Source organism: uncultured Sneathiella sp., from assembly GCF_963976355.1.
Classification (GTDB): domain Bacteria; phylum Pseudomonadota; class Alphaproteobacteria; order Sneathiellales; family Sneathiellaceae; genus Sneathiella.
Genome location: NZ_CAXBKA010000003.1, coordinates 504,088 through 560,976 on the forward strand (window position 1 = coordinate 504,088; position 56,889 = coordinate 560,976).

Consider the following 56,889-nt stretch of genomic DNA (forward strand, 5'->3'; position numbering starts at 1 on the left):
TCCCGGTGATCGGACTGGCAGGCCGCCACGAAGAGCGCCTGTTCGTCGTCAAATCTGCGTTGCTCCCGGATGCCGAGCGTGCCGCGAATCGTCGCTTCATAACGCTCTAGGGTTGGCAGCAGATTGACCTCCGCCTGATTGCGCCAGTCGAGCTGGGCTTGATAGTCGGCGACAAGCGCGGCCATATCTTCCGTCGCCTTCTCGAAATCAGGCGTGTCGTTTCTCAGGCTGCGCCGCACACGGGATAGTCCTGACGAAATATCGGACGCGCCTTCCACCTCGCTGGCACGGCTGCTGAGATCCTCGATCGACGATACCAGATCGGCTGCATCCGCCGTCGCGAGACCGGACTGGATCTGCATCAGGTCGGCCTGCAGATCGGCATAGGCGGCATTGTCCTGAAGGATGGCAACAACCTCGGCAACCGGCTTATAGCCGTCCCCGGCCGCCCGGCGGAACTTGCCGCTGAGGACAGTTTCCTCTTTCAGCAGTGCCTTGAAGGCCGCGTAAATTTCTTTCCAGTCCGCCGGTATCTCCGCCGCGAGCCGCTCCCGGTCCACTTCGAGATCGGCAACGCGGGCTTCCAGCCTCTGCCGCGCCTCTGCCTGATCCTCACTGCGCATCCGGCCGATGGTGATCTTCAGATCGTCGATTTCCTCATCTTCCTCGCGAATATTCGCCTCTATCCGTCGCACCCGCTCTTGCACCGGCATATAATCGACGATGGCCGCATTGATGCGGTCATCCGCCTCCCACGCCTGCGTCATCAGGACAGGGGCCTGTTCGGCGGCATCGAAGCTCTGCGCGAGCCCTGTCTTCAGACGATCCGGCAGATAATCGAGATTAAGCTGCCGCGCCTCGGCAATCGCGCTGTTGATCGCGGCGCCCTTGGTAAGGAACTGATCATGGATATACTTGTCCACGCAATAGTCCAGACGCGGGTTTCGCGGCGGCGGGGCGGTTTCCGATGTCAGCGACGCCCGGTTCGGCAGATAGTTCACTAACGGCGGATAGAGCCCGACAACCACAAGCGCGATCAGCTGCAGTGAGATAAAGGCGATCACTCCTTTATACATGTCCAGTGTCTTGACGATGGGTGGGGCGACGCCGCGCAAGTAAAAGAGCGCAAAGCCGAACGGCGGCGTCAGGAATGATGTCTGGATATTCAGGCCGATCATTACGCCGAGCCACACGGCCGTAATATTCGCAGATGGATCCGCGAGAAGGATCGGCGCAACGATAGGCACCACGACCACCGCAATTTCGATAAAATCAAGGAAAAATCCGAGGATAAAGATCACTGCCATGACAATAACGAATTTCATCCAGAACCCGCCCGGCAGGCCGTTCAGGAAATCGCGGACCAGTTCTTCCCCGCCAAAGGCCCGGAACGCCGCCGTCAGCATCGCCGCCCCAAGCAGGATGATAAAGACAAGAGACGTCGTCTTCGCCGTCTCGATCATGACTTCCTGCAGGGTATTCTCTATCTTGAAGGCACGCCAACTGCTCCAGCCGATGGCGATTATCAGGCCCAAGGTCGCAACAACACCAAGGAAAATACCGAGCGCATCCTGCGTCGTGTGGATCGCCTTGACGTTGGGTTGGAAGATCAGTAGCACGGCCATGATCCCGATGAGCGACGCCAGCCCGAGAACGACCGGCGCATACGCATCCTTGCTGCCGTCCTTCAGACGATAGCCCGCCATCATGATCGCCCCTACGGCGCCGATGGCACCGGCCTGGTTCACCGTGGCAATACCGGCAAGGATCGATCCCAGAACGAGAAAGATCAGGCCAAGCGGCGGGAAAAGCGCCAGCGCCAGCTTGGCAAAGAAGGCCTTGTCGAAGGTGCCGCCATGAACAGCGGGCGCAACCTTCGGGTTGATCAGGGCATAGATCAGGATAAACGCCATATAGATGGCGACAAGCAGCAGCCCCGGTATAAGCGCGCCGAGGAACATCTCGCCCGCACTGGTCGACACCACACCGAAGGAGGATGGCATGGAGAGCTCACCGGTTGACGCCTTATGCAGCGCCTTTCGCGCCGTGCCCGCCTGATCCACGGCACTTGCCAGCTGATCGGCCAGAATAATCAGCACGATGGACGGCGGAATGATCTGGCCGAGCGTGCCCGAGGCCGCAATCGTTCCGGTCGCCAGCGATTTCGAATAATTGTTCCTGAGCATCGCCGGCAGCGAGATCAGACCCATCGCCACCACGGTCGCCCCGACGATACCGGTCGTCGCCGCAAGCAGGGCGCCGACGAACACCACGGAGATGCCAAGGCCGCCCGGCACCGGGCCGAACAGCTGCGCCATGGTGACCAGCAGATCCTCTGCGATCTTGGAGCGTTGCAGCATGATGCCCATGAAGATGAAGAGCGGAATGGCGATCAGTGTATCTCGTTCCACCTCCCAATAGACGCCGCGGAGATTGGTGACCCCGGCGCTCAGCCATTGCCAGGGGCCGCCATGAGAAAAATAGGCATCCGGATTGCCAGTCGCGACATATCCGCAGAGCGCGGCAACCGCCACGGTGACAATCGCCGAGCCGGGCAAGGCAAAGGCAACCGGAAAGCCGGAGCCGAGGGCCAGTGCCATCAGGAAAACGAGAAGGGCGAGAAAAATAAGTTCCATGATCCTACATTACCCCGTCAGTGACGACTCATGGTCAACATGACCCGGTTGCTCCAGATAGTCGGCAACCGCCTCCATCAGATAGCTGACGAACTGAACCATCATGGTGACGGCGAAAACGGCCAGAAACCCTGCCATCAGATATTTCACCTGCATTCCAACGCCGGATTGCGACACTTCGAAATTTGCCATCGGGCTATAGAGAATGGAGGTCTTGTTCCCCATGCCGACGAGCAGGATCGTCCAGCAGAGCGTAATACCCATGAACAGGCTGCCCAACGCATTGACAAACCCTTTCGTCTTGTTGGTGAAGCCCGCATAGAACACGTCAACGCGGACATGCCCCTCCTCCACCAGCGTATAGGCACTGGCAAACAGGAAGAGCGAGGCGTACCAGAAGCGCACCAGGTCGCCCATGAAGGCCTGCTCATATGAAAAAATGAACCGCGTAATCACGATCAGCAGCTCGGCAAACACCACCAGCAGCGCCAGCCACTGGAAGCCAAGGGTGCGCGACCGCAACGCAATGAAGAGCGACAGGATAATCAGCGGAACATGGACATAGGGACCGCGAAAATGGACCCGCGCAAGGTCGCCATCCAGCTGCGCGCCCACAAGATAGGGCAAAAGTCCCTCAAGCCGAAGAAAAGACAAGGACACATCCACGATGCCAACCAAAAAAACGGCCCAGAAGGCCGCCCTGACAAGATAGGTGTTCACGCGGGTAATAATCGCCGCGTCAGCCCGAAGATGCCGCCCGGAGGTGGACTGCACGAAGACGACGGCGAACACGACCACGCCCACGAACAGCGCCAGCTGTATCCAGGACAGATATGTCACCTCGCCGGAGGTGAATATCGGCTCGACCCCGGGCCAGCCAAGAACAAATGAAAGGAAATTGTTAAAAAAATAAATCGGCAGCGCCGCCAGCATACACCATCCAAAGACCCGGACCAACCATTGCAGTCCGCGGTTTGATGCATACACATCACCCGCAGTCGTCATATATGCCTCCCATAGAGGAAGGGGCGAGATCGCTGTCCCGCCCCTGTCCGCAATTAATGCAACTTATATCCCCAGAACCCGGTTCCGTTTGTTGGAGAAGGCGACTTCAGCAATTTTCTGATAGCCGCCGAGCTCACGGAGGTTCATCTGGAAGCTTTCGTCGATCTTGTTTGCAAGCGCGCTATGGGCACGCGTTTCTTCAAAGACCTCAACAGCGGCTTCACCGAAGGCGTCATAAACGTCATCGCTGAATTCTTTGAGAATGATGCCATTCTCATCGATCATCTTCTTGAGATACTCACCATTGAGCGCGGCTGCTTCTTCATACTGCGCGGCATGCTCTTCCATGCAGCAAACAGTGATCAGATTCTTGTCATGCTGGGAAAGACCTTCCCACCAGGATTTGTTCATCCCGAAGGCAAGTCCCCCACCCGGCTCATGCATGCCCGGATAGTAGTAGTACTTGGCGGCTTCATAGAACTTCAGGAAGTAGTCGTTGTACGGACCCACCCATTCGGTTGCGTCGATCGCGCCGGAAACAAGGTTTTCATAAATCTGACCGCCCGGAAGCGAGACAACAGACGCGCCAAGCTTGGCAAGAACGTCACCGCCGAGGCCCGGCATACGGAATTTCAGGCCCTTGAAATCGGCTGCAGAGTTCACTTCCTTGTTGAACCAGCCGCCCATCTGGGTACCGGTTGCACCACATGGCAGTGCCTTCAGACCAAACTCACCGGACATTTCGTCCCAGAGTGCCTGACCGCCCTTGTATTTGATCCAGGCGTTCCATTCCACTGTGGTCATGCCGAACGGCACGGAGGTGAAATAGGCGAAGCCCGGGTGCTTGCCTTTCCAGTAATAGTCAGCGCCGATATAGGCCTGAGCGTTACCGGAGGCAACTTCGTCAAACGAGTCAAACGCACCGACACGCTCACCAGCGGCGAAATAGTTGACCGTCAGGCGGCCTTCACTGATTTCCGTGATGCGAGCGCAAAGACGCTGGGCGCTGATCCCGAGGCCGGGGAAGTCCCGCGGCCATGTCGAGACAACCGTGATTTCCTGGCGTTCCTGGGCAATTGCCGGAGCGGCAAAGGGGGCCGCGGCAACACCTGCGCCAGCAATCGCAGCGCCTGTCAAAAACTTGCGTCGTTCCATAAAATATTCCTCCCGTTTCAAATCGATAGGCGGAAAAAGTCCCCCTATCAAAGATAGCTGTCATCTAACAGAAACTTCGCGTCAATACATGTAGCTGCTTTGAGGCAAGTCTTATTATTATTCTGACATCTACGGTCAGTTGTATGAACGCTTGTTCTCCCTGTTGAGGGCAATTTTGCAGGAAGACAAATCAAATACAAGGCAAATTTTCATATTCCAAATTGTGAATATTAATACATAAATATCATTTATTAGATTAAGAAAGATATATAAATATATATGAAAAAACATTTTTCTGAATTATATATAGATGCTCAAGAGCCTCCTAAAAAACGAAACTATCGATATCCCGCCAAACAATTAACCGGACGATTCACCGCATTTGTCTCTATGACAATATTCCCGATATCTTCGAATCCGCCTTTTATGTCTCCTCTATAATCGTAAAACGGTATGCCAATTCGTCGGCATTGCACGAAGCCGATCGCTCGCCTATAACGCTCATACTGTGATATCAGGGGGCAAGACCCTGTAATATGGAAGAATTTGCGTGACCCGTCTGACCGCCCTCGCCCAGTTGCTCGACCGGTTCAGTGCGGCCATGGGGAAATACATCTCCTGGCTCGCGCTCCTGATGGTGCTGGTCCAGTTCCTGCTCGTGCTGGCGCGCTATGTCTTCGGTATCGGGATCATCGCCCTGCAGGAGAGCATTATCTACAGCTTCGCTCTGCTGTTCATGGTCGGCGCCGCCGATACCCTCCGCCGCGACGGCCACGTCCGGATCGATATTTTCTATGAAAAACTCGGGGAAAGAGGCAGGGCGGCGATCAATCTCCTCGGCAGCCTGTTCCTGCTGATCCCCGTCTGCCTCGTCATCCTGATCCTGAGCTGGCCATATGTCTCCGGATCCTGGCAGATCATGGAAGGCTCGCGCGAAGGCGCAGGTCTGCCCTTCCTGTTTCTGCTGAAATCCCTGTTGCTGGTATTCCCCGTCACCATGATCCTGCAGGCAATCGCCATAATCCTGCGATCCATGACGGTCTTTCTCCGGCGGGAGGGCGGGATATGAGCCTTGCCGAAAGCCTGGCGGTCGGGCTGTTCGCCGTTACCATCCTCAGCCTGATGGCCGGATATCCGGTTGCCTTCACGCTCGCGGGGGCCGCGCTGTTCATGGGCGGTGCGGGCTGGATGCTCGGTGTTTTCGATCCTTCCCTCATGGGGGCGATCCCGTCGCGGATTTTCGGCGGTGCCATGTGGAACGAGACGCTGCTTGCGGTTCCGCTCTTCGTGTTCATGGGGATCATGCTCGAAAAATCGAAGGTGGCGGAGGAGCTCCTCGATTCCATGGGGCTGCTCTTCGGACGGCTGCGCGGCGGCCTCGGCATTTCCGTCTTTATCGTCGGCGCGCTGCTGGCCGCCTCGACCGGGATTGTCGGCGCGGCGGTCGTGACCATGGGGCTGATGTCCCTGCCGACGATGCTGAAGCGGGGTTATGATCCGCGCCTCGCGGCCGGATCCGTCTGTGCCGCCGGGACATTGGGTCAGATTATCCCGCCTTCCATCGTGCTGATCATCCTCGGCGAGCAAATCTCCAACGCCTATATGGCGGCCCAGTCAGCGAAGGGCAACTGGTCGCCGGAGCCGGTCTCCGTCGGCGACCTGTTCGCCGGCGCGCTTGTTCCCGGCCTCTGCCTCGTCGGCCTTTATATTCTATATCAGGCTGTTATGGCTTTCTTTAAACCTGAGACATCACCCGCTGTCCGGCCCGAGGATATCTCGGCGGAGATACCGAACCTGCCGCTGATGCTGCTGCGCTCCCTGTTGCCGCCGGTGGTGCTGATCGTCGCCGTGCTCGGCTCCATCCTGATGGGAATCGCCACGCCGACAGAAGCCGCCTCTGTCGGCGCTGTCGGCGCCATCCTGCTCGCGGCTCTGAAAGGGAGCAAAGGATCAGGGTTGCCCGTTTATATCGCCGGGATCGCCATTCCGCTGCTTCTGCTGCTGGCCAATCTTACCGACCTCAAGCGGATCGCGGTGGATGGGGTCGGTCCGGCGGCCCTGCTCGCTTTCCTGCTGCTCGCGGTGATCGTCGTCGGGCTCATCATCGGATTGCGGCGATTACTGAAGCGCGGCATTCTTAAGGAGGTCTGCCAGTCAACCATGGAGATGACCGCCATGGTATTCGTCATCCTGATCGGTGCGACCATTTTCAGCCTGGTGTTCCGGGGGCTTGGCGGCGATGAGTTGGTCTACCGCCTGCTAAGCGACCTGCCCGGCGGGCAATTCGGGGCGCTGCTCGTCGTCATGATCGTGATTTTTGTTCTCGGCTTTTTCCTCGATTTCGTCGAGATCACCTTCGTCGTGGTGCCTATCGTGGCGCCGGTCCTGCTGCTGATGGAGATCAGCCCGATCTGGCTCGGCATCATGATTGCGGTGAACCTGCAGACCTCGTTCCTGACGCCGCCCTTCGGCTTTGCGCTTTTTTACCTGCGCGGGGTTGCCCCGCCGGAAGTGACCACCGGCATCATTTACCGGGGCGTCTTTCCCTTCGTGCTGCTGCAACTTGTGGCGCTGGGCCTGCTTGCGGCCTTCCCGGCGCTGGCCACCTGGCTGCCGGCGGCCCTGAACGGCACTTCCTATTGAATGATGCGGGAGAGGGTCCGCTCCCGCACCGCTCGCTCAGCTATTATTTGCGAAGCTTCTCGACCAGCTTGCCGGCCATCGGCAAAAGGGCGACCGCCAGCGCGATCTTGACGATACCGCCGGCGATGAACGGATAGAGACCGGCAGCGAGCGCAGCCTCAACACCGATCAGAGTGGAGAGCCATGAAAGGCCGCCCGCGAAGATAACAGCGGTGCCAAGGGTCATGGCAACCGTGCTTTTCAGGATCGACGCGCCCCAGCCCTTTTCGACCATGTAACCGACCAGAGCCGCCGCCGCGACAAAGCCGTAGATATATCCGGCCGTCGGACCGACAAGGGAAGCCAGGCTGCCGCCACCTGAAAAGACCGGCAGGCCCATGGCGCCTTCCGCGACATAAAGCGCGACCGTCGCCCCGCCGAGACGCCAGCCATAGGTCGCGCCGATCATGGTGACCGCAAGGGTCTGCATGGTCATCGGAACCGGCCACATGGGGACCGCGATCTGGGCGGAAACTGCGATAATCATGCTCCCCGCGAGGGCCAGAATGGCGAGACGGAAAAGCTTCGCCGAGCGGGATGCCTCCGCATCCGCAGTCCACAAGCTGTCAATGAGGGGAGAGGAAGTCGATCCAACGGACATAAATAATTCCTTTCATTTACTGATACCCGAACGGGCAATGAAGAAACTACCGTATACCAAACGAACGTTTGCCTATCAACTCATATCCGGCTTAACTGATTAAATTTATTTGGATTTTTTCTTGAGCTTTCGAAAATCGAACGCGCCCGGCTGATCTCGTGGATCAACATCGGCGCCGAATATTTTCGTTTTCTGGATTTTCTGGGTTCCGGTGGTCGGCAAATCATCCAGAAAGAGAATCCAGCCCGGTGTCTTGAAATAGGCGAGAGAATTATTCGAGTAGTCAAAAATCTCCCGGGCCTTTTCTTCGGAGGTCTCGACGCCGTCCATCGGGACGATACAGGCCATCACCTCCTCCTCACGGATTTCATCCTTCACCGCGATTACCGCGACCTTCGCCACATCGTCATGTGCCTGCAATACTGCTTCCACCTCGGCGGCGGCGATATTCTCACCGGATCGGCGGATGATATTCTTCTTGCGATCGACGAAATAGATCATCCCGCTCTCGTCCTGACGAACGGTATCGCCCGTGTGGAACCAGCCGCCTTTCCAGGCTTCCTCCGTCGCTTCCTCATTCTTGAGATATCCGGCATAGAAGCCCCGTCTCGGATCATCGCCTATGCAATTGACCAGCAATTCACCCTCGCTGCCGGCTGGAACGTCCTGATCCTTCTCATCCACGACACGGGCCTGCATCTCGCCGATTGGCCGGCCAAAGGCGCGGGTATGGATTTGCCGGGGCTCGATACTGTCGGCAAAGATACGGCCGGTTTCCGTCATGCCCCACACCTCAACCAGCGGAAAGCCGAAGCGTTTCTCGAAGACCTCATGCAACTCCGGTTCAACTCCGGCGCCAAGGCCAAAGCGGACATTATGCGAAGTATCCATTTCGCTTTTCGGCTGGTTCAGCAGGAGCGGCGGCACCACACCGAGATAATGGATGACCGTGGATTTCGTCTCGGCAATCTCCTGCCACCAGGTGGAGGGGTGGAACCGGTCAGGGATCACAAGGCAGCCACCGGAAAGAATCATACAGACGAAAGAGACCGCACCCGCATTCATGTGAAAGAGCGGCAGCGGATTATAGATTCTCTCCTTCCCTTCCCGGATGGCGGCAACGCCCCCAAGCTCCATATAGGTTCGCCCGGCGGTCAGGAAATAGTCATTGGTGAGGATGCAGCCCTTTGGCCGACCGGTCGTCCCGGAAGTGTAAAGCAGGCTCACCTCGCTCATCAAATCCGGTGTCCTGCCGGCATAAGGCGCAGGCCGGGGCCGTGGCATCGGCCCGCCAAATTTTTCGAATACCACAACAGGAAGCGGGCGGCTCCGTTCCGATGCGGCAGCCTGAACATCTTCCAATCTCTCTTCAATTGTGACGACGAGATCAACATCGGAATGGTCCAGCAGATAACTCATCTCGTCATGCAGATAGTCCGGATTGACGGGCACACAGGAAATGCCAAGCGCATTCGCCGCCAGGAGATGAAGGAGATAATCGGGACGGCTTTCCAGAAGATAGGCGATCCGGTTTCCATTGGAAAATCCGTAATTCCCGTAGATGCCTTTTAGCCGCTCGATCTCTTCTGCTGCTTCCGCATAGGTTATCTCGACACCATCCGGATGATAGCTGCGTTTGGCGTAGGCGGGCACGCAGAGAAACGGGTTATCCGGATACGTCGCCAGAGTTGTGCGGAAAGCCTCATAAACAGTGTTCATAGCCCCCTCATCTTACAACAGTAACAATATGCTAGCTGAACTTGTTGTTCTTGTTGAACCCTCTTGGCGGGAGGCGCCCGGCATTGGCCCGGCGGGTATACCAGCCGGTGAGGTCCGTCTCGGTGCGGGTCCGCTCCCCGGATTTCCAGGTGAGCCCTTCTTCCTTGGTGAAGGTCTTGATATCGGACAGGCCACCGTCCTTGTAGCGCTGCAGGGTGACCCCGCGGCCGCGCGTCATCTCGCCCAGTTCGTCGAGCGCGAAGCAGTTGAGCCGCCGGTTATCGCCGATCACGGCAACGCTGTCCCCGTCCACATCGACGCAGAAGGCCGCCTCGACATCGCCGGAGACATTGAGCACCTGCTTGCCGTTCCGGGTCTGGGCGATGACGCTGTTCTCATCGACGATGAAGCCGCGCCCATCGCTGGAGGCAACCAGCAGCTTCCTGCCCGGCCTGTGCACGAACAGCGAGACGATGTCCTGGTCATTGCCAAGGTCGATCATCAGCCGGACCGGTTCGCCATGGCCGCGCCCGCGCGGAAGCTTGTCGCAGCCGATGGTATAGAACCGGCCGTTGGTCGCAAACAGGACCAGCTTGTCCGTTGTCTCCGCCGTAATCCAGAAGCGCCCGCGGTCGCCATCCTTGTATTTCTCCGCGCCATTCTCCTCCGAATGGCCCTTGAGCGCCCGGATCCAGCCCTTCTCTGAGCAGATAATGGTAATCGGCTCCTTCTCGATCATGGCTTCCAGCGGAATATCGGGGAGTTCCTGCGCCTCGCCGATGCGGGTGCGACGCTCGGAGATTTCCGGTATCTTCTGCAGCGCCTTCTTCATCTCGCGGATTTCTTCCGAGATGGCATTGCGCTGCAATTCCTCGCTGCCGACCAGCGCCTCAAGCTCGGCCTTCTCGGCGCTCAGGTTATCATGTTCCGTCCGGAGTTCCATTTCCTCCAGCTTGCGGAGCGAGCGGAGCCGCATGTTGAGGATCGCCTCGGCCTGGTTCTCGGTCAGCTTGAAGGTGTCGATCAGGCTCTGCTTGGGATGGTCCTCCTCGCGGATGATCCGGATCACCTCATCGAGATTGAGGAAGACGATGAGATAACCGTCCAGCACTTCCAGTCGCGCCTCGATCTTGCCAAGGCGGTGCCTGGAACGGCGGATCAGCACTTCGAAGCGGTGATCGAGAAAGGCGAGCAGAACATCGCGCAGGCCCATTACCCGCGGGGTCTGCGTGGCGTCCAGCACATTCATATTGAGTGAAAAGCGGTTTTCAAGATCGGTCAGGCGGAACAGGCCCTGCATCAGCATCTCGGCTTCGACATTCTTGCTGCGCGGTTCCAGCACGAGACGCACATCCTCCGCCGATTCGTCGCGCACATCCGCCAGGAACGGCAGTTTCTTGGTCTGGATCAGCTCGGCAATCCGCTCGATCAGCTTGCTTTTCTGCACCTGATAGGGAATTTCGGTGACGACGATCTGATAGGTGCCGCGCCCGAGGTCTTCCACTTCCCAGCTGGCACGCTGACGGAAGCTGCCGCGCCCGGTGAGGTACGCTTCGCGGATATTCTCCTGCTTCTCCACCAACTCGCCGCCGGTCGGAAAATCGGGTCCCGGAATGAATTCCATCAGTTTGTCGATGCCCGCATTCGGGAACTTGATCAGATGCAGGAGCGCATTCGCGAGCTCGCTGGCGTTATGCGGCGGGATGGAGGTGGCCATGCCGACGGCAATGCCCGCCGAACCGTTGGCGAGCAGGTTCGGAAAGGCCGCCGGCAGAACGACGGGTTCCTTGTCCTCGCCATCATAGGTCGGGCGGAAATCGACCGTATCCTGATCGATATCCCGGAGCAGCATCTCGGCGATCACCGTGAGGCGCGCCTCCGTATACCGCATGGCCGCCGCGTTATCGCCGTCGATATTGCCGAAGTTCCCCTGCCCCTCGACCAGCGTGTAGCGCTGCGCGAATTCCTGTGCGAGCCTTACAAGCGCGTCATAGACCGACTGGTCGCCATGGGGGTGATATTTACCGATCACATCGCCGACGACACGCGCGCATTTCTTGAACCCGGAGTTCGGGTCCAGCTTCAGCATCCGCATGGCATAGAGAAGGCGCCGGTGCACCGGCTTCAGCCCGTCGCGGACATCGGGAAGCGAACGGGCCATGATGGTGGACATCGCATAGGCGAGATACCGCTCGCTTATGGCGTCCTTCAGCGAGGTCGGAACGATCTCGCCGGGCTTTACAGGGGAATGGTCACTCATGCCCCCTATATACCACCTGATTTTTGTTTAAGAAGGGAAAAATTAGGACAGATCATTTTCCGGTGATTTTTCTCTCATTTCCGACGCATAGCGGCGCTTCAGGGTGGCCATCATCCACCCGCGCGCCGACAGATGTACGCCCGGATGATGCTCGCCGATGAATTTCTCAATAAAATAGCCGGTGAGCGCGAGGCCGTTCAGGATATCGGCGGACGAAACCTCCTCCCCGGCATCGTCACCCAAGGTCCGGGCCCGCAAGAATCCGGGAAGTGGCAGGAGCTTGTCATGATAGGGGGCGCCGGCCTCCCGGCTGACCGCCCGGCCGGTTTTCGGGGACACATAGACGAGGTCCGTGGTGGCCCCGGTCGCCGCACAGGTGGAAAAATCGAGGCCATATCCGATCTCCCCGAGCAGCCCGAGTTCCCAGCGCGCCAGCAGGAGCGGCCAGATGTCCGGCGCCTCGGCCAGCGCATCGAACAGAAGCAGCGTCGCCTCATAGAGCGTCGCATGGGCCTCGCGTTCCGGCAGGACGATATCGAGCAACGCCAGCGCTGAACTGCCGCCCGCCAGCGCGTCCGGCGTATCGAACAGCAGGCTCGCGCGGGATTTCCGGGCCTCGACCGAAAAGGCGCCGAGCTGATCGGCAAGGCGGCTGCGCCAGGTCAGCTCTACCTCGTTACCCGGTTGCAGGATGCCACGCAGGCGGCGGCCCACCCCGCCGCGCACCAGACCGGCATAGCGCCCCTTTTCACGGGAAAAGGCGTGGATAATCACGCTGTTTTCGCCGTGTTTGCGCAGGCTGAGAATGAGGCCGCTGTCTGTCCATTGCATTTTTAAAGCCTATCAGACCGGCGCGCCGATCAGAACAGAAATCGCCCGTAATTTTCTCACAAGCCATGGCCGGAGTGCGTCCCACAAGGGAAAAAAAGAGGAAGGAAATATGCCCTTGGAAACCCACATCGCACTGATCAGCACCATCGATAACAAAAACCTCCGCTATCAGGCGCTGGAAACCGAGGGGATCGAATGGCCGTGCCCGCCGCCGGAGGTCCTCACGCCGTTCAAATATCACCGCTGTAAATGCAGCGGGCCGACATCGGGCTATCAGATCGCGCTTAAATATGACGGCCTGATCTGCCGCATCGATGTGACAGCCTGGGGAATCACCTACCGCAAATCGACGCCGACCTATCAGGATATGGAGATTATCCAGATCACCGACAACTCCCCCTACCGACTTGAAATCGTGATGATCTGAGCCTTCGCGGAAAGTATATTGCACTTGCGAAATAAATTGAGTAATCCCTTGATTCAAATCAATGCTGCATATGCGAAATGGCGGCATTTGAGGGCCGGAAGTTCATATTTTATGACGGTTTAAAGGATAAATTCATGTCCCTTCGCAGATCCAAATCACGTGGCAAGCTGATGTCCCAGGCCAGAGAGGCCGCCTATATCTTTACCTTTCCGGTGCTGATGCTGATCTGGGCCGTACAGTCCTACGCCTGAATTCCGAAACTGCCTCACATCTGTTCCCTTCATACGTCATGAGGAAGACGTCCGGACCGGGCGTCTTCCTGTTTCATGAAATGAATGGAGTGACTTATGACAGAACTGCATGGCTACTGGCCGACGCATGGATTCACGCATTATGTGCATCATCCGGCTCATCCCTATATGGGCCATCCTCATTATCATCCGCCGCTTGCGCCGGTGCATCCACATTACCCGCCGCTCGTCGATCATGTGACCCATGCGGGCGCCGGGCATGATATCTACAGCTACCCACATCCCTACCAGAGGTTTGAGCAGCATCCGGCAGCAGTACATCAACACCCCGTGACAACGCATCACGTGCAGCACCATCATTATCATCACACTCATCACACTCATCACAATCAACATCTGCATCAGGGCCACACGCTGCATATCCGCATGATCACGGTCAGCGAGGATATCACCAAGGTCCGCTGGATCTGGCATGTCACCGATGGAGGCGGAACGCTGGTCAAGAGCACCACAAAGATTCACGAAACCTTCGAGGAATGCATTGCCGATATCGCCGGTCATGCGGAGGTGAGAATTCTCGCGGAGCATGAGGATTATACCAAGAGGAGCTGGGTCTGGCAGATCAGCGACCATACGGGCCAGGTCATCAAAACCTCCGCCGTCATCCACAAGACGATCGATAAATGCGTCGAGGATGTACGCCTGCATGGCGCATCCCTGACGGCCGCCGCTTAGGGAAGAAACCGGATGCGGCGGCACGCGCCGCCGCATCGCGACGTGATGACTATCCGTCCAGCTTTGGTTTCAGGATACCGGTGACGACGCCGGGGTTGGCTTTGCCCTGCGTCGCCTTCATCACCTGACCCATGAAGAAGCCGAACAGCTTGTCCTTGCCGCCGCGGTATTCGGCGACCTTGTCAGGGTTGGCCGCGATCACTTCGTCGATCGCCGCCTCGATCGCGCCGGTGTCGGAGACCTGCTTGAGGCCCTTCTCCTCGACGATATCGGCGGCTTTTTTGCCGGTCTCGAACATCTCCTCGAAGACTTCCTTGGCGATCCGGTTGGAGATGGTGCCGTCCTTGATCAGGTCAATGAGTTCGCCGAGTGCCTTCGCTTCGACCGGGCTCTCGGCCAGCGCCTTGCCCGTCCGGTTGAGATGGCCGAAGAGTTCGCCGATCACCCAGTTGGCGGACAGCTTGGAATCGCGCCCTTCCGCGACAGCCTCGAAATATTCCGCCACTTCCTTTTCCGCGACCAGCACGCCCGCATCATAGGGCGTCAGGCCCATTTCCTCGATGAAGCGGTTCTTCTTGTCATCAGGAAGTTCCGGCAGGTCGGCGCGGATCTTCTCGATAAAGGCATCATCGAATTCCAGCGGCAACAGGTCCGGGTCCGGGAAATAACGGTAGTCATGCGCCTCTTCCTTGGAGCGCAGGGACCGGGTCTCTCCCTTGTCCGGATCATAGAGCCGGGTTTCCTGATCGACGGTGCCGCCCGCCTCCAGGATATCGACCTGGCGGTTGGCCTCATAGATGATCGCCGCTTGCATGAAGCGCACGGAGTTGATGTTCTTCATCTCGCAGCGCGTGCCGAAGCCTTCACCAGGCTTGCGGACCGAGACGTTAACGTCGGCGCGCATAGAGCCTTCCTCCATATTGCCATCGCACGTGCCGAGATAACGGACGATGCTGCGGATTTTCTTCACATAGGCCGCTGCTTCCTCCGGCGAGCGCATGTCCGGCTCCGATACGATCTCCATCAGCGGCACGCCGGAGCGGTTGAGATCGACAAACGTCTGGTTCGGGCTCTGGTCATGCAGGCTCTTTCCCGCATCCTGCTCCAGATGCAGGCGGGTAATGCCGATCTCGCGCGTCTCTCCGTCCTTGAGGTCGATGAGAATCTTGCCTTCCCCGACGATGGGCTGCAGATACTGGCTGATCTGGTAGCCCTGCGGCAGGTCGGCATAGAAATAGTTCTTGCGGTCAAAGACGGAAAATTTGTTGATCTTGGCATTGAGGCCGAGACCGGTGCGCACGGCCTGCTCCACTGCCATCTCGTTGATCACGGGCAGCATGCCGGGCATGGCCGCGTCAATGAAGGAGACCTGACTGTTCGGCTCGGCGCCATAGGCGGCGGACGAGCCCGAGAAAAGCTTCGATTTGCTGGTCACCTGCGCATGGATTTCGAGGCCGATCACAACTTCCCAGTCCCCGGTGGCGCCCTGAATAATCATTCCCATCTTATCCCCTCCACCAGTCGGTCGGTGTGGCGGTAAAGCCCGCCGCCTCTTCCAGAACGCCCGCCGCGCGGAACACGGTTTCCTCATCGAACGGCCGGCCCAGCAGCTGCAGCCCGAGCGGCAGTCCCTCTTCCGAGAGGCCCGCCGGAACGGAAATACCGGGAAGCCCGGCCAGGCTGGCGGGAACTGTGAACACGTCATTGATGTACATGGCAAGCGGATCGTCCCCCTTCTCGCCAAAGGCGAAGGCCGCCGAGGGCGCCGTCGGCGTCAGGATGACATCGACCTTCTCATAGGCCTCCTTGAAATCATCGGCGATGCAGGTGCGGACTTTCTGGGCCTTCAGATAATAGGCGTCGTAATAACCCGCCGACAGCGCATAGGTGCCGATCAGCAGGCGGCGCTTCACCTCGGCGCCGAAGCCCTCAGCGCGTGTGTTCGCATACATGTCGTTGAGGTCCTTGCCCTCCACCCGAAGACCGTAGCGCACGCCGTCATAGCGCGCGAGGTTGGAGGAGGCCTCCGCCGGTGCAATGATATAGTAGGCAGCAAGCGCATATTTCGTATGCGGCAGGCTAATCTCGACGATTTCTGCCCCGGCATCCTTCATCCAGTCGATGCCCTGCTGCCAGAGCGCCTCGATTTCCGGGCTCATGCCGTCCAGCCTGTATTCCTTCGGGATACCGACTTTCAGACCCCGGATATCACCGGTCAGCGCGGCCTCGAAATTCGGGACCGGCATATCGACGCTGGTGCTGTCTTTCGGATCGAACCCGGCCATGGCCTCCAGCATGATCGCGGTATCGCGGACGCTGCGGGCCATCGGTCCCGGCTGATCGAGGCTGGAAGCAAAGGCCACCACGCCCCAGCGCGAGCATCGGCCATAGGTCGGTTTGCAGCCGACAATACCGGTAAAGGACGCGGGCTGACGGATGGAACCGCCGGTATCCGTGCCCGTCGCACCCATCGCGCTAAAAGAAGCAACGGCGCTTGCCGAACCGCCTGACGAGCCCCCCGGCACGAGGTCCCGGTTGTCGCCCTTGCGGCGCCAGGGGTTGACCACATTGCCGTAATAGCTCGTCTCGTTGGAGGAGCCCATGGCGAATTCATCGAGATTGACCTTGCCGAGCATCACCGCCCCCTCTTTCCAGAGATTTGCCGTGACGGTACTTTCATAATGCGGCGTGAAGCCATCGAGAATATGCGACGCGGCCGTCGTCAGAACGCCCTTAGTGCAGAACAGATCCTTGATGGCGAGCGGGATGCCTTCAAGCTTCCCGACCTCCCCCTTCGTGCGGCGCGCATCCGATGCGGTGGCGGCCTCAACGGCCTGATCCGGCGTTTCGGTAATATAGGCGTTCAGCGGTTTCGCGGCCACCATCGCCGTGATATGGGCGGCGGTCAGCTCGCGCGCGGAAAAATCACCGGCATTGAGCCCGTCCCGCGCAGCGGCAATCCCCAGCTTCGTCAGATCACTCATTATTCAATCACCTTCGGCACGGCAAAAAAGCCGTCTTCGCGGCTCGGGGCATTGGCCACCACATCTTCGGCATAGCCGCCGTCGGTCACCTCATCGGCGCGCCAGCGCAGCCGCATTTCCGCAACCGAGGTCATCGGCTCGACATTCTCGGTATCCACCTCGCCGAGCTGTTCGACCCAGCCAAGAATATTGTTCAGTTCGGCCGCCATCGGTTCGAGGTCTTTTTCCTCGATCTTGATGCGGGCCAGATTGGCTACTTTCGCCACAGTGGCTTTATCAAGCGACATCTGTCACCCTTTGCTATAATAAGGAGCTTTCCGGAAGGTCGGCCCGGGAACGTCTCCAACTTGAAAACAGGCACCAAACCGACATTGGCTGCAAATTAGCGTAAGCAATGCTCCTCGGCAACCCCACCCATCTGAAACATCTTGTACCCAAGGACGCGCGGCTTATGGGCATGGACCCGGGTACGAAAACAATCGGCCTGGCCATCTCAGATGCCGCCCTGAAAATAGGCACGCCCCTTATGACAATCAAGCGGACAAAGTTCAAGGCGGATGCGGGCGAAATCGCCAAAATTATCGAGTCATGGAAAATCGGCGGTTTCGTCATCGGCCTGCCGCTCAATATGGACGGCAGCGAAGGCCCGAGGTGCCAGTCGATTCGCCAGTTCCAGAAAAATCTGGAGGAATATTTCGACCTGCCGATGTGTTTCTGGGACGAGCGCCTCTCGACCGTTGCCGTGACCCGCACAATGCTGGACGCCGATGCATCGCGGAAAAAGCGGGCGAAAGCCGTGGATAAAATGGCCGCCGCCTATATCCTGCAGGGCGCGCTCGACGCCATGCGCTAAAAAAATCATCTTGCGCTTGCCGCTTTTAGGGAAGGCCGCTATACAGTTGGATTTTAATGACAAACACAGATCCCATACGATTTGCCCATCGGCATCTCCTCGATATCGCGCGGCTCAACGCGGGCGATATCAATCAGATTCTCACCCTTGCCGAACATTACGCCGAACAGACCCGGACCCCGAACAAGAAGCAGGACCTCCTGCGCGGCAAGACCCAGATCAATCTCTTCTTTGAAAATTCAACGCGGACACGCACTTCGTTCGAGCTGGCGGGCATGCGCCTCGGCGCCGATGTGATCAATATGTCCGTCGGCAGCAGTTCCGTAAAAAAAGGCGAGACCCTTATCGATACGGCCATGACGCTGAATGCCATGCATCCGGATGTTCTGGTGATCCGCCATGGTGATTCGGGCGCGCCGCATCTGCTCGCGCAGAAGGTCGATTGCGCCGTTATCAATGGCGGCGACGGCAGCCATGAACATCCAACCCAGGCCCTTCTCGATGCGCTCACAATCAAGCGCCGCAAAGGGCGGTTGGAAGGTCTGATCGTCGCCATCTGCGGCGATATCCAGCACAGCCGCGTTGCCCGCTCCAACATCGCGCTGCTGAATATCATGGGCGCGCGGGTCCGCATCGTCGGGCCGACAACGCTGATCCCCTCCAACGCCGCGAAACTGGGCGTGGAGGTGTATAACAAGATGTCCGAAGGGCTAAAGGATGCGGATATCGTCATGATGCTGCGGCTGCAGACCGAGCGGATGCAGGGCTCCTTCGTGCCGTCGATCCGCGAATATTTCCATCTCTTCGGGCTGAATGCGGAAAAGCTTAGCATCGCCAAGCCGGACGCACTGATCATGCATCCGGGGCCGATGAACCGGGGTGTCGAGATCGACTCTGAGATTGCCGATGACCTCAATATCAGCGCCATTTCGGAACAGGTGGAGATGGGGGTCGCCGTGCGCATGGCTTGCCTCGATTTGCTGACACGGGAGGGCGCGCCATGACCGGACCGGTGCATGCCCTCATCAACGCCCGCCTGCTCGACCCGGCAACCGGAACCGACACCTTAGGCGGCCTGCTGATCAAGAACGGGACCATTCTCGACTGGGGCAGCCATATCACGGCGGACGCCCTGCCCGGCGGCGCCAGCGTCGAGGATTGCGGCGGTCACTGCCTCGCCCCCGGCCTCGTCGATGCCCATGCCTATCTGTGCGAGCCCGGCAAGGAGCATCGCGAAACCATGGCAACCGCCGGACTGGCGGCGGCGGCGGGCGGCGTGACCACCATCAATGCCTTCGCCGCGACCGAGCCGGTCATCGATGATCCGGCCATTGTCGAAATGGTGATGCGGCGCGCGAAAAACACCTGCGCCGTCAATGTCTGTATCACCGGCGCGCTCACCAAGGGATTGCAAGGCGAGGAAATGGCGGAAATCGGCCTGCTATCGGAGGCCGGTGTTGTCGCCGTCAGCGACGGGCAGTTCGCCATCGAGAGTATCAACCTGATGCGCCGCGCACTTGCCTATGCCAGCATGTTCGATCTTCCCATCATCGTCCATGCCGAGGATCCGGCGCTGGCGGCCGGGGGCGTCATTACCGGCGGTCGCACCGCCACCTTCATGGGGCTCAAATCCATTCCCTCCTGCGCCGAGGCGATTCTGGTGGAACGCGATATCCGGCTGGTGAAGATGACCGGTGCGCGCTGGCACGCGGCGCATTTGAGCACGCGCGACGCCCTCGATACCATACGGCGGGCAAAAAATGACGGGCTGAAAGTCACCGCCGGCACGGCGCCGCATTATCATGCGCTCAACGATCTGGAACTTGGCGAATACCGCACCTTCGCCCGCGTCTCCCCGCCGCTCCGCGAGGAGGAGGAACGCCTCGCCGTGATCGAGGCGATCAAGGACGGCACCATCGATGTCATTTCATCGCAGCATCTGCCCCAGAGCGCGGACAGCAAACGCGTGCCCTTCGCGCAGGCGAAGCCCGGCGTTATCGGGCTCGAAACCATGCTGCCGGTCAGCCTGCGGCTCTATCACAACGGCGATGTCGATCTGTTGAGGCTGCTCCATACCATGACGGTCGCCCCGGCGGAACTGCTCGGGCTGGAGGCGGGACGGCTCAAAAAGGGCGCGGATGCCGATATCATCCTGTTCGATACAGAGCGGCCCTGGCAGGTGGACGGCGATCTGCTCAAGTCAAAATCCAAGAATACCGCGTTTGACGGCCATCTGTTACAGGGCCGCGTCCTCAAGACTTTCGTGCGCGGCACCCCCGTTTTCGAGCTATAGGAGGCAACGACATGCCCGATCCGCTTGGTGATTTCAGTCTGACCTGGCCATATTATGCCGCCGCCCTGATCGGGTATCTGGTCGGCTCCATCCCGTTCGGGCTGGTGCTCACCAAAATGGCCGGGGTTGGCGACGTCCGGAAAATCGGCTCCGGCAATATCGGCGCCACCAATGTGCTCCGGACCGGAAACAAGGGCCTCGCGCTCGCCACCCTCCTTCTCGACGGCGGCAAGGGCGCGGTTGTTGTCGTCCTCGCCAATATCTTCTTCACACAGGACTATGCAGTGCTGGCGGGTAGCGGGGCCTTTATCGGCCATCTCTTCCCGATCTGGCTGAAATTCAAGGGCGGCAAGGGCGTCGCCACCTTTATCGGCGTCATGCTGGCCCTGAGCTGGCCCGCCGGGATCGCCGTCGCCCTGACTTGGCTGCTGACGGCGGTGATCTTCCGCATGTCATCGCTTTCGGCGCTTGTCGCGGCGGCGCTCGCGCCCGTCTATCTGTATTTGCTGAAAACCAACCTGCCGATCGGCGGCACCTTTTATGGCGATAGCCAGCGCGTTGAGGTCGCCTTCTTCATGGCCGTGCTGATTTTCATCCGCCACCGCGAGAATATTGCCCGCCTCCTGAAAGGGGAAGAGCCGAAAATCGGCAAAAAGAAATCCTGACCTTAGGTTGAATATATTTTCCTCACCACTTACTTAAAAGGGAAATTATGGTGGGGAGAGGACAATGGAGACCGACGGGAAGCCGCATAGCGCAGATGAGAATATCCGCCGCCTGAGAAAGCTGCAGCAGGATGCCCACCGCACTTTTCGCGAGCAGATCATCCGCCATCGGGCCGAGGTGGTCGCCCGGCAAAACGAGTTCCGGGAGAATTTCCCGCCGCCGATGGCCGAGCCCGCGCCCGCAGAAAACGACTCCGGCGAAATAACCCGACCGGCAGAGACATCAGAACCGTCTGTTCCCATCGAGAATGATGAGGCTCTCTCCGATCTAGTCTTCCCGGAAGAGACACCGGAAATGCCTGCCTCCCTTGCCCCGGAAAACGCACTGCCGGACGTGGTCCTGCCCGAGGGGACAACGGGCCATCCGGAATTAATTGCCCCGGAAACAGTCCGCGCTCCGTCGAGAGTGGAAAGAGACCGTCTTGCCCGGCGCCGCAGCCTCCGCTTGCAGGCCCGCCGCGCGCCACCCCCCACCCAGAGAAGGCGGGATATGGCCGAACCGGACTCCAAATATCAGACCTCCGTGAAGGAATCTGCTGCGCCACCGCCATCAGAGCCGGAGGAGGAGCTGAGCATAGAGGACCAGAAGGTCCTCGATGAGATCGAAATTTTCGAAACGCTGTGGCAAAAGAAAGAGGCTAGGGAGGCCCAACCTCCCTCTCCACCGCCGCAGACCAGCAAGAAACGCAGGTCCTTCTTCGGCAGCCTGTTTGACATGTCGCCGCATTTCAGGGACGCACAGACAGAAGACGAAGAAGAAAGATTCTGATAAAATCCTCCTAAACGCGCAGAGGACCGCTTAAAATTCAATTGACGCGATTGACAGACTTCTGTCATCTTCCACCAATGGATGAAAAACGCGAACTTACAGCGGAAGAGCGGCTGGCCTGGCTGCGCCTGATCCGGTCGGAAAATGTCGGACCGATCACCTTTTTCCAGCTTCTGGGCCGGTTCAAGACGGCGGCGAACGCCCTTGAGGCCCTGCCGGAGCTTGCCCGCAAGGGTGGCCGGAAAAAGCCGATCCGCATCTGCCCGCTGGCTGAGGCAAAGCGCGAAGCAGAGGCGCTCTCCGCCTTCGGCGGACGGCTGCTCGCCGCCTGTGAGCCTGACTATCCGCCGGCGCTGCGTATGATCGCCGATCCGCCGCCGGTGGTCTCGATCAAGGGTCATGCACAGCTTTTGAACCGCGATATCATGGCCATTGTCGGTGCCCGCAATTCCTCCGCCGTCGCCATCCGGCTGACGCAGGAGATCGCAGGCGGGCTGAGCCGGGGAAATATTGTCATTGCCTCCGGCCTTGCCCGCGGCATCGATACGGCGGCGCATCAGGCATCACTCAACGGTGGCACCATTGCGGTGGTCGGCGGCGGGATCGACTATCCCTATCCGCGGGAAAACAAGGGGCTGCAGGAACAGATATATGAACAGGGCTATGTGATCGCCGAGCAACCCTTCTCCACGGTGCCGCAGGCCCGGCATTTTCCTCGCCGCAACCGGATCATTTCCGGCATGGCGCTCGGCGTCCTGGTAGTCGAGGCGTCCCCCAAGTCGGGATCGCTGATCACGGCGCGCATGGCGCTGGAACAGGGGCGGGAAATTTTTGCGGTGCCCGGCTCGCCGATGGATCCGAGGGCCCGGGGCACCAACAACCTGATCCGGAGCGGGGCGACCCTCACGGAAACCGCCGATGATATCCTCGACGCGCTCCAGAGCATCCGCTCCCGCCCACTGAAGGAGCCGGAACAGCCCCTGTTGCCCTTTGGCGAACCGCTGCAACCGGAGGAGCAGGAGCTTGACCGGGTGCGCCCCGATGTCATCGAATTCCTGAGCCCCACCCCCATCGCGATCGACGACCTTATCCGCCTGACAAATCAGCCGCCCGCCGTGATTTTAACGATTTTACTTGAACTCGAACTGGCAGGCAGAATAGAACGCCATTTCGGAAACAGGGTTTCCATCGCCCCCTAGCGTCTCTATATATGACGGAATGGCGGCCGTGTGTAAGGCCCGTTAAAACTAGAAAGTCTTCGGAATTATTATGAACGTAGTTGTCGTCGAGTCACCTGCAAAAGCCAAAACCATCAACAAATATCTGGGGAAGGACTACACCGTTCTGGCGTCCTACGGGCATATCCGCGACCTGCCGTCGAAAGACGGATCGGTGGAGCCCGAGCAGGATTTTGCCATGCATTATCAGAATGATGCGAAATCCGCGAAGCATATCAAAGCCATCGCCGACGCGCTGAACGGTGCGGAAAATCTATACCTCGCCACTGACCCGGACCGCGAGGGAGAGGCCATCGCCTGGCATGTCATGAAGGTGATGGAGGAAAAGAAGAAACTCAAGAACGCGAAAGTCAGCCGCGTTGTCTTTAACGAGATCACCAAGCGCGCCGTGCTGGAGGGAATCGCCAACCCGCGCGAGCTGGACATGAACCTCGTCAATGCGCAGCAGGCCCGCCGGGCGCTTGACTATCTTGTCGGTTTTACCCTGTCGCCGGTCCTCTGGCGCAAGTTGCCGGGTGCGAAATCGGCAGGCCGGGTGCAGTCTGTCGCGCTCCGCCTGATCTGCGAGCGGGAACTGGAGATCGATGCCTTCAAGCCGGAGGAATACTGGACAATCGATGCGGATTTCCTGACCGGCAACAAGGACAAGATCACCGCGCGCCTCACCCATCTTGCAAACAAGAAGCTCGATAAATTCTCGCTCCCCGATGCCGACACGGCGACAGCGGCTGCGGAGAAAGTCCGGTCTGGGGATTTCTCGATCTCCGATGTCACGCAGAAACCGGCGAAACGCCATCCCTCCCCGCCCTTCACCACCTCGACGTTGCAGCAGGAAGCCTCCCGCAAGCTCGGATACGGGGCGAAGCGGACAATGATGGTCGCGCAGAAGCTCTATGAGGGCTTCAACCTTGGCGGCGAGACGCAGGGCCTGATCACCTATATGCGGACGGATGGCCTCAGCCTCGCGAATGAGGCGGTCGAAGGCGCCCGCGCTGTCATCGCCAAGGAATACGGCAAGGAATATGTGCCGGAAAAACCGCGCTATTACAAAGCCAAATCGAAGAACGCGCAGGAGGCCCATGAGGCTGTCCGCCCGACGGACCTGTCGCGGACACCGGCGATGGTCGCGAAATATCTCGATTCAGAGCATCTGCGCCTTTATGAGCTGATCTGGAAGCGCACCGTTGCCAGCCAGATGGAAAGCGCCCAGCTTGAGCGCACCACCATTGATTTCAGTGACGGCGAGGGCCAGACCTTGCGCGCCACCGGCAGTGTCGTCCGCTTTCCGGGCTTCCTGAAGCTGTATGAGGAAGGCCGCGACGACGCCCAGGATGACGAAAACGGCAACCGCCTGCCGCCGGTCAAGTCCGGCGAGAACGTCGATACGGATGTCGTCCGCGAAGACCAGCATTTTACTGAGCCACCGCCCCGCTACTCCGAAGCCAGCCTTGTGAAAAAGCTGGAAGAGCTTGGCATCGGGCGCCCGTCGACCTATGCCTCGATCATTTCGGTGCTGCAGGACCGCGATTATGTCCGGATTGAGCAGAAACGCTTTATCCCGGAGGACAAGGGACAGCTGGTCACGGCGTTCCTCTCCTCCTTCTTCACGCGTTATGTGGAATATGACTTCACTGCGCAGCTGGAAGAGCGACTGGATGACGTGTCCGCCGCGAATATAGATTGGAAGCAGGTTTTGCGCGACTTCTGGTATGACTTCAACCTGTCCGTCGAGGGCACGGCGGAGCTGCGCGTCACAGACGTGCTGGAGGAACTGAACCGCGTTCTCGCGCCGCATGTCTTCCCGCCGACCGAGGATGGCAAGGACCCCCGCGCCTGCCCGAAATGCGACGATGGCCGCCTCAGCCTGAAAACCGGGCGCTTCGGTGCCTTTATCGGCTGTTCCAACTATCCCGACTGCCGCTTCACGCGCAAGCTCGGGGATAATGCGGAGGACACGGACACCACCGCCGACGAGGGGCCGAAGGAAATCGGCATTGACCCCGCGACCGAACTGATGATCACGCTCCGCAAGGGGCCCTACGGTCCCTATCTGCAACTGGGAGAGCCTGAGCCCAAGAAAAAGCCGAAACGGGTCTCGATCCCGAAGGATATTCCGCTCGAATCTATTGACTTCGACCTGGCGGTCCAGCTCGTCGGCCTGCCGCGCGAAATCGGACCGCATCCGGAGACCGGCAAGATGATTACCGCCGGGCTCGGACGCTATGGCCCCTATGTCGAGAGCGAGCGCAAATACGGCAAGCTGTCGAACAGCATCGAAGTGCTGACCGTCGGCATGAACCGCGCAGTTGAACTGCTGGCGGCGGCAAAGACACGTGGTGGTGGCGCAGGCCGGGCGGCACCGCCGCTCCGGGTTGTCGGACAGCATCCGGACGACGGGGCGGATATCAATGTGAAGGATGGCCGCTACGGCGCCTATGTCACCCATGGTGGCATCAACGCGACGATCCCGAAGGATGCCGATCCGATGACGATCTCGCTGGATGATGCCGTGAAGCTGCTTGCCGAGCGGGCGGAGAAAAGCGGCAAGAAGCCGAAGCTCGCGAAGAAAGCGACAGCGAAGAAGAAGGCCCCGGCAAAGAAAAAGCCGGCGGCGAAAAAGAAGGCGCCTGCGAAAAAATCGACCGCAGCCGCAGAATGACTGGCCGTAAACTGGCAGAAAACAGGATATTTTGAGTCCAAAAACCGGAGATAAATCCCACCTGCCGACCAAGGAACAGGTGCGCGTCTTCATAGAAGAGAGCGAAACGCCGGTCGGCAAGCGGGAAATCGGCAGAGCCTTCAACATCAAGGGCGCCGATCGCATTTACCTGAAGAAAATCCTGAAAGAGCTGGTCGAGGACGGCCAGCTTGAACGCGGGCGAAAACGCGAGCTGGCACCGGTCGGCGCGCTGCCCTCCGTCGCCGTGATCGAAGTGGACCATCTGAACGAAGACGGAGAGGCCGTCGCCCGCCCGGTCAGCGCCGGGGACGGCCCGCCGCCGATCATCCATTTCGCGCGGACGGACGGCAAGGCCCGCGCCCATGCCCCCGGCGTCGGGGATCGCCTGCTGGCGCGTCTTAACCGGTTGAAGGACGGCAGCTATGAAGCCCGGATCATCCGCCATCTGGAGGCGCGCTCCAGCCCCGTTCTCGGCGTCTATAGCAAGGTCGGCAAGGACGGCCGCGTGCAGCCGACGAACCGCAAGCTGAAAAAGGACATTATCATCCGCGAGGGGAATTCCCTCGGCGCACAGACCGGGGAAGTCGTACTCTGCGACATCCTGCCAGGCAAGGTCCACGCCCTTCCCGAAGGCCGCGTCAAGCAGCGGGTCGGCCCGATGGGGGACGCCGCCTCCCTCAGCCTGATCGCCATCCATGCCCATGGCATTCCCGATGAATTCGGGGACGATGTCATCAAGGAGGCGCTGGCGGCGAAGCCTGTAAAACTCGGGAAAAGGACGGACCTGCGCGGCCTGCCGCTGATCACCATAGACCCGGCGGATGCCCGCGATCGCGACGATGCCATCTGGGCTGCGGCGGATGACGATCCGAAAAACGAGGGCGGCTGGCAGATAATCGTCGCCATTGCCGATGTCGCCCATTATGTCACCGATGGTTCGGCACTCGACAGATCGGCCCGCAAGCGCGGAAACAGCGTCTATTTCCCTGATCGCGTCGTGCCGATGCTGCCCCATGAACTGTCCAGCGATCTCTGTTCCCTGCATGAGAATGTCGACCGGCCGGTTATGGCGGTGCAGATGTGGTTCGATGCGGAAGGCAACAAGCTCCGCCATAAATTCATGCGCGGCCTGATCCGCAGCGTTGCCTCCCTCACCTATCGGGAGGCCCAGGATGCCCATGACGGCCACCCGAACGACGTGACGGAAGCCCTGCGGGACGAGGTGATCGAACCGCTGTATAAAGCGTTCGAAGCCCTCAAGAAAGCCCGCGCCAAGCGCCAGCCGCTCGACCTTGACCTGCCGGAGCGCCAGATCGAGTTTGGCGAGGACGGCTTTATCAAGGCGGTCCATAAAAAGGAACGCTTCGCTGCCCATCTCCTGATCGAAGAATTCATGATTCAGGCCAATGTGTCGGCGGCGGAAACGCTGGTGAAGATGAAGCAGCCCTGCATGTTCCGTGTCCATGAACCGCCGACCGCCGACAAGCTGGTCGGACTGCATGAAACACTGGCCGAGATGAATATCCGTTTCGCCAAGGGACAGGTGGTAACCACGGCCAGCTTCAACCGCGTCTTGGCGCAGGCGGATAACGAGATCGACCGGGAGCTGGTGAGCTCGCTGGTGCTCAGAAGCCAGTCGCAGGCGGTCTACAGCCCGGAAAATCTCCATCACTTCGGCCTGCATCTCAGCAATTATGCGCATTTCACCTCTCCGATCCGCCGCTATGCCGACCTGCTGATCCATCGCAGCCTGATCGCGGCACTGAAGCTGGGAACGGACGGGCTGAAGGAGGAAGAAGCCGCCGCCTTCACGGAAATCGGCACCGATATTTCCGCAACCGAGCGCCGGGCCATGGTGGCGGAGCGGGAAACCAACGACCGTTTCACCGCGGTCTTCCTCGCCAATAAGGTCGGCGAGATTTTCCAGGCGAAGGTATCGGGCGTCACCCGGGCCGGACTGTTCCTCAGCTTCGATGACACGGGCGCCGATGCACTGGTGCCGATCTCCTCTCTCGGCAATGACTTTTTCAATTTCGATGCGGACAAGCATATGCTTGTCGGCAAGCGCACGGGCGAGACTTTCCGTCTTGCGGACCGTCTCTCCGTCCGGCTGCGCGAAGTCGATATCGTGACCGGCAGCATGATCGCCGAGGTCATCGACGGCCGCGATGGCGGCAAGACGGAAGCAGGGTCGTCAAGACGTCCGCCACCACGCCGATCCGCCAAGCCGGACACGACGCGGAACGTGAAGAAAAAGAAGCGCACGCTGCCCAAGGGCAAGAAACGGGCACAGCGGCGGAAAGAACAGGGCTGACTCTGCGGCAGAGTGTCGCAAAGCCTTTTTCCGCATACTCTCCATCGCCAGATAATGGTATCTTTCGAGGGAAAGTTGAGAAATAATGCCAATGATGACTGCCGCTAAAGAAGAACGATCCGTTGGTCAGGCCATGCTGAATGGCCTGCGTCAGCGCTGCCCGAAATGCGGGGCGGGCCGGATGTTCCACAAATATATCAAGGTTAATCACAGCTGCGATAAATGCGGCGAGGAATTGCATCATCAGCGTGCGGACGATGCCCCGCCCTATTTCACCATGCTGATCGTGCTGCATTTCGCCATGTCCGGCCTGGTCGCCGTGGAACAGATCTACAGCCCAGCTACCTGGATCCAACTGACAATCTGGATTCCCGTATGTCTGGTGTCGGCGCTCTGGATGCTGCCAAGGATAAAAGGCGCCCTGATCGGCATCCAGTGGGCCCGCTACATGCACGGCTTCGGCGGCGATTTCACGTAATCACTCTGGACTTGCGGCGTTGCCCGGTGCATATTCGGGTAAAAAGTGAAAGTGCCAGAAAATGACTACCGAAAAGAAACGTTCCGTCGCGGAAAGCCGGACAGACGGAAGTAAAGCCCCCCGCCCGAAAGATGCCGCGACCCTCATCCTGTACCGGCAGAGCAGCAAAAACACTGAAATCCTGATGGGAGAACGGAGCGGACGGCACAGTTTCATGCCCAATACCTATGTTTTTCCGGGTGGGCGCGTCGACGCCAGCGACGGTCGTATCCCCCCTGCGCGGGACCTGCGCGATGATGTCATGGCCCGCCTTGTCCGGGGCGGCTGCTCACCCGCCCGCGCCCGTGCCCTTGCCGTCGCCGCCATCCGCGAAACCTTCGAGGAGACGGGCCTGCGCCTTGCCGAAACCTATCCGGCGCCCCGCCGCTCCCGCGTTGCCATCTGGAATGACTTCGGCACCGCGACCTGCGGGCCGGACCTGTCCAAACTCGACTATATTGTCCGGGCCGTCACGCCACCGTCGCGCAAGAAGCGCTTCAATACGCGGTTTTTCGTCGCTGATGCCGAGACACTGGAAGGCACCATGAAGGATTCGAGCGAGCTTCTGGATTTGCGCTGGGTTACCATCCCAGAGGCCCTCAATCTCGACATTCCCCTGATCACGGAGCATGTCATCGGTCATCTGGATACGTTCCTGAAAACCCGTCCCGAGCGGGACGCCAACCGCCCTGTTCCCATGTTCCAGATGCGTCATGGCAAACGGATTTTTGCGGAAGAATGACTTCCCACCCCCCAAAGCTGCGACCGGTGAGACCCCGGCATGCTGCCAGCCTTGTCATTTATGACCAGCGGCCGGACGATCTTTATGTCCTGATGGGCCGCCGCGCCAAGAGCCACAAGTTCCTCCCCGATGTCTATGTTTTCCCAGGTGGCCGCGTCGACCGGGCGGATGCAGATGTAACACCGCTGGCCCCGCTGGCACCGGAGATCGAGCAAATGCTCTCCCGGCCCGCCGGTATGGCGCATGCGGTGGCCACGGCGGCGGTGCGCGAAACCCATGAGGAAACGGGCCTCGTCATAGGCGATGTGAAAAACGATACACTTCTGCCGGACCTTTCCCGGCTGGATTTCATTGCCCGTGCGATCACGCCACCCAAAAGCCCCATCCGCTTCAATACGCGGTTTCTGACGCTGGATGCGAAGCATATCACCGGCGGCGATCTCGGCGGTTCCGGCGAATTGATCGATCTGCGCTGGATCCCCTTGTCCGAGACCCACCATGTCCCGCTGATCGACGTGACGGAATTCGTGCTGGAAGAAGTCGACCGGAAAATCAAGCGTGCCACGGCACCGATGCCGCGGGAGGGCTCTGCCGTTCCTCTGTTTACCTATCTTCGGGACAAACCCTTTATCCGCAATTTCGACAATGACTGAGACCCCGCCGGTGGATAACCGGCGCGCCCTGGTTGCCATCATCGCGGCGGCGACGATCATGGGTGTCTCCTTAAGCCTGTCGATCCCGCTTGTCTCCCTGAACATGGAGAGATGGGGCTATGGCAGCGACGTGATCGGGCTGATGGGCTCCCTCCCGTCCCTGACATTCCTCTTTGTCTCTCCGGTACTGCCGGCGCTGACCCGTTTCTTCGGATCGGGCAAGATGCTCTGGTCCTCCCTCCTACTGGCCGCCTTTTCGATCTGGGCACTGTCGCTCTCGAACAATATTTACCTGTGGTTTTTCCTGCGCCTGATGATCGGCCTGTCCATGGCCGTCCTGTTCACCATCAGCGAGACCTGGCTGAACAAAATCGCCGATGAGAAAAGCCGCGGGCGAACGGTGGCGATCTATATCTCGGCGATCACCCTCGGATTCGCGTTCGGCCCGGTGCTTATCAATTTCATCGGCGCCGAAGGAAGCCGGCCGTTTGTCATCTCCGCGCTCATTGTCCTTGCCGGCGGGCTGGCCTTCCTTCCCGTGGGAAAACAGTTTCCCGATCTTGGCGAAAAAGGCAGCTATTCGATCTTCTCCTTCGTCAGAATCGCTCCGATGATCAGCGCCGCAACGCTGCTCGTCGCCTTTTTTGACGGCTCGGTGCTCACCCTGATGCCGGTCTATGGCGTCAAGAACGGGCAACTTCTTGAAACCTCCGTGCTGATGACAAGCGCCCTGCTGGCGGGGAATATCCTGCTGCAGTTGCCGATCGGCTGGCTGGCCGACCGTTATAATCGCGGCTGGGTGATTCTCGGCTGCGGCATTGTCGGGGTGGTTGGCGCGCTGCTTCTGCCGTTCGTGGTCCTCAACCATTATCTGCTGTGGCCGTTGTTGATTATCTGGGGCGGCGGCGTGGTCGGCACCTACACAATCGCCCTCGTCGTCATGGGGCAGCATTTCAGGGGCGGTGACCTGATCATCGCAACCGCCGCCGTCAACATGTTGTGGGGCCTGGGCGGGCTGTTCGGACCGACTCTCGCGGGCACGGCCATGGAGATGTATGAGCCGCATGGCATGCCGCTCACCTTTGCCGTGGCCTGCGCCGCCTTTGTGCTTATTGCCGCGCTACAGCTCCGGCGGGACGGCAGGGGATAAAAAACGCGCAATTAACAAGCTCGCGCTTGACTTCGCCGATTAAATCCGTATTTTCCGGGCTTCGATATTATTTACTTCCGCGCATTTGCGGAAGATGACTGGAGTTTCGGACATGGCTAAGCCGACAACATTGAAAATCAGGCTGGTAAGCACAGCGGACACGGGTTTCTTTTACGTGACCAAGAAAAACCCGCGGACGATGACGGAAAAGATGGTTGTGCGCAAGTATGACCCGGTTGCCCGCAAGCATGTTGACTTCAAGGAAGCCAAGATCAAGTAACCTGCCTACCGCATAAATGAAACAGGCCGCAGTTTTGCGGCCTTTTTTGTGGGTAAGTTTCGGGATCAAGCCTATCGCGCGGCAACACCGGACGATTTGGCGAAGGCCGTCACGGGGCATGGGGCAACGACAACCCGGTTCCGCCCGTCCCTCTTCGCTTTATAAAGCGCCTCATCCGCCCGTTTCAGCAGGCTGTCGGCCTCTTCCTGCTCCTGCGAGACCGTTACGCCGATGGAGCAGGTCAAATCAAGCTCCAGCTTGTTATTGCTCACAACAAAGGGTTTGTCGGCCATCTGTCGACGTAGACGTTCCGCGACGGTGGAGGCCATCGACAAGTCCGTGTCCGGCATCACGACAACGAACTCCTCGCCGCCATAGCGGCAGGCAAGATCGATCCCGCGGATGCTCATGCCGATGCGGGCCGAGAATTCCTTGATCACATCATCGCCGACATCATGGCCATGGGTATCATTCACCGGCTTGAAGAAATCGATATCCAAGATCATCAGGCAAACCGGCTTGTAGTCCATTTTCGCCCGTTGCAGCATGGCATTCAGGTGATTGGACATATAGCGCCGATTATAAAGCCCGGTCAGGCTGTCGGTCACCGCAAGTTCCATACTGCGGTGGAAATTATCCCGAAGCCTGTCCTGATACTGCTTGCGCAGGATTTGCGTGCGGGTCCGGACAATCAGCTCATTGGTATCGATCGGGCGCATGACATAATCATTGATGCCGATATCCATACCCCGAAGCAGCTTGTCCTTGTCTGATTCATCGACAAGGGTCAGGATCGGCAGATGCCGTGTTTCATCCGAGCTGCGGATACGGGAACAAAGACGCAAGGGATCATGGGTCGCGGAATCAAGGCTGATCACAGCGAGATCATAATCGCCGCCGCGCAGGAGAACCTGCGCCTCCTGCATGTCCGGCTCCAGCGTCACATCATAGGTTTCCGCATAGATATCAGTCATCAGGCGGACGGAGAATTCGTTATCGTCAATCACCAGAATGCGGGCGCGCTGGATGGCTTCTTCCTTGCGGTCGGACATGCTGATCACGCCAAGCTCGGAACTCGTCTCCTCACGCAGGCGGAATTCGTCCATCATCATCTTCAGCCGGAGAAGGGATTTCACCCGGGCAAACAGGGCAAGATCATCCACAGGCTTGGTCAGGAAGTCATCGGCGCCCGATTCCAGGCCCTGCACCCGATCCGCCGCTTCACTCAGGGCGGTGACCATGATAACCGGAATATGCGCTGTGCGCAGGTCCGCTTTCAGACGGCGGCAAACTTCGAACCCGTCCATCTGCGGCATCATCACATCGAGAAGAATGAGATCAGGTTGCTGTTCCAGCGCGATTTCGAGGGCATCGGGACCGTTATAGGCCGTCACAACGTCGTAATACTCGACCGACAGTTTTGCCTCGAGGATTTTAACGTTCGGAATGACATCATCAACGACCAGGATGCGTGCAGACATAATCTAGCTCAAAAACTCTTTTACTGTATTCAGGAAATTTTCGACGGAAATGGGCTTGGCGACATAGGCTTCGCAGCCTCCTTCGCGGATTTTTTCCTCATCCCCCTTCATGGCGAACGCGGTGACGGCAATAACAGGGATAGACTTCAACGCCTCATCCTCTTTGATCCATTTCGTCACTTCCAGCCCGGATACTTCTGGCAATTGAATGTCCATCAGGATCAGGTCCGGCGAGTGCTCCCGCGCCAGTCCCAAGGCTTCCATTCCGTCCTTGGTCTGGATCGTCTTATATCCATGTGCTTCCAAAAGATCGTGGAACAGCTTCATATTTAAGTCGTTATCTTCGACAATCAACACTGTCTTCATGTTCAACTCATCCAATTCCCAATTTCAAATGCCGCCAAGATAGGAATAGTTCAGGGCGAACTCTGCTTCCTGTTTCCAATTTTCAGCACTTGAGACTATCATTGGATACCAATAAACAGAAATATGATTAAGTTTTCCTTACCGTTAACGGTTTCAGGGCGTAGAAAGTTTCATGAATTACGAAAAATCCGAGATTGTTGCCCTTCAGGCACTTGCCTTTATTGCCGGAAGCGAGAAAACCATGAGCTGGATGCTGGCGGAAACCGGTGTGGATCCCCGGAATCTCTCCCATTCCGCGGACAATGCGGAAATTCTGGCGGGTGTTCTTGATTTCCTGCTGGCCCATGAAGATATTCTGATCGATTTCTGTACGGAGGCGAATCTGGAGGCAACCAGCCCAGCGCGCGCGCGGCAGTTCCTGCCCGGCGCCCCGGTGGAGGATTACTGATCATGTTTACCGGCATCCACGACGACGTTCGCCCGCAGCTAGAGACCCTGTCCCTCGACCGGGAACGGCCTCTGGTCATCACGGACGCGGACGAAGTACTGTTCAATTTCATGGCTGGCCTAGAGGAATTCCTGGGAACTAGAGAGCTGTTTTTCGACTGGAGTTCCTTTGCGCTCACGGGGAATATCCGCCGGATCAGCAACAAACAGCCGATTGAGCAACAGGAAGTCGGCGCGTTGCTCACCGACTTTTTCGATCAGCGCTGCGCGCATCTTGCGGCCGTTGACGGTGCCGCCGAGGGACTGGCCACTCTCAGCGAACATGCACAAGTGGTCGTGCTCAGCAATGTGCCGCCGAAATATGCGGCCAAACGCCTGGAGGGCCTGAAAGGCAACGGCATGGATTTCCCGCTGATCGCCAATGTCGGCAGCAAGGGGGAAGTCGTCCGCTATCTCACCCACGACCTGAACGCGCCCGCCTATTTCATCGACGATATCCCGCATAACCACAGCTCGGTCAACCGCCATGCGGCGCATGTCCACCGGCTGCACTATATCGCCGATGACCGACTGTCTAAACTGCTGGGCCCGGCGGAACATTGCCACACGCGGCTCTACGGCTGGCCGGACATATGCGCTCATATCATCCGTCATATCGAGACGGGCGAGTATTGACGGGAGGGGAACATCGCCAGTCTCTGCCGCAACTGCCTCACGATCCTTGACGATGAAAAGCTGCGCCATGACAGACGTTGTACGAGCTGCCGTTCGCCGAGAACCCTGACCCATCCGGAGCTGTTCTCCCTCACCCTGGCGCATGTCGATTGCGACGCCTTCTATGCCGCGGTGGAGAAGCGGGACAATCCGGCGCTGAATTCGAAAGCACTGATCATTGCCCATGACAGCCCGCGCAGCGTTGTTTCCACCTGCTGCTATATCGCCCGCATGTCAGGCGTGCGATCAGCCATGCCGCTGTTCAAGGCGAAACGGCTCTGTCCCGATGCCACGATCATCCCACCGGATATTTCGAAGTATGCCGCGGTCAGCCGGGAAATCCGCGCCCTTTATGACCGGTTGACACCGGATGTAGAGCCGCTATCGCTAGATGAAGCGTTCCTCGATCTCGCGGGCACGGAGATGCTGCATCACCGGAATGCCGCGCAATCCATGGCCTGGCTGGCCCGCGAGATTGAGCGGGAAATCGGCATTACCGTCTCCGTCGGGCTCAGCTACAATAAGTATCTGGCCAAGCTCGCCTCCGACCTCGACAAGCCGAACGGCTTCGCGGTGATCGGCCAAGCGGAAGCCCTCAATTTCCTTGCTCCCCGCCCGGTCAGCCAGATCTGGGGCGTCGGCAAGGCCCTCAACCGCAAGCTGGCGAGCGAGGGGATCACCACCATCGGACAGCTTCAGCACCGGGAGAAGGCTGAACTGGTGGCACGCTACGGCGTGATGGGGGAACGGCTCTACCATCTCTCCCGCGGGGAGGACACCCGGCGGGTAAAAGCCGACCTCAAGGCCAAGAGCATCTCGGCGGAGACGACCTTCAGCACCGACATTGATGACATCGACATTCTCCTCGCCCGCCTCTGGCCGCTCTGCGAGAAAGTCTCGAAACGGCTGAAAGCGGCGAACAAGGCCGGAAAGACTATCACGCTCAAGCTCAAAACGGGAGATTTCAAAACCATCACCCGCAGCCATACCCTGTCCCAGCCGACCCAGCTTGCGGAAACCCTGTATCGCGAGGTCAAGCCGCATCTGGAAAAGGTCGTGCCGACACGCAACTTCCGCCTGATCGGCGTCGGGATCAGCAGTTTCGGCGAACTGGAAGATGCCGACCGGCCGGACCTGCTCAGCGCGAAAAGCGGCCATGACAAGGACGTCGAGACGGCCATGGACAAGCTCCGGCAGAAGTTCGGTGATGCTGTGATTTCCAAGGGCCGCGGCCTGACGGCCAAACGCTGACTTATTTGCAGAACCCCTGAAGCACGGCCCATTCCGTCTCACTCAGGGCGTTGCTGCCGTTATCTCCAGCCGCCGTCAGCGTCGCGACGCGTTCCTCGAACCCCGGATGGCTATCGAGGAAGGAGAGGAAGCTCTCCGAGCCCGGCTGCTCCCCGAGCTTCTGCATGAGATTCGCCATCGGGGACACGTCAAGCCCCGCCGCCTGCATCCGTTCAATTGCGGACTGGTCCGCCTCGCGCTCGAAATCGCGGCTGTAGCCGGAGCCGAGGGTCATCTGACCCAACGCCGCGAGGAAGGTTCCCCCTGTCACATCACCCAGCAGGATGCTTAAAACGGTCGCCACCCCGGCATTGGTGACAAAAAGGCGCGTTGGATGATTATGCGCCACATGGGCCATTTCATGGGCGAGAACGCCGGTAAAACCGTTCGGATGATCCGCGAGATCAAGCAGGCCTGAGAAAATGATCAATTGTCCGCCCGGAAGGGCAAAGGCGTTCGCCTGCTTCGTCTTTACCACCGTAATATTGCGGACAGTTTCATCCGCGTCGGCCTCGTTCTGCAGCAAGCTGACCAGCTTCTGCAAAACCGCCTCCGCCTCCGGATTGGAGCAGGTGACGGCTTCCGGTGTTGTCCCGTTTCGCCGCGCAATCGACTGAACAATGAAATCCGTTGCCTGACTGCCAATCTGCTCGCGGGTTTCCATTGGCAGGAGACGCGCGACCTGCCCGGCCAGAAGCGGCAGGATAACGGTGAAGATAAGCACCACCGACAGTACCGCGCCGCCGCCCCAGAACGCATAGGGCCGCCACCATCCTTTGGGCGCAGACCGGCGCTTTTGCAGGGTTGGGCAGAGATGTCGCAACTGCTCGACAAAGGCGATATCGGTGACGACAATCCGGCCTTCCTCATGATCGAGGGAGAGCCGGAGCTCATCCTCTCGCAGCGGACGGTTTTCATCCCGGAGCTCCGCCAGCGCCCAGTCTCCGACCGGCGCGCCGTCTTCCGCCGTGACATAGAGCCGATCTTCGGCCAGGGTCAGCAGGACAGGCTGCGCTTTCGCGGTTTTTCCATCGAACAATCGAGCGGCAACAGACATCGTTTAAAAGGCTCCCACATCCATGGCATCGGCAAAACCTTCACCGTAGCTCGGTGATTTCTCGGCATTCGCGGCGGCCTCCTCGAACGGGGCGAGCGTGTCTATCTCCGTTGATTTGCAGATCGCCTTGACCAGCGGCACCAGGAAAAACAGGGTTTTCAGGATATCTATTCCGATCCAGGCAATCAGCAGAAAAATGAAGGGCAGGATGGCCGCGAGGGCGCTCTGCCACATAATCACAAGGGCGATCACCACCCCGAAAGCAATCATGCTGACAAGGGACAGCAGAAAAAGAAATAGAAAGATGATAAAAACCGAGCGCAGCCGCAGGCTGGAGGAAAACCGGGCGCCCATGAAAGAGGTGTTCGCCGCCATATAACGGAATTCCCAGACGCGGGTCACAAACGTGAAGACCATTAGCGCGCACACGATAATAAAGCCGCCGACATAGACCGGGCCGAGATCCTCAGCCGCCATCGCAGCCTTGCCGTCGCCAATCGCCGTGATCGCCTCCATGGAGAGCGTCATCACATCCGACGTCGCCAGGTATCCGAGACCACCGGCAATCACCAGCTGGGTTATCAGAATGGCGGGCCAGTAAAGCTTGTACAACCCCGCCGTCCGCCCGGCATAGGTGAAGCGGCCATCGCCGAAATGGGTATTGTTGAGCTGATACTGCAACCGGTAGGACCGGAGCCAGGGATAGGCCCAGCCGAGGGTGACAAGGGACGCAACCGTCCGGATCAGGACGTTCCAGGCATAGAGCGTCGCACGGCCGGACAGATAAAAGCGGATGCCCCGCCAGGCTGTCCGTGAAAGCCGATACCGCCAGAGGCGATAGCGGGCAAACTGCCAGAGGGTATAAAGAATCAGGAAGTTGAGAAGCTGGCTGAAAATCGCGACCGTCTCGTTCAACAGGGCAAGCAGTTCGATTGCGAAGCTGGTCAGCAGGAACAGCGGCAGCAGGATGATCAGGGCAATCAGGAAACCAATGAACAGCTCCTTCGCCGTGCCCCTGTATTCAAGCCGGTCCGTGCCGATCTTCAGCCCCTGCCAGAGAAGCTGGCGCAGATAGGTTTTCCCCCAGAAACGGTAGATACCAAGCGTCAGCAGGCCGAAAATCTTGTTCTTGAGCAGCCGGACCAACACCTGCCCGCGGGAAATATCATAGGTGAGCGTACGCCCTTCTCGCTCAGTCTCCATCGCAATGGCCATACCTGGACGGCCGTCTGCGGCGGGAACAGAATCACTTTCAGACGACATACGCAACCTCCGTTCATTCTCCGCGATATCGTACCTGCCAATGCCCGGAGAAAGCAACCCCTACGAGATTTAAGAGCATTTATCCTTCTCAAAGATGGTCAGGTTCGACACCTTGCCATACAGGGAGAAATCGCTATATTCGAGATGGAGATCGGTCGCGATGCCGTTATCGAAAATCTTCATGCTGATTTTGTAGTCCGGCTCAGTCTGCTGCTGCGAAAGATCGAAAAAGGAAATCTGCAACGGCCAGAAGGTACGCCCGGCCAGCGCCTCGATCTCCGCCGCGGGCGAGAGAAGCGTCTGCGCCTTGCCGATCACCGCCAGCGTATCGGACAGCCCGTCTTCCCCGTTGCCATCATAGACTTTCGCTGACAGCAGGCTGCGTCCGGCCGCCGCTGCCTTCATGACCTGACGGGTATGCTCGCCGGGGAAAATAACCCCGTCGGGAAGCTCCATCTCCTCGGACTTAGGTTCGCTGAACTCGACAATGGCGCCTTCCTCCCGATGCTCGGCAACACCGCTGTATTTCTCGATCAACTGCCCGTTCAGCATGTTGGACATGTCAAACCGCATCATTCGGCCCGCCTCATCTTCCCATGTCGACTGGTTATAATCGGAGACAATCACGCTCCCCTCGAAATTGACCATTTCCAGAACCATGCGTTGATTGACAATCAGTCCGTCACATTGCTGCTCCACTTTCATGACAATGCGTCCGCGCACGGCCTCAATGCCGCTGTTGTCCTTCAACCTGTCGAGCTTCAGGTCATAAACGGCCTGATGGGAGGCAAGTTGCAAAGGCGCAGCCAAGGCAGGAGCAGCGAGACCCAGCACAACAGTGCCGATAACAGCCCGAATAAAATTTTTCCATTTCATTAAAATAAATAACCCAGTTTAATCAAAAAAAATTCCGCATAATTTCACGGGTCAGTAATATACCCCAATCGCCGCGCTGTGAAGACATATCACAAAAAGCTCTCCGGGCCGATATTCCCGGTCATTTATTCCGCGCGAAAAGGCATAAAATTCCACGCAAATTAACGTAAAAATGAACAAATCCTTTAAATTGAAATCTAACCCTTTGTTATCAATACGTTTTCTCGAAAGGAGATATTGGCATGGTTGCTGCATATTGAAGGGTAGTTAAATTTGCCGCTCCGGCGCCAATGCGTGTTTTTGGTCAAAGTGACCGGGGCGGCCCAGCTTTGGAGTAAGAAAATGTCATCACCCATGACAACCATACCGTCCCCGCAAGCCGCTTTCCCGATGGGAATTGACACGGAGATCGGGTCGCAGCTCGAAGATCTGGCGATGGCGCTGAAAACAAGCGTCAGGCGTCAGGCTCCGGCAAAGCATTGGCAGCTGATCAATCGCGTGATCGCCTATGCGGCGAGCGCGGAGCAGCATATCAGCGAACAGCAGGAACGCATCCGCGAGCTTGAAGCGCTCTCCTCCACCGACGAACTGACCGGTTTGCATAACCGCCGCGGACTTCAGGACTTCATGACCCGGACGCTGATTACCTCACGCCGCCATGGGGAGACCGGCGCCCTTGCCTTCATGGACCTCAATGACTTCAAGGAAATCAACGACCACTATGGTCATGATATCGGCGACAACGCGCTCTGTGCGCTTGCCGATACGATCCGCAACAACCTTCGCGGGTCCGATTTCATTGCCCGTATCGGCGGCGACGAATTTGTTTTCGTTCTCACACGGACGAATGAAGAGAACGGCCGCAATCGCGCCCTCACCATCCAGCGTGAGGTAAGCGCAACCTCGATCTCCGCACGTGGCCGGAAAATCTTCCTGAAGGCAAGCATGGGGCTGGCTTTCTATGGCGATAACAGTTCGTTCAATGACCTGATGGCGACCGCTGACAAGGCCATGTATGAAAACAAGAAGACGAACAAGCGGGCGACCCGGAAATAATCCTGACGCCCGCCCTAGCCGTGGCAGAACAGTTCGATCGGCGCGCGCACGCCGCGCAGCTCATGAAAGCCGCAGGACGTCAAGGCAGCTCCCGCCTCCCGCGCAGCGCGGACAAAATCACCCGAGGCGATAAGCCGGGTGTCCAGAATATCGCACAGCGCTTCGATCCGGCTGACCTCATTCACCGCCGGTCCGATGACGGTAAAATCCAGCCGCGTTTCCGACCCGACATTCCCGTACATCACCTCACCCACATGCAGCGCAATGTCGAGACCCATCGTCGGCTGCTTGGACTGCTGCCGTTTCTCGTTAAGCGTCGCAATTCCCGACATCATCGTCTCCGCCGCATGCAAGGCAGTTTCGCATATCTTCTGCATTTCATCGGGCTCCGTCGATGACAACTCGAAGGTTGCCAGCAGGCCATCACCCATGAATTTCAGAATCTCGCCACCCGCGTCCTCGATCGGGCAGGCCATGCAGTCGAGATACTGATCCAGCATTTCCACCAGATCGCCCTGCCCGGTCACATCCGTCAGGCTGGTAAAGCCTTTCAAATCAGCATAGACAAGGACGGCGTTGATGCTGTCGACCGAGCCGCGGCGGATCTGTCCGGAGAGAACCTTCTGCGCCGTCTCCCGCCCGATATAGGTTTCCAGCACCGACCGCGCCGTCCGGAAGGAGGCAATCCCCTTCGCCGCCAGCCCGAACACCGGAATTGTCCGGCTGAGAATCCGGAATTCCTCATCCGTGAACCCGCCCGGCCGGTCAGACGCCCAGCTTGTAATCAACCCGGCGTTCCGCTCCGTTGTCTGGTCTTCAAAGCCCCAGCCGAAATCGAAAATCTGGCAAAACCAGTCCGTTAGCCCTTCGTTTTTGAATTCCACAAGGACCGGAAAATCGAGCTCCGTCTCGTCATCGAGCCGGCGATGCAGAAAGGTCAGCTTGTTTGTCAGCATGAAAAAGAACGGGCTCGCGAACCAGCCTTCGCCCGGCTCTTCGGAATGCAGGAAATTTGTATTGGTCACCAGACCTTCCCCGCGCCGCCAGGTGTACATGAAGGCGCTCACCTGCGGATGGATCGCACTCAAGGCGATATTACCCCGCTTGAGCTTGACGCCCTGGCTGATTAGCCGTTCGCAGAACTCGGTGAACAATTCCCGAACCGTGCCACCCTTCAGCCCGGCGTCAATCAGCCAGGCGAACAACTCTTCCTGCTCATTCGTTGCCGGAAAATGACCGCAACGATTATCGAAATTAACGCTATCCAGACCCATCGGACTACCCGCTGATTTTCCCGTTTCGTTCATATAGGATTATTCTACTCCCTTATAAGGCAAAAGGGAAAAAAATGCACCTCATGAACACACGGGCTGGCCCTTCCCCGTGGCTCGTGATAGACAACGCTGGCTGGGTCAGAAAAGAAGGCAGGGCATGAGCGAGATAAAAAAATACTGGCAGAACTATATCGATGGCCAATGGGCCGATGCGGAGGGTGGCGACCGCATCGAAATCGAGAACCCGGCGACGGGACAACAGCTCGCCGAGGTCGCCCGCGCCGGAAAAGCAGATATCGACCGGGCCGTGGCCGCTGCGCGCGCCTGCTTCGAGAGCCGGGAGCTCTATAATATGCGCCCGACCAACCGCGGTGCCTTGATGTTCGAGATTGCCCGTCATCTGACGGAAATGGCCGACGAGATCGCCCTCGCCGAGTGCCTTGATAACGGCAAGACGCTGGCCGGTGGCAAGAACGAGGCCATGGCGGCGGCGCGCTATTTCACCTATTACGGCGGGCTCGCCGACAAGCTGGAAGGCCGGATGATCCCGCTCGGCGCGGATTATGTGGACTATACAATCCCCTCTCCCTTCGGCGTGTCGGCGCAGATCGTGCCCTGGAACTTTCCGTTGCAGATCGCGGCGCGCTCGGTTGCCTGCGCCCTTGCGACCGCCAATACGGTTGTCCTGAAATCGCCGGAACTCTCCCCGCTTTCCACCTATTTTATCGCCGAGGCCTGCCACCGGGCGGGCGTCCCGAAAGGGGCCGTGAATATCCTCTGCGGCTATGGTCATGACTGCGGTGCCGCGCTCGTCTCCCATCCGGATATCGACCATATCGTCTTCACCGGCTCGGTTGCGACAGGCCAGTCGATCCTGCATGCGGCGGCGGAACGGGTCATTCCCTGCGTCATGGAACTCGGCGGGAAGTCCGCCGGGGTCCTTTTCAAGGATGCGGATATCGATCAGGCCGTCAATTCAACGGCAAGCGGGATTTTCAGCCATGCCGGGCAGGTCTGCTCCGCCCAGTCGCGCCTGATCGTCCCGAAGGCCTTGCATAATGAGGTTATCGACAAGCTGGCGGCCAAGGCCAAGTCCCTCTCCATCGGCCCCGGGATCGACGGCCATGACCTGACACCGGTGATCTCAGCAGCGCAGGCCGACAAGATCGAGGGAATGTGCCTCGCGGCTTCGCAGGCCGGGGCGGAAGCCGTAACCGGCGGCCGCAAGCATGACGGCCTGCCCGGGCATTTTATCGAACCGACGGTCTTCAGCAACGTCACCGCGGATATGACAATTGCCCGCGAGGAAGTCTTCGGACCGGTCCTCTCCGTCCTTACCTATGACGAGCCGGAAGAGGCCATTGCGCTCGCCAACGGCACGGACTATGGCCTCTGCGCGGGGATCTATACGAAGGACCTGGCAACAGCCCACTGGGCGGCGGACAGGTTGATCGCGGGACAGGTCTTCGTTAATGAATGGTTCGCTGGCGGCATCGAAACCCCCTTCGGCGGCATGAAGCGGTCCGGTTATGGCCGGGAGAAGGGCCAGGAAGCGCTTTTGAACTATGTGCAGACAAAGAATGTCGGCATTCGCATTACCGGTGGCGGCGGTGGCCGTCCCGGCGGATAACTTACTGCAGAATCTAAACAAGAGGTGAAACATGGCAGGTAAAATTGACGCCCATCTGGCGGAACTCGGCATTGAAATTCCGGCGGCGACCGCGCCCGCGGCAAACTATGTCCCCTATGTCAAAACCGGTAATCTCGTCTTCATCTCGGGGCAGGTGCCCTTTGTTGATGGCAAGCTGGCCTATCAGGGCAAGGTCGGGGCGGATTTCAAGACCGAAGACGGTGTCGCCTGTGCCCGTGTCTGCGGCTTGAATATCCTCTCGCAGGTGAAGGATGCCTGCGGCGGCGATCTCGACAGGGTCGTGCGCTGCGTCAAGCTGAGCGGCTTCGTCAACTGCACCGATGGCTTCGGCGAGCAGCCGAAAGTCGTCAACGGCGCATCCGACCTGATGGTGGAAGTATTCGGCGACAAGGGCCGCCATGCCCGCTTTGCGGTCGGCACCAATGCCCTGCCGATGAATGTGGCCGTCGAGATCGACGCGGTGTTCGAGATCAGCTGAGCGGAATGGGGAGCGCGGCAAACGCTCCCCTTTTCATCAGCCTTTCACGCAATAGGTGAGCGCAATGAAAGGCGGTAAATTTCTGATTGCCGTCGGTGTATTGTTGTCGGCAATCGTCGTTCGGGTGATCTGGTAGCCCTTGTTGTCGTTATCCGACCCCTTGCTGCCGAAATTATTCGGCACGGTCACCGTTCCGCCGTTTTCGGAATAATAGATATCATCGTACTTATGGGTATGCGGCGGCAGGTTGGACGCGGCAAGCATCACCGTTTCCTGCCCCCCGGTCGTTTCGGCCTTATGCGCGCTCAGGGCCTTGCCGTCGGCCCCCTTGCCCGGCGAGCTGTCCGCAGCCCCGATAATCACCCGGCTTTCCGCCTTGGTGTAAACGCTCCAGCCCGACGGGCATTTGGAGGTGCCGTCAAACGCAACAATAGCGCCGCTTTCAATGCCGGTGCCATCGCCGCCGGAACTGGCCGCCGGTTTATCGAAATATATAACGAGCAATACCGTAATCACGGCGGCAACGGCGCCGCCGATGAGGGCGCCAGCCCCGATTTTAATCCAATCCATGATGTGTCTCCGTAATAATCTGCCGCAGCAGCATCAAATAAATAAAACATAGTCTTTATATACATATATAAGTTGTATTATTTTCAAGTTATTTTCTTTTTAATATTATCCGGATTTTTTTGAATTGACCCCGCGCGGCAAAAGAATATCTGCTAGACTATGGTTTCCACGAATTTTTCAGAGTTTTCCGGAACGGATGTCTGACGCACCCTTGATTAGAACCCTTCAGTCCATTTCCGACGTGAGCGAGGCCGACTGGAACGCCTGCCTTGTGAGCGATCATCCCTTCGTCACCTATCAGTTCCTGAAAGCGCTGGAGGACAGCGGCTCCGTCAGCGCCAACAGCGGCTGGATGCCCTATCACCTCGCCCTGGAGCTGGGCGGCGAGATCAAGGGCGTCGCCCCCATGTATGTGAAAGGGCACAGCCAGGGTGAATATGTCTTCGATCACAGCTGGGCCCATGCCTATGAACGCGCCGGCGGGAAATATTATCCGAAGCTGCAGCTCTCCGTCCCTTTCTCCCCGGTGACCGGGCCGCGCCTGCTGGTCGTGGAAGGACCGGAGCGCGAAGCATATCAGCGGATGCTGCTGCAGGGCGCGAAGCAGGTCGCTACCGAACTGAACCTCTCCTCCGTTCATGCGACCTTTCTCGAACCGGCGGAGCGGGCGTTGATGGAGGCGGACGGCCTGCTGATCCGCACCGGGGAGCAGTTCCACTGGGTGAATGAAAATTACGGAGACTTCGACGATTTCCTGGCCCAACTCTCCTCCCGCAAACGCAAGGCAATCCGCAAGGAACGCAAGGGCGCGACGGAAAACGGCCTCACTTTCGAGGAAGTGACGGGCGACGCCATCACGGAAGAACATTGGGATGCCTTCTTCCGTTTCTATATCGACACCGGCAGCCGCAAATGGGGGACACCCTATCTCAACCGCGAATTCTTCAGCCTTCTCGGGGCGGCGATGCCGGAGGCGGTCGTGCTGTTTATGGTGAAGCGGGAGGGGCGTTATATCGCCGGGGCGCTGAACCTGAAAAGCAGTGATTGCCTTTACGGACGCTACTGGGGCTGTATTGAGGATCACCGGTTTTTGCATTTCGAAACCTGCTACTACCGCGCCATCGATTATGCGATCCGGCACGGTATCCGGCGGGTCGAGGCCGGCGCGCAAGGGCCGCACAAGCTTGCCCGCGGCTATCTTCCGACGGAGACCTACTCCGCCCACTGGCTGCGCGATCCCGGCTTTCATGATGCGGTGGCGGAATATCTTGAAGCCGAAACCCGCCAGGTCTCTGCCGAAATCGAATATCTCGCCGGTCATTCGCCATTTCGGAACGATGGCCGGAGTTAACGTCACTTCACGCCCGCATGGTTAAAATCGGTTGTTGAATTTCCCGCTGTTTTAGTGTATTTTAATATTGACGTTTACGTAAACGTAAAGGCAGGCCGCAAGATGCCGCCCTATATAACGGCTAAAGGGATAACAATGACTGACCATATTACGCAGGATCCCATTTATAACACGGTAAGCAGGGACGATTTTCCGACAATGCTGGAGGTTGACCGCTATGGGACGCGGACGGATGCCTTCGATGGCATTATCTCGGCAACACATGACCATTTCTGGGACCCGATGGACCCGACCTATCTCGATTTCGATAGCCCGTTCGATATCAATTCCGAATATATCATGCCCCCGGAAACCATTCCGGAGCTGCAAAGCGCGGTAGCTGACAAGCTCGATGAAGGTCAGAAAATCCGTCTCGCCAATGAAAGCACCAGATGGAGCCTTTCCAGCATCCTGCACGGAGAGCAAGGCGCGCTTTCCTTAAGCGCCGGACTTTGCCACATCCTCGTCGACCCGGGAGCGCAGGAGTATGCGTCTAACCAGACCCGTGAAGAGGCCCGCCATGTCACCGCCTTCAGCCGTTATATCAGCACCCGCTGGGGCCGCCCCTACCCGGTCGGCGAAGCGCTCGGCGGCCTGCTTGAAGAACTGGTCAGCGCCGAGGAAGTCTACAAGAAGCTGGTCGGGATGCAGATGCTGGTTGAAGGGCTGGCGATGGGCGCCTTTGCCAATCTCCATGCCAAAACCAACGACCCGCTTCTCAAGCGGCTGACACAGCTTGTCATGACTGACGAGGCCTTCCACCACAAGTTCGGCAAGATATGGGCGGACAAGACCATTCCGAAGCTTGGAACGGAGGAACATAACCGGGTCGAGGACTGGGCAGCACAATGCTTTGAAACCGTTCTCTTCAATCTCATCAATATCCGCCAGAAGCAGGTGATCTATGAGCAGTTCGGCCTCGACTGGCAGTGGGTGCGCGATGCCTGCCGGGAAGTGTTCACTGATGAAGACCGGCGCGATACGCTGAAGGAATCCACTAATATCTTCCGGGTTCTGGTCAAGACGCTGCTCAAATCCGGGATTATCACGGACCGCACACGGCCAATCTATTCGCACTGGGTGGATATGGACCAGATGGCTGGCGAGAATGAGGACATGGTCGGTTACGCCATTGCCGATGAGGGGATTGCCTATCTCAAAACCCTGAACGAAGGACGGCGCGTAATTGGCCAAAAATAACGCGCGGCCCTCTATATTAAGCCATTAAAAAAGGCGGGAAATGCTCCCGCCTTTTTTACATTCCGGAATACCTATTTTTCGACCATTTCCGTGTTTTTCTTCGGGCCCTTCTTTTTCGTCTTCTTGTCAGCGTCGTTCTTGCGAGAGACATCTGTCGCGCTTTCGATCTTAAAGGTAAGCTCCCCGGCCTTCACGCCGACAGAGACATGGCCGCCCTTGGCAAGCTTGCCAAACAACAGTTCCTCGGACAGCGGTTTCTTGATGCTGTCCTGAATAACCCGCGCGAGCGGCCGGGCACCATAGTTGGCGTCATAGCCCTTCTTGGCCAGCCAGGTCGCCGCCGTGTCGGAAAGCGAGATCGTCACGTTGCGGTCCTCAAGTTGTGTTTCCAGCTGCAGGACGAATTTCTCGACAACGCGCGAGACGACTTCCGGCGGCAGCGGCGCGAAGGGAATGACCGCATCCAGACGGTTGCGGAATTCCGGGGTGAAGAGCCGCTTGATCGCCTCCTCATCCTCACCTTCGCGTACGTCATTGCCAAAGCCGATGGCCTGCTTGGTCATCTCATGGGCGCCCGCGTTGGTCGTCATGATCAGGACTACATTGCGGAAATCCACCTGCTTGCCGTTATTGTCGGTAAGCTTACCATGATCCATGACCTGAAGAAGAATATTAAACAAGTCCGGATGCGCCTTCTCGATCTCGTCGAGCAAAAGCACCGAATGCGGCTGCTGATCGATTGCATCAGTCAAGAGACCCCCCTGATCGAACCCGACATAGCCCGGAGGGGCGCCGATCAGGCGGCTGACCGTATGCCGCTCCATATATTCCGACATATCGAAACGCACCAGATTAAGTCCCATGATGGAGGCGAGCTGACGCGCGACTTCGGTCTTGCCGACGCCGGTCGGTCCGGAGAAAAGATAGGAGCCGATGGGTTTTTCCGGTTCGCGCAGACCCGCACGGGCGAGCTTGATGGAGCTTGCCAGCGCGTCGATGGCGACATCCTGACCGAAGACGACGCGGCGTAAGTCCACATCGAGCTTGCGCAGGTTGACCGTATCCTCTTTCGAGACGGATTTCGGGGGAATGCGGGCGATCTTGGCGACTACGGCCTCGACATCCTTGACGCCAATGGTCTTCTTGCGCTTGCTTTCCGCTTTCAGCATCTGCGCCGCGCCAACTTCATCGATCACATCGATCGCCTTGTCCGGCAGCTTGCGGTCGTTGATGTAACGGGCGGATAGCTCCACCGCCGAACGGATCGCCTCCGCCGTGTAGCGGATCTTGTGATATTCCTCGAAATAGGGTTTCAGCCCCTTCAGTATCTTGATGCTGTCCTCGACCGTGGGTTCGCGCACGTCAATCTTCTGGAACCGGCGCAGGAGGGCGCGGTCCTTCTCGAAATGACTGCGGAATTCCTTGTAGGTGGTCGAGCCGATACAGCGGATATCGCCGCTCGCCAGTGCAGGCTTGAGGAGGTTGGAAGCATCCATTGCCCCGCCGCTTGTGGCCCCTGCCCCGACGATCGTGTGGATTTCATCGATAAACAGGATCGCATTGTCGAGACCCTGCAACTCCGAGATCACCGCTTTCAGCCGTTCCTCAAAATCACCGCGATACCGGGTGCCCGCAAGCAGCGAGCCCATGTCCAGCGAGTAGATAACCGCAGGCAGCAGCACGCTCGGCACGTCGCCATGGACAATCCGCCGGGCCAGCCCTTCGGCAATAGCCGTCTTGCCAACCCCCGGATCACCGACATAGAGCGGATTGTTCTTCGAGCGGCGGCAGAGAATCTGGATCGTCCGCTCCACCTCATCCGTACGGCCGATCAGCGGGTCGATCTTGCCCGCGGCGGCGCGTTCATTCAGGTTGATGCAGTAGGCATCCAGCGCTTCAAGCGCTTCCGCCTTGTCTTCGGGTGGCGGCGTCGCCTCTTTCTCGGGCTTGTATTCCCCGTCGACGCCGCGAATGGGACGCGCTGCTTCCTTGCCAGGCGCTTTCGCGACGCCATGGCTGATATAGCTGATCGCATCAAGCCGGGTCATTTCCTGCTTCTGGAGGAAATAGGCCGCATGGCTTTCACGCTCCGAGAAGATGGCGACGAGCACATTGGCGCCCGTCACTTCCTCCCGGCCGGAGCTTTCGACATTGATCAGGGCGCGCTGCACGACCCGCTGGAAACTCAACGTCGGGCGCGCCTCGACGAAGCCGTCCATGACCAAGTCATCAAGCTCGTCCGTGATAAAGGTTTCAAGGTCCCGCCGCAGCAGCTCGACATCCACGTTACAGGCGCGCATGACGGCGGCAGCGTCCTGATCCTCCGTCAGGGAAAACAGCAAATGCTCCAGCATCGCAAATTCATGCCGCCGCGACGTCGCCAGCGCCATTGCACGATGTAGAGTTTCTTCAAGTGAGTTGGAAAATCCCGGCACTATTCTTTCTCCATCGTACATTGTAGGGGGTGTTGGTTCTCACGCGCATGATCAATAACCTGCGCGACCTTGGTTTCGGCGATCTCGTAAGGAAAGACACCGCAATTGCCGACGCCTTTCTGATGAACATGCAACATGACCTGCACCGCCGTCTGTTCATCCATATTGAAGAATTTCTGCAGAACGTAAACGACAAACTCCATCGGCGTATAGTCATCATTCAACAACAATACGCGCCACAGGGACGGCTTTTTGGTTTTCGGCTTGGCCTTAGTGACCAGACCGGTCCCCGTTCCCTGGTCATCCTTGTCCTTTTTGTCGTTACTGCTCATCGTCATTACTGTCCGACCAGATATTAGAATGTCTTTCTCTCCATTTCGCTTTGCAACATCACTTCTTGTGCACCGCATGGTCCTGTTATTTAAGTATATATCTTATCAGGAAATTCAAAAAATATTATTACCTTAGATAAAAAATCTTCAAAAAGTGTTCGGCAGGCAACCGGGCATGAAAAAAGGCCCGGAAAATCCGGGCCTTTTCAAGACGCTTTTAAACTGAACTTGCGTTAAGCCTGTTTGGCAAACATGTCGAGGTTGGCAGCGTATTGCGCGCCAAAGGGCTCAACAACAGACTTCGCGGCGTCGGTGAACAGAGCATTGAACTTGCCCATTTCAGAGACATAGCTCTGCATGGAAGTCTTTGCATATTCTGTCTGAATCTCGACAGCCTTGGTCACGTCGTCTGTTTCAGCAAGAGTTTTCGTTACATTGAAAGCTTCCTGCAGACGCTCGGTTCCGAAGTCGATAAGAGCAGCACTGATTTTCTCGCTCTTTTCAACAGCAGCGTTGCTTGCCTTGATGTAGGCTTCCGCGCTCTTCTTGTCATAGAACTGAGAGCCTTCGAAAGTCTTCATGGCTTTTTCAAAACCGGTCTTACCGTCGGCAACTGCCTTTTCGTAGTTGGTCTTGAAAGATTCCGTGTTGGACTTGAACGCTTTTTCGGCGGCTTCGGTTCCGCTGATGAAAGCGTCCTGAAGCGACTTGCGGCCGGTTGCGACCATGTCTTCAAATTCCTTCGTAACGACAGCCGGGTCAACGGTTGCGTTTGTCGTTGCTTTCTTCGTAGTCATTGACTTAACCTTTCTGATTAGCGTCTTTAAATATCTTTGCTGCACTGCAACAATGATCTTGTATATAATGATGCACTGATAAATGTCAATAACTTTTTTGTGCACTGCAACAAAGTACTTATAATACCATAAGTTATTGATTTTACTGATATTTATATATTAAAAACTGCTAATTAGAGAAAAAGCTCCGCTCTCGCAACAAAAATTTCACATCAAATCCATACCCGTTTAGCGGTTTTACAGGTCCAGGCCATTGTCGCGAACCTGCATGGTGAAATAGGTGCTGCCCGCACCGCCATTATAATAACGCGAGTTGCGGCTGAAGGTGACAGGCACAAAGGGCTCCTGAAACGGCACACCGGTCTCATCCCCTTTGGAGAGAACTTCGCGGAACGGCAGCTTGGCGATATCGGCATTCTCGTCATTCCAGGCATAATATTTGAAATTGCCGTCCCGGCAGACCATGGCAATCCAGTAAAAGCTGTCGGAATGCAGGATCTGTCCGTCGATGGCCGGCTTCTCAAATCCGGAGGCGACCAGCGCCTTCTCAATCGCGATCAGATCATCAAGGCTGATGACGACCTTGCTCTCATGGGTCCCCGTCGGCCCCGATCCCAGCGAGCCGAGAAGCCACTCGACACTGACGCCGCCTCGAAAAACGCGCGTGGTCTGCGTCGCCGACTTGGAGGTGTTGATCTGGAGAATATCGTAAGTTCGCACCTGCTTGTCATAGATGGCGTTGTATATCATCCGGTAACGGGCATTCCGGCCGGGCGCGCAATTTTCGCGGATATCGTCGCCATTGGCATAGGAAAACCACTGGAACGGCCTGAAAATCTGATTGCTCGTCCCGCCGTCCGCCGTGCAGGCCGCCAGAACAGCCGCAAGGCAGGTGACTTGAAGAATTCGGTGGATGCAGAACATGAGGTCCTCGCGCGCTAAAAAAGAAATTTCGGATGCTTACCAGATATTAACCATCGGCCTGTAAGATCAATAGGGAAATCAACATTATGTGATTATATACGAACTTCAAGGGGATAAACTGCGTTGTTGATATCCAGGGATAAAAATTTTGTCCGGATTTTTATAGACATGATTCGCCATTTTTTTTACACTCTTTCAAGAGTGGGGGAACCCGCGCGTAATTGTATCCGTATTTTCAGTGAAGCAGGGCGACCTTTGGCACAGGATTCACATAACATAGTATCACGTTCCTTTTTCGGAAGATCCCCCTTCCGGCCCCTTGCCATGAAGGACAACCGGGCGCCGTTTCGCGTTCTTAGCGCGCTTCTGCTGCTGTTCACGATCACCATGGTATCGCTGCCAACAACGGCCGCGGCACGTTATGCCGCGATCGTGATGGACAGCCGCACGGGTGAGGTTCTCTATTCCCGAAATGCCGACAACCGGCTTTATCCGGCCTCCCTCACCAAGATCATGACATTGTACATGACGTTCGAGGCGCTCAATCGCGGTCAGCTGCGCATGGACCAGAAACTCCCGGTCTCTGCGCGCGCAGCGGGACAGGCGCCTACCAAGCTCGGCCTGAAAAGAGGGGGCCGCATCACGGTCAAGGACGCCGTCTTCGCACTGATCACGAAATCCGCGAATGATGCCGCGACGGTTCTGGCCGAAAGCATGGCGCCGACGGAAGCGGAATTTGCCCGCAACATGACGGAGCGGGCAAAACGCCTCGGCATGCAGCGGACAAGCTTTCGCAACGCCAGCGGACTTCCCAATCGCGGCCAGAAAAGCACGGCGCGGGACATGGCAATTCTCGGCGCGGCGCTCATTCATGACTTTCCACAATTTTACGAGTTCCTCTCGCTGGAGGAGTTTGATTATCACGGTAAATCATACAAGAACCACAATAACCTGCTGACAAAATACAAGGGGGTGGACGGCATCAAGACCGGCTACATCCGCGCATCCGGATTCAACCTTGTGGCTTCCGCCAAGCGGGGCAGCAACCGTCTGGTCGCCGTCGTTTTCGGTGGACGCACCGCCCGCAGCCGCGACATTCATATGGCATCGCTTCTGGACAAGGGCTTTGCGGAGATCGAGAAATCCCATCCGTCGGTGGTGCCGCTGCCGTTCGGCAAGCCCCTGCGGATTGCCCTTGGCGCGCCGCACAGCGCCCCGGCCGAAATTCAGGTTGCCTCGACGGCCCCTGTTCCCCTTCCGGTGAAAAAAGAACCGGTCGCCGACATGTCCCATATTCGCTATGTGAGTGCCACGCCGACATCAAGTATCACACCGGCCTCTCTGAGTGTGGAACGGCTTGAGAAAACCGGGTGGGCCATTCAGATCGGCGCCTATAGCCTGGTGACGACCGCACGTGATCAGATACACAAGGCAACGGCAGAGGCCCGGGGTATTCTCGACGGCCGTCAGGTCAATATCGAGAAAGCGATATCGGACGGCAAGCCGTTCTATCGGGCGCAGGTCCTCGGCTTCGACGAAACGGAAGCCCGGCAGGCCTGCAGCAATCTTGCCGAACGGCGCTTTTCCTGCTTTGTCGTCGCGCCGGACCTCCGGCTGCCCAACTATATCGCCCAGAAAAGCGCCTCCTGATTTCTTATAGCGCGTTCAGCGGGACCTTAAGGTAAGACATGCCGTTCGCTTCGGCCTCCGGCAGATGCCCCGCCCGCATATTCACCTGAATTGACGGAATGATCAGCGCCGGCATGGAGAGCGTCGCATCGCGCTCCGTCCGCATCTTGACGAAATCTTCCTCGCTGATGCCGTCGTGAATATGGATATTCTTCTCGCGCTGTTCGGCGACCGTCGTCTCCCAGGCAAAATCTCGCCCATTGGGCCCGTAGTCATGACACATGAAGAGCCGCGTTTCGGGCGGATGGGAGAGGATTTTGCGGATCGACCGGTAGAGCGTGCGGGCATCCCCTCCCGGGAAATCGCAGCGCGCGGTTCCATAATCAGGCATGAAAAGGGTATCGCCGACAAATATCGCATCCCCGATAAGGTAGGCAATACAGGCGGGCGTATGTCCCGGTGTTGCGATCACCTCCAAAGTCAGGCCGCCGATTTCCAGCTTCTCCCCTTCTTCAAACAGATGCTGAAACTGCGATCCGTCCGCTGAGACTTCATCTCCGAAATTATATATTCTCTTGAAGGTCTCCTGAACCGTTTTGACAACCTTACCGATACCGATCTTGCTGCCCAGCTTTTCCTGCAGATACGGGGCGGCGGTCAGGTGGTCCGCATGAACATGGGTTTCCAGAATCCACTCAATCTCAAGACCTCGTTCTTTTACGAAATCGATAATCTCGTCGGCGGCCGTCGTTGCGGTCCGGCCGGACGCGTTGTCATAATCCAGCGCGCTATCGATAATGACGGCCTTCTTGCTATTTGGATCCATAACCACATAGCTGACCGTGAAAGTCGGTTTGTGAAAAAATGCTTTTACTTCCGGTTTCATGTCTCACTCCTACCCCGGCGACAGGCCGTTTCTTCTTTTATCATTCCAATCATACTTGACAATATATCTATAGATACGTAGTTATACAAGTATGGATATTGAAGAAATGAAAAATTCGGCCGCCCGGGCCAGCACGCTCATGAAAGCATTGTCGAGCGAAACCCGGCTGCTCCTGCTCTGCCAGATGAATGAGGGCGAGATCTCGGTCAATGAACTGGCCGAGACGCTAGAGATGCGTCCCTCTTCCGTCTCGCAGCAACTCTCCCTGCTCCGCAAGGACGGGCTGGTCAAAACCCGGCGCGAAGGGCAGACGATTTTCTATTCGCTGGACGGCGAGGAGGCACAGCAGGTCATTTCCGTTCTTTATCAATTATATTGTCAGTCAACATAACCCTGGAACCATAAGACATGGAAAACTTCACGCCCATAAGCTCACTGATCGGGGGCATCATACTCGGGCTGTCCGCAACCCTGCTGCTGATGGCCGGCCGGATCGCGGGCATCAGCGGGATATTGTCGAGCCTCATTCCACCGCAACCGGGCGATGCCCTGTGGCGGGTGCTGTTCATTGCCGGACTGATCCTCGGCGCGGCGGCCTATCCTCTTTTAGGAGGAGACATGTCCTTCGTGACCCTTAACCCCTATCTGCTTCCGGACAGCGCCCATTATGCGCTGTTGATCGTCGCCGGACTTCTGGTAGGCGGCGGCACCTATATCGGCGCGGGCTGCACCAGCGGGCATGGTATTTGCGGCCTCGGGCGACTTTCCCTCCGATCTTTCTCCGCGGTCATGATCTTCATGGCAGTTGCAGTTATTACTGTCTTTATTATGCGAACCTTGGTGGGAGGTTGAAGATGTTTAATCTTGTCAGTCTTATCTCTGGTCTCCTGTTTGGTTTCGGCCTTGCGCTGTCCGGCATGGTCAGCCCGGGGAAAGTTATTGGATTTCTGGACCTCACCGGCAACTGGGACCCGAGCCTCGCCTTCGTCATGGGTGGCGGCGTTCTCGTCACCTTGATCAGCTTTCGTTTCATCCTGAAACGGTCCACCCCCCTCTTTGGCGGAGAATTCAAGCTCCCGACGAAAAAGGACCTTGATAAACGTTTGGTGGTTGGTGCCATCCTGTTCGGCCTCGGCTGGGGCCTAGGCGGCTTATGTCCGGGCCCGGCGCTCAGCTCCCTCGCCTATGGCAATATGAAAATCGTCGTGTTCGTCCTTTCCATGATCGGCGGCATCATCATCGCCAAGCTCGCCACCGGCGCTTTCAAGAAAACAGGCTGAAAAAGCGGCGGATATTTTCTCGTTTATATCCCGGCCAATGTTGGGTACTCTGGACCGGGATATAAATAAAAACAAACGGGAAGTATCATGCCATCATCCAATAAAGTTGCCATCGTCACCGGCTCCGCCACAGGGGCCGGGGCTGCCATCGCCCTCGCGCTCGCGGACAAGGGCTATAATGTCGTTATCAACTACACAAAGAGCCTGAAAGAAGCAGAAGAGACTGAGGCCGCCTGCGCCGCGAAGGGGGTGGAGACCCTCCTGTTTCAGGGCGATATCTCGAAGGATGAGGATTGCCGTGCCATGGCGAAGGCGACCATGGACAAATGGGGGCGCATCGACGGCCTGGTCAATAACGCCGGGCGGACGAAGTTCGTCGCCCATAGCGATCTCGACGGCCTGAGTGCCCAGGATTTTCAGGACATCTATGCGGTGAACACCATCGGCTCGTTCCAGATGTCTCGTGCCGCCGCCCCCTATATGAAGGAAACCGGCAAGGGTTCGATCGTCATGATCTCCTCGGTTGCGGGAACCCACGGCCATGGCTCCAGCATCGCCTATGCCGCCTCCAAGGGGGCGCTGAACACCATGACAATGTCCCTCGCGCGGGTGCTGGGACCGGAAATCCGGGTCAATGCCATCTGTCCGGGCTTTATCGAAACCCGCTGGCTGCTGCAGGGATATGGCGAGGAAAAATACGATGCCTATAAAAACCGGCTGAAGCGGGATGTGCCCTTGCAGGCCGTCTGCCAGCCCGAGGATATTGCCGAGGCGACACTCTCCTTCATCGACAGCATGAGTATGATGACCGGTGAGATTGTCATCGTTGATGGCGGCATGCATCTCGGCCGTTAAGCGCTTCCCTCATGCAGGAACCGGATGACATCATTGCCCTCGCTCTGGGCTACCCCTATCCGCGACCGGCGCATTCCTACCTCTTTTCCGGAGGCGAGGTGCAGGAGTTGCCTCCGGAGACTGATTTTAGCGGACGCGTACCGGTATTGGCCTGCGGATCGAACGGATCGCCAACACAGCTTCAGCGGAAATACAGGGATTTCCCGGAGACATCGATCCCGGTAACCGCCGCGACTTTACAGGATGTGATCTGCGTCTATTCCGCGCATTTCACCGGCTATGGCTCCGTCGCGGCCGCCCTTTGTGCGGCGCCGGGCGCCCGCTCCTCTGTTCATATCAACTGGCTCACCCCGGATCAGCTCTTGCGCATGCATGAGACGGAAGCCGTCGGCCAGAACTACTGCTATGCGGAGTTGTCCGGGCTGAACCTGCGCTGCGCCCACAACGGCGCTCTTGATACGGCCTTTGCCTATGTCAGCCTCCGGGGAAGTCTCATGCTTGAGGGCGCGCCTGTTGCGCTTGGTGGGATAGACTGTCTCGACGCCCCTTTCCCCACCCTTGACCAGGCCGAGGTCCAGCGCCGCCTGCGCGATATATTCGCTCCCGGTATGGACCTTCACGACTTTATCCGCCAAAATGTCGCAGACGCCAGTTTGCGCGCTGAAAGGACGGCCCGGCTCAGCCGTCACGCGCAAGTCTTCGGCCATCCCGGCATGAAGACATTACTCGACTAAATACAAGAGGATTGACAAAACGTGGTGCAGACTGTGAAGGCGCTCCTGGTCGGGGCGGTTGGTGGCGGAATATTCTTTCTGGCGGATCTGCCGCTGGCCTGGATGCTGGGCTCCATGTTCGTGGTGACCATTGCGTCGCTGCGCGGGTATGACCTGTCCGTCAACGGGACCTTGCGCAAAGTCATGACCGCGATCCTCGGCGTGATGCTGGGCAGCGGCTTCTCGACAGACACCTGGGCCGCCATGAGCCGGTGGAGCGGCGGTCTCGTCCTCCTTATTATCAGCGTCATACTGTCGATGCTGATCGTCTATTTTTTCTATCGCAAGGTCGGCAAGTTCGATCCGATCACGGCCTTCTTCTCCTCCGCACCCGGCGGCCTCAACGTAATGTATGAGGTTGGCGA

Annotated in this window: 54 protein-coding genes (2 of these 54 cut by a window edge); 32 read left to right on the forward strand and 22 right to left on the reverse strand. The window is 58.0% G+C overall.

All coding sequences use genetic code 11. From position 1 onward, the window contains the following. The 3 genes from AAC599_RS09610 to AAC599_RS09620 all read right to left on the reverse strand — a co-directional run. Window positions 1–2,636 carry the 5' portion of a TRAP transporter large permease subunit gene (locus AAC599_RS09610; RefSeq protein WP_340150184.1) on the reverse strand. Its footprint begins 19 nt before the window's first position, so 2,636 of the gene's 2,655 nt are visible here — the first part of the coding sequence; the start codon lies at window positions 2,634–2,636; its stop codon lies off the left edge, out of view. A 9-nt stretch (window positions 2,637–2,645) separates the two neighbouring features. Continuing rightward, entirely contained in the window at window positions 2,646–3,641 is a 996-nt protein-coding gene (locus tag AAC599_RS09615) for a TRAP transporter small permease subunit (RefSeq protein WP_340150185.1), read from the reverse strand. Between the two features lie 63 nt (window positions 3,642–3,704). Beyond that, on the reverse strand, window positions 3,705–4,796 hold the full coding sequence (locus AAC599_RS09620) for a TRAP transporter substrate-binding protein (RefSeq protein WP_340150186.1): 1,092 nt from the start codon (window positions 4,794–4,796) through the stop codon (window positions 3,705–3,707). 550 nt (window positions 4,797–5,346) lie between these two features. Here AAC599_RS09620 and AAC599_RS09625 point away from each other — a divergent pair. Next, window positions 5,347–5,865, forward strand: coding sequence for a TRAP transporter small permease subunit (locus AAC599_RS09625; protein ID WP_340150187.1), 519 nt, complete (start codon window positions 5,347–5,349; stop codon window positions 5,863–5,865). Continuing rightward, window positions 5,862–7,439, forward strand: coding sequence for a TRAP transporter large permease subunit (locus AAC599_RS09630; protein WP_340150188.1), 1,578 nt, complete (start codon window positions 5,862–5,864; stop codon window positions 7,437–7,439). Before AAC599_RS09625 ends, AAC599_RS09630 begins: the two co-directional genes overlap by 4 nt. Before the next feature lie 43 nt (window positions 7,440–7,482). On the opposite strand, the gene AAC599_RS09635 is transcribed toward AAC599_RS09630, so the two are convergent. The 4 genes from AAC599_RS09635 to recO form a co-directional block, all read right to left on the reverse strand. After that, window positions 7,483–8,079, reverse strand: coding sequence for a biotin transporter BioY (locus tag AAC599_RS09635; protein ID WP_340150189.1), 597 nt, complete (start codon window positions 8,077–8,079; stop codon window positions 7,483–7,485). 105 nt (window positions 8,080–8,184) lie between these two features. Beyond that, a complete protein-coding gene (locus AAC599_RS09640) occupies window positions 8,185–9,798 on the reverse strand; it encodes an AMP-binding protein (protein WP_340150190.1) in 1,614 nt (537 codons plus the stop codon). Between the two features lie 31 nt (window positions 9,799–9,829). After that, the gene (gene parC / locus AAC599_RS09645) at window positions 9,830–12,058 is read right to left on the reverse strand and encodes a DNA topoisomerase IV subunit A (RefSeq protein WP_340150191.1); all 2,229 of its coding nucleotides are present in this window, start codon (window positions 12,056–12,058) and stop codon (window positions 9,830–9,832) included. 42 nt (window positions 12,059–12,100) lie between these two features. Beyond that, on the reverse strand, window positions 12,101–12,889 hold the full coding sequence (recO, locus tag AAC599_RS09650) for a DNA repair protein RecO (protein WP_340150192.1): 789 nt from the start codon (window positions 12,887–12,889) through the stop codon (window positions 12,101–12,103). Between the two features lie 109 nt (window positions 12,890–12,998). On the opposite strand from recO, the gene AAC599_RS09655 reads away from it, so the two are divergent. Together AAC599_RS09655 and AAC599_RS09660 are read left to right on the forward strand one after the other, a co-directional pair. Further along, entirely contained in the window at window positions 12,999–13,316 is a 318-nt protein-coding gene (locus tag AAC599_RS09655; protein ID WP_340150193.1) for a hypothetical protein, read from the forward strand. 347 nt (window positions 13,317–13,663) lie between these two features. After that, window positions 13,664–14,302 carry a hypothetical protein gene (locus tag AAC599_RS09660; protein ID WP_340150194.1) on the forward strand — a complete coding sequence of 213 codons (639 nt, stop codon included), beginning with the start codon at window positions 13,664–13,666 and terminating at the stop codon, window positions 14,300–14,302. 49 nt (window positions 14,303–14,351) lie between these two features. On the opposite strand, the gene gatB is transcribed toward AAC599_RS09660, so the two are convergent. Genes gatB through gatC form a run of 3 tightly spaced genes read right to left on the reverse strand, consistent with a single transcriptional unit; the run spans window position 14,352 to window position 17,573 of the window. Then, entirely contained in the window at window positions 14,352–15,806 is a 1,455-nt protein-coding gene (gene gatB / locus AAC599_RS09665) for an Asp-tRNA(Asn)/Glu-tRNA(Gln) amidotransferase subunit GatB (RefSeq protein WP_340150195.1), read from the reverse strand. Window position 15,807: 1 nt separating this feature from the next. Beyond that, window positions 15,808–17,286, reverse strand: coding sequence for an Asp-tRNA(Asn)/Glu-tRNA(Gln) amidotransferase subunit GatA (gene gatA / locus AAC599_RS09670; protein ID WP_340150196.1), 1,479 nt, complete (start codon window positions 17,284–17,286; stop codon window positions 15,808–15,810). Next, the gene (gene gatC / locus AAC599_RS09675) at window positions 17,286–17,573 is read right to left on the reverse strand and encodes an Asp-tRNA(Asn)/Glu-tRNA(Gln) amidotransferase subunit GatC (RefSeq protein ID WP_340150197.1); all 288 of its coding nucleotides are present in this window, start codon (window positions 17,571–17,573) and stop codon (window positions 17,286–17,288) included. The genes gatA and gatC overlap by 1 nt, the downstream gene beginning before the upstream one ends. Window positions 17,574–17,680: 107 nt before the next feature. On the opposite strand from gatC, the gene ruvX reads away from it, so the two are divergent. The 13 genes from ruvX (at window position 17,681) to rpmG (ending at window position 31,500) form a co-directional block, all read left to right on the forward strand. Continuing rightward, on the forward strand, window positions 17,681–18,139 hold the full coding sequence (gene ruvX, locus AAC599_RS09680; RefSeq protein WP_340150198.1) for a Holliday junction resolvase RuvX: 459 nt from the start codon (window positions 17,681–17,683) through the stop codon (window positions 18,137–18,139). A 56-nt stretch (window positions 18,140–18,195) separates the two neighbouring features. Next, entirely contained in the window at window positions 18,196–19,143 is a 948-nt protein-coding gene (locus tag AAC599_RS09685) for an aspartate carbamoyltransferase catalytic subunit (RefSeq protein WP_340150199.1), read from the forward strand. After that, window positions 19,140–20,432 carry a dihydroorotase gene (gene pyrC / locus AAC599_RS09690; protein WP_340150200.1) on the forward strand — a complete coding sequence of 431 codons (1,293 nt, stop codon included), beginning with the start codon at window positions 19,140–19,142 and terminating at the stop codon, window positions 20,430–20,432. The genes AAC599_RS09685 and pyrC overlap by 4 nt, the downstream gene beginning before the upstream one ends. Before the next feature lie 11 nt (window positions 20,433–20,443). Then, window positions 20,444–21,097: a glycerol-3-phosphate 1-O-acyltransferase PlsY gene (gene plsY, locus AAC599_RS09695; RefSeq protein WP_340150201.1), complete on the forward strand. Its 654-nt coding sequence runs from the start codon at window positions 20,444–20,446 to the stop codon at window positions 21,095–21,097. 64 nt (window positions 21,098–21,161) lie between these two features. Next, window positions 21,162–21,926 (forward strand): hypothetical protein, encoded by a 765-nt coding sequence (locus AAC599_RS09700; RefSeq protein ID WP_340150202.1) that lies wholly within the window; start codon window positions 21,162–21,164, stop codon window positions 21,924–21,926. A gap of 41 nt (window positions 21,927–21,967) precedes the next feature. Beyond that, window positions 21,968–23,125 (forward strand): DNA-processing protein DprA, encoded by a 1,158-nt coding sequence (dprA, locus tag AAC599_RS09705; RefSeq protein ID WP_340150203.1) that lies wholly within the window; start codon window positions 21,968–21,970, stop codon window positions 23,123–23,125. Between the two features lie 70 nt (window positions 23,126–23,195). Further along, window positions 23,196–25,823, forward strand: a complete 2,628-nt coding sequence (topA, locus tag AAC599_RS09710) for a type I DNA topoisomerase (RefSeq protein WP_340150204.1) — start codon at window positions 23,196–23,198, stop codon at window positions 25,821–25,823. Window positions 25,824–25,854: 31 nt separating this feature from the next. Continuing rightward, the gene (gene rnr, locus AAC599_RS09715; protein WP_340150205.1) at window positions 25,855–28,158 is read left to right on the forward strand and encodes a ribonuclease R; all 2,304 of its coding nucleotides are present in this window, start codon (window positions 25,855–25,857) and stop codon (window positions 28,156–28,158) included. Between the two features lie 91 nt (window positions 28,159–28,249). Continuing rightward, a complete protein-coding gene (locus AAC599_RS09720; RefSeq protein WP_340150206.1) occupies window positions 28,250–28,636 on the forward strand; it encodes a DUF983 domain-containing protein in 387 nt (128 codons plus the stop codon). Between the two features lie 61 nt (window positions 28,637–28,697). After that, a complete protein-coding gene (locus AAC599_RS09725) occupies window positions 28,698–29,417 on the forward strand; it encodes an NUDIX hydrolase (protein ID WP_340150207.1) in 720 nt (239 codons plus the stop codon). Continuing rightward, window positions 29,414–30,070 carry an NUDIX hydrolase gene (locus AAC599_RS09730; protein WP_340150208.1) on the forward strand — a complete coding sequence of 219 codons (657 nt, stop codon included), beginning with the start codon at window positions 29,414–29,416 and terminating at the stop codon, window positions 30,068–30,070. Before AAC599_RS09725 ends, AAC599_RS09730 begins: the two co-directional genes overlap by 4 nt. Continuing rightward, window positions 30,063–31,220, forward strand: coding sequence for an MFS transporter (locus AAC599_RS09735; RefSeq protein WP_340150209.1), 1,158 nt, complete (start codon window positions 30,063–30,065; stop codon window positions 31,218–31,220). The genes AAC599_RS09730 and AAC599_RS09735 overlap by 8 nt, the downstream gene beginning before the upstream one ends. A gap of 112 nt (window positions 31,221–31,332) precedes the next feature. Next, the gene (rpmG, locus tag AAC599_RS09740) at window positions 31,333–31,500 is read left to right on the forward strand and encodes a 50S ribosomal protein L33 (RefSeq protein WP_293950033.1); all 168 of its coding nucleotides are present in this window, start codon (window positions 31,333–31,335) and stop codon (window positions 31,498–31,500) included. A 71-nt stretch (window positions 31,501–31,571) separates the two neighbouring features. On the opposite strand, the gene AAC599_RS09745 is transcribed toward rpmG, so the two are convergent. Further along, window positions 31,572–32,981 carry a PleD family two-component system response regulator gene (locus AAC599_RS09745; protein WP_340150210.1) on the reverse strand — a complete coding sequence of 470 codons (1,410 nt, stop codon included), beginning with the start codon at window positions 32,979–32,981 and terminating at the stop codon, window positions 31,572–31,574. Window positions 32,982–32,984: 3 nt separating this feature from the next. Next, a complete protein-coding gene (locus AAC599_RS09750; RefSeq protein ID WP_293962657.1) occupies window positions 32,985–33,347 on the reverse strand; it encodes a response regulator in 363 nt (120 codons plus the stop codon). 172 nt (window positions 33,348–33,519) lie between these two features. Between AAC599_RS09750 and AAC599_RS09755 the strand changes: the two genes are divergently transcribed. From AAC599_RS09755 to AAC599_RS09765, 3 genes are read left to right on the forward strand one after another with little or no spacing between them, the layout of a single operon-like run. Further along, window positions 33,520–33,795, forward strand: a complete 276-nt coding sequence (locus AAC599_RS09755; RefSeq protein WP_340150211.1) for a DUF3572 domain-containing protein — start codon at window positions 33,520–33,522, stop codon at window positions 33,793–33,795. 2 nt (window positions 33,796–33,797) lie between these two features. After that, window positions 33,798–34,469 (forward strand): hypothetical protein, encoded by a 672-nt coding sequence (locus AAC599_RS09760; RefSeq protein ID WP_340150212.1) that lies wholly within the window; start codon window positions 33,798–33,800, stop codon window positions 34,467–34,469. Window positions 34,470–34,481: 12 nt separating this feature from the next. Beyond that, on the forward strand, window positions 34,482–35,759 hold the full coding sequence (locus AAC599_RS09765) for a DNA polymerase IV (RefSeq protein WP_340150299.1): 1,278 nt from the start codon (window positions 34,482–34,484) through the stop codon (window positions 35,757–35,759). Window position 35,760: 1 nt separating this feature from the next. On the opposite strand, the gene AAC599_RS09770 is transcribed toward AAC599_RS09765, so the two are convergent. The 3 genes from AAC599_RS09770 to AAC599_RS09780 all read right to left on the reverse strand — a co-directional run bounded on the left by AAC599_RS09770 (window position 35,761) and on the right by AAC599_RS09780 (window position 38,994). Next, on the reverse strand, window positions 35,761–36,855 hold the full coding sequence (locus AAC599_RS09770) for a M48 family metallopeptidase (RefSeq protein WP_340150213.1): 1,095 nt from the start codon (window positions 36,853–36,855) through the stop codon (window positions 35,761–35,763). 3 nt (window positions 36,856–36,858) lie between these two features. Next, window positions 36,859–38,118, reverse strand: coding sequence for a DUF898 family protein (locus AAC599_RS09775; protein ID WP_340150214.1), 1,260 nt, complete (start codon window positions 38,116–38,118; stop codon window positions 36,859–36,861). A 69-nt stretch (window positions 38,119–38,187) separates the two neighbouring features. Further along, on the reverse strand, window positions 38,188–38,994 hold the full coding sequence (locus tag AAC599_RS09780) for a DUF1849 family protein (RefSeq protein ID WP_340150215.1): 807 nt from the start codon (window positions 38,992–38,994) through the stop codon (window positions 38,188–38,190). Between the two features lie 342 nt (window positions 38,995–39,336). On the opposite strand from AAC599_RS09780, the gene AAC599_RS09785 reads away from it, so the two are divergent. Further along, window positions 39,337–40,050 carry a GGDEF domain-containing protein gene (locus AAC599_RS09785; RefSeq protein ID WP_340150216.1) on the forward strand — a complete coding sequence of 238 codons (714 nt, stop codon included), beginning with the start codon at window positions 39,337–39,339 and terminating at the stop codon, window positions 40,048–40,050. A gap of 14 nt (window positions 40,051–40,064) precedes the next feature. On the opposite strand, the gene AAC599_RS09790 is transcribed toward AAC599_RS09785, so the two are convergent. Continuing rightward, window positions 40,065–41,357, reverse strand: a complete 1,293-nt coding sequence (locus AAC599_RS09790) for an adenylate/guanylate cyclase domain-containing protein (RefSeq protein ID WP_340150217.1) — start codon at window positions 41,355–41,357, stop codon at window positions 40,065–40,067. Between the two features lie 124 nt (window positions 41,358–41,481). Here AAC599_RS09790 and AAC599_RS09795 point away from each other — a divergent pair, with 124 nt between their 5' ends. Together AAC599_RS09795 and AAC599_RS09800 are read left to right on the forward strand one after the other, a co-directional pair. Further along, window positions 41,482–42,954, forward strand: a complete 1,473-nt coding sequence (locus tag AAC599_RS09795; protein ID WP_340150218.1) for an aldehyde dehydrogenase family protein — start codon at window positions 41,482–41,484, stop codon at window positions 42,952–42,954. A 31-nt stretch (window positions 42,955–42,985) separates the two neighbouring features. After that, entirely contained in the window at window positions 42,986–43,453 is a 468-nt protein-coding gene (locus AAC599_RS09800; RefSeq protein ID WP_340150219.1) for a RidA family protein, read from the forward strand. Window positions 43,454–43,489: 36 nt separating this feature from the next. On the opposite strand, the gene AAC599_RS09805 is transcribed toward AAC599_RS09800, so the two are convergent. After that, window positions 43,490–44,023 (reverse strand): hypothetical protein, encoded by a 534-nt coding sequence (locus AAC599_RS09805; protein ID WP_340150220.1) that lies wholly within the window; start codon window positions 44,021–44,023, stop codon window positions 43,490–43,492. 196 nt (window positions 44,024–44,219) lie between these two features. Here AAC599_RS09805 and AAC599_RS09810 point away from each other — a divergent pair, with 196 nt between their 5' ends. Beyond that, a complete protein-coding gene (locus AAC599_RS09810) occupies window positions 44,220–45,374 on the forward strand; it encodes a GNAT family N-acetyltransferase (protein WP_340150221.1) in 1,155 nt (384 codons plus the stop codon). Window positions 45,375–45,509: 135 nt separating this feature from the next. After that, window positions 45,510–46,613 (forward strand): ferritin-like domain-containing protein, encoded by a 1,104-nt coding sequence (locus AAC599_RS09815; protein WP_340150222.1) that lies wholly within the window; start codon window positions 45,510–45,512, stop codon window positions 46,611–46,613. Window positions 46,614–46,684: 71 nt separating this feature from the next. Here the strand turns inward: AAC599_RS09815 and clpA are convergent, their stop codons facing one another. The 4 genes from clpA to AAC599_RS09835 all read right to left on the reverse strand — a co-directional run bounded on the left by clpA (window position 46,685) and on the right by AAC599_RS09835 (window position 51,101). After that, a complete protein-coding gene (clpA, locus tag AAC599_RS09820) occupies window positions 46,685–49,048 on the reverse strand; it encodes an ATP-dependent Clp protease ATP-binding subunit ClpA (protein WP_340150223.1) in 2,364 nt (787 codons plus the stop codon). Then, a complete protein-coding gene (gene clpS, locus AAC599_RS09825) occupies window positions 49,048–49,380 on the reverse strand; it encodes an ATP-dependent Clp protease adapter ClpS (protein ID WP_340150224.1) in 333 nt (110 codons plus the stop codon). The genes clpA and clpS overlap by 1 nt, the downstream gene beginning before the upstream one ends. A 233-nt stretch (window positions 49,381–49,613) precedes the next feature. Beyond that, on the reverse strand, window positions 49,614–50,177 hold the full coding sequence (locus AAC599_RS09830; RefSeq protein WP_340150225.1) for a phasin family protein: 564 nt from the start codon (window positions 50,175–50,177) through the stop codon (window positions 49,614–49,616). Window positions 50,178–50,414: 237 nt separating this feature from the next. Continuing rightward, window positions 50,415–51,101 carry a hypothetical protein gene (locus tag AAC599_RS09835; RefSeq protein ID WP_340150226.1) on the reverse strand — a complete coding sequence of 229 codons (687 nt, stop codon included), beginning with the start codon at window positions 51,099–51,101 and terminating at the stop codon, window positions 50,415–50,417. 324 nt (window positions 51,102–51,425) lie between these two features. On the opposite strand from AAC599_RS09835, the gene AAC599_RS09840 reads away from it, so the two are divergent. Continuing rightward, window positions 51,426–52,751: a D-alanyl-D-alanine carboxypeptidase gene (locus AAC599_RS09840; RefSeq protein WP_340150227.1), complete on the forward strand. Its 1,326-nt coding sequence runs from the start codon at window positions 51,426–51,428 to the stop codon at window positions 52,749–52,751. Between the two features lie 4 nt (window positions 52,752–52,755). Here the strand turns inward: AAC599_RS09840 and AAC599_RS09845 are convergent, their stop codons facing one another. After that, window positions 52,756–53,616 carry an MBL fold metallo-hydrolase gene (locus tag AAC599_RS09845; protein WP_340150228.1) on the reverse strand — a complete coding sequence of 287 codons (861 nt, stop codon included), beginning with the start codon at window positions 53,614–53,616 and terminating at the stop codon, window positions 52,756–52,758. Between the two features lie 106 nt (window positions 53,617–53,722). Between AAC599_RS09845 and AAC599_RS09850 the strand changes: the two genes are divergently transcribed. From AAC599_RS09850 to AAC599_RS09875, 6 genes are all read left to right on the forward strand, one after another. Continuing rightward, window positions 53,723–54,007 (forward strand): metalloregulator ArsR/SmtB family transcription factor, encoded by a 285-nt coding sequence (locus AAC599_RS09850; RefSeq protein ID WP_340150229.1) that lies wholly within the window; start codon window positions 53,723–53,725, stop codon window positions 54,005–54,007. A 17-nt stretch (window positions 54,008–54,024) separates the two neighbouring features. After that, window positions 54,025–54,468: a YeeE/YedE thiosulfate transporter family protein gene (locus AAC599_RS09855; RefSeq protein ID WP_340150230.1), complete on the forward strand. Its 444-nt coding sequence runs from the start codon at window positions 54,025–54,027 to the stop codon at window positions 54,466–54,468. Between the two features lie 2 nt (window positions 54,469–54,470). Then, window positions 54,471–54,896 (forward strand): DUF6691 family protein, encoded by a 426-nt coding sequence (locus tag AAC599_RS09860; protein WP_340150231.1) that lies wholly within the window; start codon window positions 54,471–54,473, stop codon window positions 54,894–54,896. A gap of 87 nt (window positions 54,897–54,983) precedes the next feature. Then, the gene (locus AAC599_RS09865; protein ID WP_340150232.1) at window positions 54,984–55,751 is read left to right on the forward strand and encodes an SDR family oxidoreductase; all 768 of its coding nucleotides are present in this window, start codon (window positions 54,984–54,986) and stop codon (window positions 55,749–55,751) included. Window positions 55,752–55,762: 11 nt separating this feature from the next. Beyond that, window positions 55,763–56,485, forward strand: coding sequence for a hypothetical protein (locus tag AAC599_RS09870; protein ID WP_340150233.1), 723 nt, complete (start codon window positions 55,763–55,765; stop codon window positions 56,483–56,485). Window positions 56,486–56,506: 21 nt separating this feature from the next. Then, window positions 56,507–56,889, forward strand: the beginning of a protein-coding gene (locus AAC599_RS09875; RefSeq protein ID WP_340150234.1) for an AbrB family transcriptional regulator. It continues 658 nt past the right edge of the window; only the first 383 of its 1,041 coding nucleotides appear in the window; the start codon lies at window positions 56,507–56,509; its stop codon lies off the right edge, out of view.

What these genes read in the sequence shown, in the direction of transcription:
- topA (WP_340150204.1), top strand. Translation starts at nt 23,196, where the DNA reads ATGAACGTAGTTGTCGTCGAGTCACCTGCAAAAGCCAAAACCATCAAC.
- ruvX (WP_340150198.1), top strand. Translation starts at nt 17,681, where the DNA reads ATGCTCCTCGGCAACCCCACCCATCTGAAACATCTTGTACCCAAGGAC.
- plsY (WP_340150201.1), top strand. Translation starts at nt 20,444, where the DNA reads ATGCCCGATCCGCTTGGTGATTTCAGTCTGACCTGGCCATATTATGCC.
- AAC599_RS09795 (WP_340150218.1), top strand. Translation starts at nt 41,482, where the DNA reads ATGAGCGAGATAAAAAAATACTGGCAGAACTATATCGATGGCCAATGG.
- gatA (WP_340150196.1), bottom strand. Translation starts at nt 17,286, where the DNA reads ATGAGTGATCTGACGAAGCTGGGGATTGCCGCTGCGCGGGACGGGCTC.
- AAC599_RS09855 (WP_340150230.1), top strand. Translation starts at nt 54,025, where the DNA reads ATGGAAAACTTCACGCCCATAAGCTCACTGATCGGGGGCATCATACTC.
- AAC599_RS09845 (WP_340150228.1), bottom strand. Translation starts at nt 53,616, where the DNA reads ATGAAACCGGAAGTAAAAGCATTTTTTCACAAACCGACTTTCACGGTC.
- AAC599_RS09835 (WP_340150226.1), bottom strand. Translation starts at nt 51,101, where the DNA reads ATGTTCTGCATCCACCGAATTCTTCAAGTCACCTGCCTTGCGGCTGTT.
- AAC599_RS09730 (WP_340150208.1), top strand. Translation starts at nt 29,414, where the DNA reads ATGACTTCCCACCCCCCAAAGCTGCGACCGGTGAGACCCCGGCATGCT.
- rpmG (WP_293950033.1), top strand. Translation starts at nt 31,333, where the DNA reads ATGGCTAAGCCGACAACATTGAAAATCAGGCTGGTAAGCACAGCGGAC.
- AAC599_RS09750 (WP_293962657.1), bottom strand. Translation starts at nt 33,347, where the DNA reads ATGAAGACAGTGTTGATTGTCGAAGATAACGACTTAAATATGAAGCTG.
- AAC599_RS09830 (WP_340150225.1), bottom strand. Translation starts at nt 50,177, where the DNA reads ATGACTACGAAGAAAGCAACGACAAACGCAACCGTTGACCCGGCTGTC.
- AAC599_RS09780 (WP_340150215.1), bottom strand. Translation starts at nt 38,994, where the DNA reads ATGAAATGGAAAAATTTTATTCGGGCTGTTATCGGCACTGTTGTGCTG.
- AAC599_RS09860 (WP_340150231.1), top strand. Translation starts at nt 54,471, where the DNA reads ATGTTTAATCTTGTCAGTCTTATCTCTGGTCTCCTGTTTGGTTTCGGC.
- AAC599_RS09725 (WP_340150207.1), top strand. Translation starts at nt 28,698, where the DNA reads ATGACTACCGAAAAGAAACGTTCCGTCGCGGAAAGCCGGACAGACGGA.
- gatB (WP_340150195.1), bottom strand. Translation starts at nt 15,806, where the DNA reads ATGGGAATGATTATTCAGGGCGCCACCGGGGACTGGGAAGTTGTGATC.
- AAC599_RS09770 (WP_340150213.1), bottom strand. Translation starts at nt 36,855, where the DNA reads ATGTCTGTTGCCGCTCGATTGTTCGATGGAAAAACCGCGAAAGCGCAG.
- AAC599_RS09700 (WP_340150202.1), top strand. Translation starts at nt 21,162, where the DNA reads ATGGAGACCGACGGGAAGCCGCATAGCGCAGATGAGAATATCCGCCGC.
- AAC599_RS09810 (WP_340150221.1), top strand. Translation starts at nt 44,220, where the DNA reads ATGTCTGACGCACCCTTGATTAGAACCCTTCAGTCCATTTCCGACGTG.
- AAC599_RS09785 (WP_340150216.1), top strand. Translation starts at nt 39,337, where the DNA reads ATGTCATCACCCATGACAACCATACCGTCCCCGCAAGCCGCTTTCCCG.
- AAC599_RS09775 (WP_340150214.1), bottom strand. Translation starts at nt 38,118, where the DNA reads ATGTCGTCTGAAAGTGATTCTGTTCCCGCCGCAGACGGCCGTCCAGGT.
- AAC599_RS09755 (WP_340150211.1), top strand. Translation starts at nt 33,520, where the DNA reads ATGAATTACGAAAAATCCGAGATTGTTGCCCTTCAGGCACTTGCCTTT.
- AAC599_RS09870 (WP_340150233.1), top strand. Translation starts at nt 55,763, where the DNA reads ATGCAGGAACCGGATGACATCATTGCCCTCGCTCTGGGCTACCCCTAT.
- AAC599_RS09840 (WP_340150227.1), top strand. Translation starts at nt 51,426, where the DNA reads ATGAAGGACAACCGGGCGCCGTTTCGCGTTCTTAGCGCGCTTCTGCTG.
- AAC599_RS09720 (WP_340150206.1), top strand. Translation starts at nt 28,250, where the DNA reads ATGATGACTGCCGCTAAAGAAGAACGATCCGTTGGTCAGGCCATGCTG.
- AAC599_RS09620 (WP_340150186.1), bottom strand. Translation starts at nt 4,796, where the DNA reads ATGGAACGACGCAAGTTTTTGACAGGCGCTGCGATTGCTGGCGCAGGT.
- parC (WP_340150191.1), bottom strand. Translation starts at nt 12,058, where the DNA reads ATGAGTGACCATTCCCCTGTAAAGCCCGGCGAGATCGTTCCGACCTCG.
- AAC599_RS09635 (WP_340150189.1), bottom strand. Translation starts at nt 8,079, where the DNA reads ATGTCCGTTGGATCGACTTCCTCTCCCCTCATTGACAGCTTGTGGACT.
- clpS (WP_340150224.1), bottom strand. Translation starts at nt 49,380, where the DNA reads ATGAGCAGTAACGACAAAAAGGACAAGGATGACCAGGGAACGGGGACC.
- AAC599_RS09815 (WP_340150222.1), top strand. Translation starts at nt 45,510, where the DNA reads ATGACTGACCATATTACGCAGGATCCCATTTATAACACGGTAAGCAGG.
- pyrC (WP_340150200.1), top strand. Translation starts at nt 19,140, where the DNA reads ATGACCGGACCGGTGCATGCCCTCATCAACGCCCGCCTGCTCGACCCG.
- AAC599_RS09735 (WP_340150209.1), top strand. Translation starts at nt 30,063, where the DNA reads ATGACTGAGACCCCGCCGGTGGATAACCGGCGCGCCCTGGTTGCCATC.
- AAC599_RS09630 (WP_340150188.1), top strand. Translation starts at nt 5,862, where the DNA reads ATGAGCCTTGCCGAAAGCCTGGCGGTCGGGCTGTTCGCCGTTACCATC.
- gatC (WP_340150197.1), bottom strand. Translation starts at nt 17,573, where the DNA reads ATGTCGCTTGATAAAGCCACTGTGGCGAAAGTAGCCAATCTGGCCCGC.
- AAC599_RS09865 (WP_340150232.1), top strand. Translation starts at nt 54,984, where the DNA reads ATGCCATCATCCAATAAAGTTGCCATCGTCACCGGCTCCGCCACAGGG.
- AAC599_RS09790 (WP_340150217.1), bottom strand. Translation starts at nt 41,357, where the DNA reads ATGAACGAAACGGGAAAATCAGCGGGTAGTCCGATGGGTCTGGATAGC.
- AAC599_RS09850 (WP_340150229.1), top strand. Translation starts at nt 53,723, where the DNA reads ATGAAAAATTCGGCCGCCCGGGCCAGCACGCTCATGAAAGCATTGTCG.
- AAC599_RS09660 (WP_340150194.1), top strand. Translation starts at nt 13,664, where the DNA reads ATGACAGAACTGCATGGCTACTGGCCGACGCATGGATTCACGCATTAT.
- AAC599_RS09805 (WP_340150220.1), bottom strand. Translation starts at nt 44,023, where the DNA reads ATGGATTGGATTAAAATCGGGGCTGGCGCCCTCATCGGCGGCGCCGTT.
- AAC599_RS09745 (WP_340150210.1), bottom strand. Translation starts at nt 32,981, where the DNA reads ATGTCTGCACGCATCCTGGTCGTTGATGATGTCATTCCGAACGTTAAA.
- AAC599_RS09800 (WP_340150219.1), top strand. Translation starts at nt 42,986, where the DNA reads ATGGCAGGTAAAATTGACGCCCATCTGGCGGAACTCGGCATTGAAATT.
- AAC599_RS09685 (WP_340150199.1), top strand. Translation starts at nt 18,196, where the DNA reads ATGACAAACACAGATCCCATACGATTTGCCCATCGGCATCTCCTCGAT.
- recO (WP_340150192.1), bottom strand. Translation starts at nt 12,889, where the DNA reads ATGCAATGGACAGACAGCGGCCTCATTCTCAGCCTGCGCAAACACGGC.
- AAC599_RS09640 (WP_340150190.1), bottom strand. Translation starts at nt 9,798, where the DNA reads ATGAACACTGTTTATGAGGCTTTCCGCACAACTCTGGCGACGTATCCG.
- AAC599_RS09615 (WP_340150185.1), bottom strand. Translation starts at nt 3,641, where the DNA reads ATGACGACTGCGGGTGATGTGTATGCATCAAACCGCGGACTGCAATGG.
- AAC599_RS09760 (WP_340150212.1), top strand. Translation starts at nt 33,798, where the DNA reads ATGTTTACCGGCATCCACGACGACGTTCGCCCGCAGCTAGAGACCCTG.
- AAC599_RS09655 (WP_340150193.1), top strand. Translation starts at nt 12,999, where the DNA reads ATGCCCTTGGAAACCCACATCGCACTGATCAGCACCATCGATAACAAA.